The 50,670-nt window shown below is 66.6% G+C and carries 33 protein-coding genes and 1 pseudogene; 28 read left to right on the top strand and 6 right to left on the bottom strand.

The genetic code is table 11. From position 1 onward, the window contains the following. Window positions 1-2,176, top strand: a 2,176-nt coding sequence (locus UU9_RS03635) for a DUF3418 domain-containing protein (RefSeq protein ID WP_050982372.1), incomplete at its 5' end; no start/stop codon positions are given. 134 nt (window positions 2,177-2,310) lie between these two features. On the opposite strand, the gene UU9_RS03630 is transcribed toward UU9_RS03635, so the two are convergent. The 4 genes from UU9_RS03630 to UU9_RS03615 all read right to left on the bottom strand — a co-directional run bounded on the left by UU9_RS03630 (window position 2,311) and on the right by UU9_RS03615 (window position 6,470). Next, window positions 2,311-3,675, bottom strand: a complete 1,365-nt coding sequence (locus UU9_RS03630; protein WP_007080362.1) for a GTP-binding protein — start codon at window positions 3,673-3,675, stop codon at window positions 2,311-2,313. A 12-nt stretch (window positions 3,676-3,687) separates the two neighbouring features. After that, complete coding sequence (locus UU9_RS03625; RefSeq protein ID WP_007080361.1) at window positions 3,688-4,248, bottom strand: YceI family protein; 561 nt, start codon at window positions 4,246-4,248, stop codon at window positions 3,688-3,690. Further along, complete coding sequence (locus UU9_RS03620; protein WP_007080360.1) at window positions 4,245-4,826, bottom strand: cytochrome b; 582 nt, start codon at window positions 4,824-4,826, stop codon at window positions 4,245-4,247. Before UU9_RS03620 ends, UU9_RS03625 begins: the two co-directional genes overlap by 4 nt. A gap of 174 nt (window positions 4,827-5,000) precedes the next feature. Beyond that, window positions 5,001-6,470 (bottom strand): GTPase, encoded by a 1,470-nt coding sequence (locus UU9_RS03615; protein ID WP_007080359.1) that lies wholly within the window; start codon window positions 6,468-6,470, stop codon window positions 5,001-5,003. Window positions 6,471-6,605: 135 nt separating this feature from the next. On the opposite strand from UU9_RS03615, the gene UU9_RS03610 reads away from it, so the two are divergent. Next, entirely contained in the window at window positions 6,606-10,202 is a 3,597-nt protein-coding gene (locus tag UU9_RS03610) for a hybrid sensor histidine kinase/response regulator (protein ID WP_007080358.1), read from the top strand. 158 nt (window positions 10,203-10,360) lie between these two features. Here the strand turns inward: UU9_RS03610 and UU9_RS03605 are convergent, their stop codons facing one another. Then, complete coding sequence (locus UU9_RS03605; RefSeq protein ID WP_007080357.1) at window positions 10,361-10,780, bottom strand: DNA polymerase III subunit chi; 420 nt, start codon at window positions 10,778-10,780, stop codon at window positions 10,361-10,363. A gap of 90 nt (window positions 10,781-10,870) precedes the next feature. Beyond that, on the bottom strand, window positions 10,871-12,355 hold the full coding sequence (locus UU9_RS03600; protein WP_007080356.1) for a leucyl aminopeptidase: 1,485 nt from the start codon (window positions 12,353-12,355) through the stop codon (window positions 10,871-10,873). Window positions 12,356-12,453: 98 nt separating this feature from the next. Between UU9_RS03600 and lptF the strand changes: the two genes are divergently transcribed. The 26 genes and pseudogenes from lptF to UU9_RS03475 all read left to right on the top strand — a co-directional run. After that, window positions 12,454-13,569, top strand: a complete 1,116-nt coding sequence (lptF, locus tag UU9_RS03595) for an LPS export ABC transporter permease LptF (RefSeq protein ID WP_007080355.1) — start codon at window positions 12,454-12,456, stop codon at window positions 13,567-13,569. After that, complete coding sequence (gene lptG / locus UU9_RS03590; RefSeq protein WP_007080354.1) at window positions 13,566-14,657, top strand: LPS export ABC transporter permease LptG; 1,092 nt, start codon at window positions 13,566-13,568, stop codon at window positions 14,655-14,657. Before lptF ends, lptG begins: the two co-directional genes overlap by 4 nt. 370 nt (window positions 14,658-15,027) lie before the next feature. Further along, on the top strand, window positions 15,028-15,540 hold the full coding sequence (gene tssB, locus UU9_RS03585) for a type VI secretion system contractile sheath small subunit (protein ID WP_007080353.1): 513 nt from the start codon (window positions 15,028-15,030) through the stop codon (window positions 15,538-15,540). 4 nt (window positions 15,541-15,544) lie between these two features. After that, on the top strand, window positions 15,545-17,038 hold the full coding sequence (gene tssC / locus UU9_RS03580) for a type VI secretion system contractile sheath large subunit (protein ID WP_007080352.1): 1,494 nt from the start codon (window positions 15,545-15,547) through the stop codon (window positions 17,036-17,038). Window positions 17,039-17,157: 119 nt separating this feature from the next. Further along, window positions 17,158-17,658: an Hcp family type VI secretion system effector gene (locus UU9_RS03575; protein WP_007080351.1), complete on the top strand. Its 501-nt coding sequence runs from the start codon at window positions 17,158-17,160 to the stop codon at window positions 17,656-17,658. 80 nt (window positions 17,659-17,738) lie between these two features. Beyond that, window positions 17,739-18,536: a type VI secretion system accessory protein TagJ gene (locus tag UU9_RS03570; RefSeq protein ID WP_156804167.1), complete on the top strand. Its 798-nt coding sequence runs from the start codon at window positions 17,739-17,741 to the stop codon at window positions 18,534-18,536. Between the two features lie 16 nt (window positions 18,537-18,552). Continuing rightward, the gene (tssE, locus tag UU9_RS03565; protein ID WP_007080349.1) at window positions 18,553-19,056 is read left to right on the top strand and encodes a type VI secretion system baseplate subunit TssE; all 504 of its coding nucleotides are present in this window, start codon (window positions 18,553-18,555) and stop codon (window positions 19,054-19,056) included. Between the two features lie 5 nt (window positions 19,057-19,061). Beyond that, a complete protein-coding gene (gene tssF, locus UU9_RS03560; RefSeq protein WP_007080348.1) occupies window positions 19,062-20,945 on the top strand; it encodes a type VI secretion system baseplate subunit TssF in 1,884 nt (627 codons plus the stop codon). Continuing rightward, window positions 20,909-21,931: a type VI secretion system baseplate subunit TssG gene (gene tssG, locus UU9_RS03555; RefSeq protein WP_007080347.1), complete on the top strand. Its 1,023-nt coding sequence runs from the start codon at window positions 20,909-20,911 to the stop codon at window positions 21,929-21,931. The genes tssF and tssG overlap by 37 nt, the downstream gene beginning before the upstream one ends. Window positions 21,932-22,029: 98 nt before the next feature. After that, window positions 22,030-24,694: pseudogene (gene tssH / locus UU9_RS03550) on the top strand (type VI secretion system ATPase TssH); the annotation flags it as partial. Window positions 24,695-24,966: 272 nt separating this feature from the next. Next, the gene (locus tag UU9_RS17825; RefSeq protein ID WP_156804166.1) at window positions 24,967-25,455 is read left to right on the top strand and encodes a hypothetical protein; all 489 of its coding nucleotides are present in this window, start codon (window positions 24,967-24,969) and stop codon (window positions 25,453-25,455) included. Window positions 25,456-25,622: 167 nt separating this feature from the next. Further along, window positions 25,623-26,126 (top strand): hypothetical protein, encoded by a 504-nt coding sequence (locus UU9_RS03545; protein WP_007080345.1) that lies wholly within the window; start codon window positions 25,623-25,625, stop codon window positions 26,124-26,126. Between the two features lie 122 nt (window positions 26,127-26,248). Further along, window positions 26,249-26,536 (top strand): PAAR domain-containing protein, encoded by a 288-nt coding sequence (locus tag UU9_RS03540; protein WP_007080344.1) that lies wholly within the window; start codon window positions 26,249-26,251, stop codon window positions 26,534-26,536. A 98-nt stretch (window positions 26,537-26,634) separates the two neighbouring features. After that, window positions 26,635-27,927, top strand: a complete 1,293-nt coding sequence (locus tag UU9_RS03535) for a tetratricopeptide repeat protein (RefSeq protein WP_050982371.1) — start codon at window positions 26,635-26,637, stop codon at window positions 27,925-27,927. Window positions 27,928-28,010: 83 nt separating this feature from the next. Then, window positions 28,011-30,044, top strand: coding sequence for a type VI secretion system Vgr family protein (locus UU9_RS03530; RefSeq protein WP_007080342.1), 2,034 nt, complete (start codon window positions 28,011-28,013; stop codon window positions 30,042-30,044). A gap of 18 nt (window positions 30,045-30,062) precedes the next feature. Then, the gene (locus tag UU9_RS03525) at window positions 30,063-30,608 is read left to right on the top strand and encodes a DUF6931 family protein (RefSeq protein ID WP_040670160.1); all 546 of its coding nucleotides are present in this window, start codon (window positions 30,063-30,065) and stop codon (window positions 30,606-30,608) included. A gap of 120 nt (window positions 30,609-30,728) precedes the next feature. After that, on the top strand, window positions 30,729-32,051 hold the full coding sequence (gene tagH, locus UU9_RS03520) for a type VI secretion system-associated FHA domain protein TagH (RefSeq protein ID WP_040670166.1): 1,323 nt from the start codon (window positions 30,729-30,731) through the stop codon (window positions 32,049-32,051). Window positions 32,052-32,213: 162 nt separating this feature from the next. Then, on the top strand, window positions 32,214-33,551 hold the full coding sequence (gene tssK, locus UU9_RS03515) for a type VI secretion system baseplate subunit TssK (protein WP_007080339.1): 1,338 nt from the start codon (window positions 32,214-32,216) through the stop codon (window positions 33,549-33,551). Window positions 33,552-33,591: 40 nt separating this feature from the next. Continuing rightward, window positions 33,592-34,905 (top strand): type IVB secretion system protein IcmH/DotU, encoded by a 1,314-nt coding sequence (gene icmH, locus UU9_RS03510; RefSeq protein WP_202799796.1) that lies wholly within the window; start codon window positions 33,592-33,594, stop codon window positions 34,903-34,905. 16 nt (window positions 34,906-34,921) lie between these two features. Continuing rightward, on the top strand, window positions 34,922-38,422 hold the full coding sequence (gene tssM / locus UU9_RS03505; RefSeq protein ID WP_040670165.1) for a type VI secretion system membrane subunit TssM: 3,501 nt from the start codon (window positions 34,922-34,924) through the stop codon (window positions 38,420-38,422). Window positions 38,423-38,426: 4 nt separating this feature from the next. Beyond that, window positions 38,427-40,007 (top strand): type VI secretion system-associated protein TagF, encoded by a 1,581-nt coding sequence (gene tagF / locus UU9_RS17225; RefSeq protein WP_083838908.1) that lies wholly within the window; start codon window positions 38,427-38,429, stop codon window positions 40,005-40,007. Further along, the gene (locus tag UU9_RS03495) at window positions 40,004-40,723 is read left to right on the top strand and encodes a PP2C family protein-serine/threonine phosphatase (RefSeq protein ID WP_007080335.1); all 720 of its coding nucleotides are present in this window, start codon (window positions 40,004-40,006) and stop codon (window positions 40,721-40,723) included. Before tagF ends, UU9_RS03495 begins: the two co-directional genes overlap by 4 nt. Window positions 40,724-40,736: 13 nt before the next feature. Beyond that, on the top strand, window positions 40,737-44,420 hold the full coding sequence (locus UU9_RS03490; RefSeq protein WP_007080334.1) for a bifunctional serine/threonine-protein kinase/formylglycine-generating enzyme family protein: 3,684 nt from the start codon (window positions 40,737-40,739) through the stop codon (window positions 44,418-44,420). Beyond that, on the top strand, window positions 44,417-44,746 hold the full coding sequence (locus UU9_RS03485) for a hypothetical protein (RefSeq protein ID WP_007080333.1): 330 nt from the start codon (window positions 44,417-44,419) through the stop codon (window positions 44,744-44,746). Before UU9_RS03490 ends, UU9_RS03485 begins: the two co-directional genes overlap by 4 nt. Window positions 44,747-44,905: 159 nt before the next feature. Continuing rightward, the gene (locus tag UU9_RS03480) at window positions 44,906-46,921 is read left to right on the top strand and encodes a ShlB/FhaC/HecB family hemolysin secretion/activation protein (protein WP_237710202.1); all 2,016 of its coding nucleotides are present in this window, start codon (window positions 44,906-44,908) and stop codon (window positions 46,919-46,921) included. Between the two features lie 11 nt (window positions 46,922-46,932). Beyond that, window positions 46,933-50,670 (top strand): beta strand repeat-containing protein (locus tag UU9_RS03475; protein WP_007080331.1); only part of this gene is annotated, 3,738 nt, incomplete at its 3' end.

Raw genomic sequence — 50,670 nt, 5'->3', positions numbered from 1 at the left:
GGGGGGGGGGGGGGGGGGCCGCTCTTCGCCCCAGCAGAAGCCCCCCTCACCCAACCCTCTCCCCCGTGGGCGGGGGAGAGGGCTTGAGCGTGCAGCGCGGGATCCCGTGGCGGCGACGGCGAGCGAAGCCGAAGGGGACCGCCTCTACGAGTCAGTCCACCGCGCCTTGCTCGCCGGCTTGCCTACCCAGGTCGGCCGCAAGGACGAGAAGGGCATCTACCAGAGCACGCGCGAGCGCAAGTTCCATGTCTTCCCCGGCTCGGCCTTGTCCAAGACGCCGCCAAACTGGATCTTCAGCGCGCAGATCCTGGACGTGGGCGGCCGTGTGTGGGGCATGTCGAATGCGCGGGTGGAACCGCTGTGGATCGAGCAGCAGGCCGCGCACCTGCTGCGTACCAGTTGCCGCGACGCGCACTGGTCGAAGAAGCGCGGCTGCGTAGTGGCGTACGAGCAGGTGAGCCTGTTCGGGCTGGTGCTGGTGGAGAAGCGGCCGGTCACCTTCCAGAAGCAGGATCCGGCGCTGGCGCATGCAATCTTCTTGCGCGAGGCGCTGGTGCGTGGCGACGTTGATAGCAAATCCGATTTCGTGCGCGCCAACCAGCGCGTGCTGGAAGACGCGCGTGGCATCGAGGCGAAGCAGCGGCGCGAAGGCCTGATCCGCCATGAAGACGATCTGGTGGCGTTCTTTGAGGGCAAGCTGCCCGAGGACATCGCCAGCAGCCGCGCGCTGGATGCGTGGTATCGCAAGGCGCGCCCTGCCGAGCAGGCGGCGCTGCGCTGGTCGCTGGATGACGTGATGGCCGGCGGCGCGGGGCTGGATGCGAAGGCGTTTCCCGCTTGGCTGGACATCCCGCCGCAGCGCTACAAGCTCGAATACCGCTTCGTGCCCGGCGACGAGGCCGATGGCGTCACCCTGCATCTGCCGCTGGCGATGTTGAACGCGCTGCCGGCCGCGCGTTGCGAGTGGCTGGTGCCGGGCCTGCTCAGCGAGAAAGTGGCCGAGCTGATCCGAGGCCTGCCGAAAACCCTGCGCCGCAATTTCGTGCCCGCACCGGATTTCGCCCGCGCCTTTGTCGAGGCCGAGGCGCCGCGCGACGCATCGCTGGCGAAGGTGCTGGCCGGTTTCCTGAAACGCACCACCGGCGTCGACGTCGATGCGGCGGCGTTCGACGCGGTCAAGCTGCCCGCGCATTTCCTGATGCGCTATCGCCTGCATGAGGGCGATGCGGTGAAGCCCGGCAAGACCCTGGCCAGCGGCCGCGACCTGGCCGAGCTGCGCGGCCGCTGGGAAGGCCAGGCGCGCGAGGCGTTCTCGCGCAAGACCGACATCGAGCTGACCCGCGAAGACGTGGCCAGCTGGGATTTCGAGGAAATCCCCGCGCAGGTGCGCTCCGAAGGTGGCCTGGCCGCGTTTCCGGCGCTGGTGGATCTGGGCGAGACGGTGGCGCTGCGCGTGTTCGAGCGCAGCGACGAGGCGCGTGCGGCGCACCGGCAAGGCGTCGTGCGCTTGTTGCGTAACGCGCTGGCCAGCGAGGCGAAGCAGGCGCGACGCCGCTTGCCGATCGCCAACCCGCTGTCGCTGAAATACACGCCGCTGGGCAGCATCGACAGCCTGCGCGAGGATCTGGTCGAGGGCGGTTTCACCGACCTGCTGGCACGCCACCAACTGGATGCGCGCAGCGCCGGCGATTTCGAAAAACTGCGCACGCAGTTGTCGCGCGAACTGTTCGGCGCCGCGGTGGAGCGCTTGAAACTGGCCGAGCCGATCATCGAGGCGCAAGCCGATCTGAAGCCCTGGCTGCAGCCTCCGCTGATGGGTTTCGCCCGCGCCAGCTACGACGACCTGCACGAGCAGTTCGATGCGCTGCTCACGCCGGGTTGCCTGCGCGAACTCTCGCCGGAACGGTTGGCCCACTACCCGCGCTACCTGAAAGGCATGCGACTGCGCGCCGAACGACTGCGCCAGGACCCGGCCAGGGATCAGCAACGCATGCTGCAGGTGATGCCGTATTGGCGCGCCTGGCTGCAACACCGCGCCGCCGGCGTCGATGCGCAGGCGCTGGCGGAATTGCGCTGGCTGATCGAGGAATGGCGTGTGTCGCTGTTCGCCCAGGAATTGAAGACCGCTGAACCAGTGTCGGCGAAGCGGTTGGCGAAAGCGCTTTCGGCGTTGTAGCCAAGCCAGCTTCTGTGGGAGCGACTTTTGTGGGAGCGACTTCAGTCGCGATGCTCTTGCGAATCCCGAATCCCGAATCCCGAATCCCGACCAAGAGCATCGCGACTGAAGTCGCTCCCACAGGTAGGAGCGTCCTAACCGCGTCGCGACTTCAACCGCTTCAGGATTTCCCCGCGCGCCTCGCGCAGGATGGAATCACGATCGAGACTGGCCACGATGTCGGCGACGGCGCGCTTGGCGCCGGCATCGCCCCAGGATTTGCCGCCGACCAAGTAGCGTTCGGCGGCGCGACCGATCAGCACCGTGGCGTACCAGCCCAGCGCGCCCTGCGCCGCGGCGGTGACGAAGACCGAGAGGCCGGCGCTCATGCCCTTGAGCGCGGAAGCGACCAGTTGCATGCCCCAGATGGCGCCCATCAACGCGGCCAGCTGCGCCGAGATCACCGCCACCAGCCGGCCGGATTCGGCGCGCGTCAGCGGCAGGCCGTAGACGCGCGACAGTTGCACCACCATCGCCGCATCCAGGCCCGCGGCGGCCAGCAGGTCGGCGACGGGAATCGGGTTCAGCGCCACCGCCACGCCCTTGGCCAGGCAGTAGTGGCGGATCAGCCGGGTGGCGACTTGCTGCCGCGTCTGCGCGATGCGGGCGCTGACCTGGTCGGTGAGCCGGCCCGCATACAGGCCGGCATTGATGGCCGACAGCGTCTTGCCCTCACGCGCGGCGATCGCCAGCAGGCGTTCGCGCAACGCCGCTACGTCCGGTGGCGGCGATCGCTCGCCGACGGTTTCGTTGCCCCGCGCATCGACGTCGATCAGCCGCTGCGCGGCAGGCAAAGCGGCCGCGGCCAGCACGTCATCGGGCCGCACCAGGCCGGCCACGCGCTGGCGCAGATGGTCCAGCAGGGCGGTCAGTTCATCGGCGCCGTAGCGATCGGCCTTGTTCAGCGCCAGCAGCAGCGGGCGCTGGGTGGCGGCCAGGGTTTTCAGGGCGTCCAGCTCCTGCCGGGTGAGGTCGCCATCGCAGACGAACACCACCAGGTCGGCGATCTCGGCCACGTCGAAGGCCAGCCGCTCGCGCGCTTCGCCGTCGAGCTCGTTGATGCCGGGTGTGTCGATCAATACCAGGCCGTCGTGCTGCGCTTCGTCCAGCGTCGCCTGGCCGGCTTCGGTGGTGGTGCCGTGCAGGACGCCCACGGGAAACGCTGGGCGACCGAGCAAGGCATTGCCCAGCGCCGACTTGCCCGCCGACACGCGGCCGAACACGGCGATGTGCAATTCGCCGCGCTCCAGTTTCGCCAGCATGCTCTCGATGCGAGCGAAATCCGTCGCCAGTTCGCTGCGCACCGCGGCGGGAATGGTGGGGTCGTCCAGCAGGCTGCGCAGGCTGTCGGCCACGCGCGACGAACCGCTGGACGTGCGGGCGTGCGGCACCGCCTCCGGATCGCGCGGCGTCGGCCGCAGGAGTCCGCGCAGGCGCTGCCACAAGCTGTCGATGGCCAATGCCGCGCGCCGCTATTTCGCGGTCAGTTGCAGATGCGCGGTGACCTTCACGTCGGCGCCGATCACCGACGTATCGGCGTACTCGCCGCCGCCCACACCGAAGTCGAGCCGCTGCACGACGCCGGCCACGTCCAGCGTGGCACCGCTGGCGGCGGGCTGGAATTTCACGTCCAGGCTGACCGGTTTGGTCACGCCGCGCATCGTGAGCTTGCCGTCGGCGACAACCTGCGCCCCATTGCGGCGAAAGCCGGTGGTGACGAAATGCGCGGTGGGGAACTTGGCCACGTCGAAGAAATCGCTGCCAGGAAGGGCGCCGTCGCGATCGCTGTCGCCGGTTTTCACGCTGGCCAGCGTCACCGTGACGTCGAACGCGGCCTGGGTCAGGTCGGCGGCGTCGTAGCGGATCGCCGCGTTCCACTTGTCGAAATGGCCGTTGAAGGTTTCACCCTGGAAGGTGCCGCTGAAACCCAGCGTGCTGGCGGCCGGTTGCACGGTGTACTCGGTGGCGGCGGCCAGCCCGGGCAGGGCCAGCGCCAGCAGCAGGGCGAATGATGGCAGGACGGGACGTTTCATCGGCGATCTCCTTCGGCATCCGGAAGCGGGCGCGGGCGGCCGAACGGCAGCATCCGGCGCAGCACATTGTCATTGTCGAACACATGGTGTTTCAGCGCGGCGCCCACATGCGCCACCAGCACCAGCAGCAGAAACCAGAACAGGTACTCGTGCACGCCGTGCGCGAAGTGGCGCAGCGTGTCGTTCTTTTCCGCCAGCGCCGGCAGGTTGAACTGCTTGAACCATTGCAGTGGCTTGCCGGTGACCGAATTGAACCACCAGCCGCTGAGCGGTATCGCCACGATCAATGCGTACAAAAAAGCGTGCACCGCCCGCGCGGACCATTGTTGCCAGCGCGGTGCCGGCGCTTCGCGAGGCCGGCCATCGAGCCACCGCCACAGCAGACGCAGCAGGGCCAGCGCCAGCACGGTCAGGCCGATGGATTTGTGCAGCGCCAGCCAGTTGATTTTCTGCATCGGCGAACGCGAAAGATCCATCAGCAGGCCGAACACGCCGTTGCCGATGATCGCCAGCGCGATCGTCCAGTGGAAAGCCTTGGCGATCGCGCCCCATCGGTAGGCGTTGCTGCGCAGTTTCATGCGAGGTCCTGCAGGCGGAAATGAATGCTCGAAGTCTGGCCGATGGGTGGCGATGGTGCCAGCGATGGGAGCGAAACGGTGCGTTTCCCGGTGGGACCAACTTCAGTCGCGATGCTTTTCCGTGAAGCCCAAAAGCAAGGGCATCGCGACTGAAGTCGCTCCCACAACAACAGGTCAGGGTGGCGGGGCATCGCGTTCGCGCACGGCGTCGAGGGTGAGCGTGGCCAGCTGGCGCAGGCGTGGGCCGTCGGCGTCGGTGAGCAAGGCTTTCAGGCGGGCGCCGGCATCGTCCTGGTCGAGCGTGTTGCGTTCGGCCAGCGAGGCGGACAGCGCGCGGCCCATCGCATCGAAGATCAGCGCATAGGCGAAGGCGTGCAAGACACCGCCGCCCAGCGTGCCCAGGCCGGGAAACGCCTTCAGTGCATTGCCGGCCACGGCCAGCACGATCGAGCTGCCGGTGCGCAGGGTGAGCCGGGCCTGGCGCACGAAATCCTCGATCTGCACGTCGCTGACCGGCACCTCATGCAATTGCGCCAGGGCGCGGGTGAGGCCGGTGGCGAGCACGCCCTGGATCACCAGGTCGCTGCCCGGCGCCACCGCGGCCAGCGCACCCACCACGGCGCGGCGGGCGTACTTGCGCACGATGCGTTCGGCCTCCTCGGCGCGGCTTTGCATTTCCAATGCGCCGGTGCGTTGATGCAGGCCTGCCAGCACGGCGTTCTCGCGCTGGCTTTCCAGGCCCTCGGCGCCGCGGGCGGTAAGCCGGGCCAGGGCGCGCAGCAGTGGCTCGATCGCGGGTTGGCGCTGGCGTTCGACGGTTTCGGTGCGGCCGTCGGCCAGCGTGCGCTGGAAGCGTTCGCTGCCGCCGGCGCTGATCGCCAGCACTGCACTGGCGATGCCGCGCGACAACTGGCGCAGGTGGGCCAGCAACTGCTCGCGCTCGGCCGCGTCCCATTGGTCGGCCTTGTTCATCACTAGCAGCAGCGGCTTGCCGAAGTCGGCCAGCCAGCGCAGTTCATCGGCCTGCTGGCGGTTGAGGTCGCCGGCGCAGAGGTAGATCACCGCATGTGCCCGCAGTGCCTCCTCGCGGGCCAGGGTTTCGTGCGCCTCGCCGCCGGCTTCGCGGCTGCCGGGCACGTCGGCCAGCACCAGGGTGCGTCCGTCGGGCAGCGCGCCGTCGTGGTGGCGTACCTCGCGCGTGGTGCCGCCGCGTACGTCGCTGGCGGCGATGGCCTGCGGCGCCAGCGCGCGGATCAGGCTGGACTTGCCGGTGGAGATTTCGCCGAACAACGCCACGTAGACGCGCTCGCTGGCGCGACGGCGGTCGAGTTCGGCCAGCTCGCTGCCCAGCGCGCCGGTGTCGGCGCCGCGGCTGCGCAATTGATCGATCCGTTGCTCCAGGCTGTCGCGATCGGGGGCGGGCATCGGGCGGCGCTTGCGGCGCGGTCGCAGCAGCCACCACAACACCGACAGGCCGGCCGCGGCGAAGATCGCCAGCGCGCCGCCCAGCGTCCATTGCAGCGCCGCGGGCAGGGCCAGGAAACGTTGCGCCAGCGCCAGCGCGCGCTCGGCGGCGGCAAACAGCAGCCACAGCAGCGCCGCCAGGGCCAGTGCGGTGAGCAGAAGTCGGAAGCGTCGGGGCATGCCGGCATTCTAGTGTGCCTGCGCCCCGGCAACGGGGCGTCGGGGCCGCCGCACGGTGTCGGCCCGCCCGCAGGACGCGTCGGCGCTCGCCGCATGTGGCCGCTTTTGGCATGATGGGCGCCGGGGAGGACATCCATGTTGGCAATGTTCCTGCGACACGCAGTGCGTGCGGCCGCCTTGCTGGTGCTTGCCGCGAACATGGCGTACGCGGCGTCGGCGTACGCCACTGTCGCGCCGGTCACCGGCACATCGGTTGTCGGTCCGCTGCCCACGCCGCAATTTCGTCGCTATGGCGTGGCCGATGGCCTGCCCAGCGGGCCGGTGTATGCGGTGGCGCAGGATCGCAACGGATTCATGTGGTTCGGCTCGTCGGCCGGGCTGGTGCGCTTCGACGGCGTCAGCTTCAAGACGTTTCGGCACTCGGACGCCGACCCCGACTCGCTGCCGGCCAACACCACCTACGCCTTGTTCGTGGATTGCGAAAACCGCATCTGGGCCGGCGGCATTTCCACCGGGCTGATTTCCTACGATCAGCGCAGTGGCCGCTTTCGCCATTGGCAGCATGACGATGCGAAGCCGGACAGCCTCTCCGGCAACGAGGTGTGGAGCATCGCCGAAACCAGCGATGGCACGCTGTGGGTGGCTACCGACCACGGCCTGGATCGCCTGCGCGCCGACGGCAACGGTTTCGATCATCTTGCGCTGGACGCGGCGGGCGAACACGCCGCATCGTTCGGCGAGACCCGCGCGTTGCTGGCCGATGCGGACGGACGGTTGTGGATAGGCGCCAGGCGCGGCCTCTTCCTGCGTCACGGCGACGGCACCATCAGCCGGGTGCCGATCGATCCGTCCTTCGAGGGCGACGTCGGCATGGCCTGGCACATCGAAGGCGGCCACGGCGAGGTTCGGGTGTCGATGACCGGCGGGTTGCTGGTCATTGGCAGCGACGGCGTGGCGCGCCCCGTGGCGAACAAGGCGCTGGCCGCCCGGCGCATTCCCAGCAGCACGCGCGACGCGCAGGGGCGGTTGTGGATCGGCACCATGGATGGCCTGCTGCTGGATACGGGCGACGGCAGGCTGCAGGCCATCGCCGGCCAGCCGCTGTTGCCGGGCGGGCTGCCCGGCAGCAAGATCTGGCAGACCGCGCTGGATCACGAAGGCGGCCTGTGGATCACCTTCGAGCAATCGAGCGTCGCCTACCTGCCGCCGGACTGGAACGGCTTCGCCCGTTTCACCCATGTGCCGGACGATCCGACCAGCCTGTCCAACATCGCCGCGTCGGCGATCCTGCTGGCGCGCGACGGCCAGCTGTGGGTGGGCGGCGAAAACGGCTGGGTCGACAAGCTGGACGCCACCACCGGCAAGGTCCAGCACGTGGTGCGCGGCGTGCGTGGGCAGATCGTGTGGCTGGCGGAGGATCTGCGCGGGCGCCTGTGGATCGCCAGCCCGGGCGAACTGCATCTGTTCGATCACGGCAAGCTGTCGCCCATCGATATCCGCAAGGCCGGCATCATGCGGCCGGTGATGCTTTGCGCCGCCACCGATGGCCGCATCTACGTGGCGGCCTGGGGCGGTGGCGTCTTCGCCATCGACGCCGACAGTCGCGCCATAGCGAAAATACCGATGGAGGACCCTACCGACGATTCGGTGGCCGTCGACCAGATCGGCTGCTACGCCGATGGGCCGTGGTACGCCAGCGCCGACGGGTTGCGGCGCTGGGATCCGGCGTCGCAGCGGATGCTGCTGGTTGCCGGCGTGCCCAGGCATGAAATCCTCACGTTTGCGCGCGATGCCGGTGGCTTCTGGCTGGTGACGCGCAGCAGCCTCGACCATTACCGCTACGCCGACGGCAAGGCCCGGCGCGACGACAGCGTCGACATCAGCGCGAAGCCGTTCGCGTCGGTGCTGGCCGACCTGCGGATCGACCGCAGCGGGAACTTCTGGCTGTTTGCCAATCCCGGCTTGTGGCGGCTCGGCAAGGACGACCGCCAGCTGAAATCGTTTGGTCCGGCGCAAGGCTTGTCGAATGTGGAGTTCAACAGTGGCGCCGTGGCGGTCGCATCCAACGGGATGATGTTTGCCGCCAACAGCGGTGGCGTGGTGGCGTTCCAGCCGGCGCTTTTCCCCGCGTCGGTGCCCGCCGGTTCACCACCGCAGGTGACCCTGGCCAGCCTGAACGTGCAACGTGATGGCGCCATCCACGCGCTGCCACGGGATGGTTCCGTGGTGCCGTTGCACTGGCGCGACCGCGATCTGCGCGTGGAAGTGCGCGTGGCCTCCTACGTCAACCCGGAGGCCAATCGCTACCGCTTCAAATTGACCGGCTTCGACACCAACTGGGTGGACGTGGACCATCGTGGCGAGCGCGATTTTGCCGGCCTGCCGGCAGGCGATTACACGCTCGAGGTGATGGCCGCCGGCCCGAGCGGCGTGTGGGGACACCTGGCCACGCCGCTGCGCATCCACGTGCAGGCGCCACCGTGGGCGCGCTGGTGGGCATGGGCGATCTATGTGGCAGTGCTGGTGCTGGTGGGCGGCCTGGGTCTGCGCGGGTGGCGCAACCGCATGGCGCAGCGCTATCGCCTGCAGCTCATCGAGCAGCAGCGCGAACTGGCCGAGCAGGCCAGTGCGGCCAAGACACAGTTTCTGGCCACGCTCAGCCACGAGATACGCACGCCGATGACCGGCGTGATGGGCATGGCGGAGCTGCTGCTGAGTACGCCACTCAACGCGCAACAGCACGACTACGCACAAGCCATGCAGCGCTCCGGCGGCATGTTGCTGAAGCTGCTCAACGACGCGCTGGACCTGGCCCGCATCGAGGCCGGCCGGCTGGAGCTGGAGCTGGCGCCGTTCGACCCGCGCCAGCTGGTCACCGACGTGGCGCAACTGGAGCAGGGGCTGGCACAGGCCAAGGGCCTGCGCTTCGTGCTGCAGGTGGATGACGACCTGCCCGAACGGGTGGTCGGCGACGCGGTGCGGGTCAAGCAGATCCTGCTCAACCTCGCCAACAACGCGTTGAAGTTCACCCAGCGCGGCAGCGTGACGGTGCGGGCGCAACGCTCGGCCGATGGCCTGCTTTTCAGCATCAGCGACACCGGCCCCGGCATCCCCGAGGCCAGCCAGGCGCGCCTGTTCGAACGGTTCGAGCAGGAAGCGGGACCGCAGCGGCGCGCCGGCAGCGGGCTGGGCCTGGCCATCTGCCGCGAACTGGCCGACATGATGGGCGGCAGCATCGAGCTGGAATCGCGGATGGCGCACGGCAGCACCTTCCGCGTGCGCCTGCCGCTGCCCGAGCCGCCGCCAGCGGTTCCTGTCACGACGGTCGACGGCGATCGTGCGCGCCGTATCCTGCTGGTGGAAGACGACACCATCGTGGCCGCCGTGTTGCGCGGATTGCTGGAGCAGCAGGGGCATCAGGTCTGCCACGTGGACAACGGTCTGGCGGCGCTGGCCGAACTGCCGCACTCGCGCTTCGACGTGGTGCTGCTGGATCTGGACCTGCCCGGCGTGGACGGTTTCCAGATCGCGCGGCTGATCCGCCAGCGCGAGGGCGCCGGTCGGCGCCTGCCGATCGTGCCGGTGACCGCGCGCTCGGGCAGCGAGGACGAGGCGCTGGCGCGCGCCGCGGGCATGGACGGCTTCCTGCGCAAGCCGGTGACCGGTGAACAGCTGGCCGCGGCGTTGATCTGTTACGCCAATATCGATCTCGAGGAAATCGAGCCCGGCTGATGGGTCGGTCGGCGGGAGGCTCGTTGTGTGGGAGCGACTTCAGTCGCGATGCTTTCGACTTTTCCAATCCCGAATCCCGAATCCCGAATCCCGAATCCCGAATCCCGAATCCCGTGAAAAGGCATCGCGACTGAAGTCGCTCCCACAGCGCTTGAGGCCTACATGTCGAACTTGCGTACCTCGAAGCCGCGCCGCTGGTATTCCTTCCAGCGCGTGCGCGAACCCTCGCGTGCGGACGGGTCGGCGGGCACCACCTCCAGCACGCGCTGGTAGTTGCCGGGCGCGCAGGCGTCGCGCAGGTTCAGCACCAGCGGTCGGTCGGTGGTTTCCAGGCCCAGCGGCACGATCAGCACCGCAGTGGTCGCGTCATCCTCGTCACCGGCCAACTGGTGCGGGATGAAACTGTCCTCGTCGAACGACCACAGCAATTCGTCGACCGCCTCGGCCTGGGCGAAGTCGCGGGTCAGGATCAACAGCGGCTGCTGCGCGGCAAACGCCTTCTTGGTCAGCTCGCAGACCAGCAACAACGGCTGCTCGCGGAAGCGGGGTTTGTCGATCAGGTAGAAATCGGCGCGCATGGATGCAGGGAATCGAGAATAGGGAATGGGGAATAGTAAACAACAACCCCGCAGCCGGCCCGGCTTTTCCCATTCCCTATTCCCTATTCTCTATTCCCGGTCCAACAGCCACTGCGCCAGCAACGCCACCGGCCGCCCCGTGGCCAGGCCCTTGCGGCCGTCGTCCCAGGCGGTGCCGGCGATGTCGAGGTGGGCCCAGCGCTGGCCTTCGGTGAAGCGCGACAGGAAGCAGCCGGCGGTGACGGCGCCGGCGCTCTTGCCGCCGATGTTGGCGACATCGGCGAAGCCGGAGTCGAGTTGGCTCTGGTAGTCGTCCCACAGCGGCAGGCGCCAGGCGCGGTCGAGAGTTTCCTCGCCGGCGGCCAGCAGTTCGGCGGCCAGGTCGTCGTGCTTGCTCATCAGGCCGCTGGCGTGCTTGCCCAGCGCCACCACGCAGGCGCCGGTGAGCGTGGCCGCGTCGACCATGGCCTGCGGCTTGAACTGCTGCGCCGTCCAGGTCAGCGCATCGCACAGGATCAGCCGGCCTTCGGCGTCCGTGTTGAGCACTTCGATGGTGAGGCCGGACAGGCTGGTCAGCACGTCGCTGGGGCGGTAGCTGTCGCCGCCGGGCATGTTCTCCACGCTGGGCACCACGCAGACCAGGTTGAGCTTCAGGCCCATCTTCACCGCGGCCACGAACGCGCCCAGCACGCCGGCGGCGCCGCCCATGTCGAATTTCATTTCCTCCATGCCGGCGCCGGGTTTCAGGCTGATGCCGCCGGAGTCGAAGGTGACGCCCTTGCCGACCAGCGCGTAGGGCTTGTCGCCCTCGCTGCCGCCCTTGTATTCCAGCGCAATCAGCCGCGGCTTGTTGACCGAGCCGCGCGCCACTGCCAGCAATGAACCGAAGCCCAGTTTCTCCATCTCGACTTCATCGAGCACGGTGCAGCTGACCTGCGCCTGCCCGTTGGCGAAGGCCTGCGCCTGTTCGGCGATATGGATGGGGTTGCAGATGTTCGGCGGCAGGTTGGCCAGGTCGCGGGCGAAGCGCACGCCCTCGGCGATGGCGCACGCCTGCTCCAGTCCACGCTGGGCATCGTCGCCGGCAGCGAAGGTGAGCGTGCCCAGCTTGGGCAGCGGGCTCTTGTCGCGCGGCTTGAAGGTGGCGGTGTAACGATAGGCGGCGTAATCGGCCGCCAGCGCGGCGATGCGTACGCGCCAGGCGCTGTCGCGACCGGGCACGTCCAGTTCGGTGAGATATGACACGGCTTCGACCACCGGCAGCTTTGCCAGCGCACGCGCCGCATCCATGCAGGCCTTGCGGAAGCGCGCGCCATCGAACGACTTCTGCGCACCCAGGCCCACCACCAGCACGCGTTTCGCGGCGATGCCCGCCGGCGCGAAAAGCACCACGCAGTCGCCGGCCTTGCCGCTGATGTCGCCGCTTTCCAGCTGGCGCTTGATGACGCCTTCAGCCGCGGCATCGACCTGTGCCGCCGCGCTGCTGAGCACGCCGTGTTCGTACACGCCGACCACCACGCAGGCGCTGTCGACGGTTTCGGGCGCGGCGGCGCCCAGGCTGAACTGCAATGTCATCGGAAGATTCCTGTGTGGGCCCGGCGCGGGCCGGACAGGCTAAACTCGCGGTTTGCCGGCCGGTCTGGGCACGGCTGGAGAGCGGGTTAGTTTATCGCATGCTGAGCATCCTCGACCGCTATTTCCTGCGTGAACTGGCGCAAACCGTGGCCGCCACCGTGGTGGTGTTGCTGGTGATCGTGGCCGGCAGCGCGTTCGCCCGCGTGCTGCAGCAAGTGGCCGGCGGCAGCTTTCCGGCCAGCGTGATGTTCCAGGTGCTGGGGCTGCGCACGCTCGACGGCCTCACCAACATGTTGCCGCTGGCCAGCTTCATCGGCGTGCTGATGGGACTGGGCCGGATGTACCGCGAAAGCGAGATGCACGTGCTGGCGTCGTCGGGCATGGGCGCGAGCGGCTTGTTGAAACCCGTGCTGTTGCTGAGCGGCGTGCTGGTATTGATCACCGCCGTGGTGTCGCTGTGGCTGGGGCCGTGGGCGGTGCGCACCAGCGACATGATGGTGGCCGCGGCGAACCGTTCGGTGATCGCGGTGGGGCTGGATGCAGGCCGCTTCACCGATCTGCCGGGCAAGGGCGGCATCATTTTCGTCGAGAGTCTGAACCGCGACGGCAGCCAGCTGGGGCGTACGTTCGTGGCCACGCAGCGCGACGGCGACGGCCAGCCGCACATCAAGCTGGTCAGCGCGGCCAGCGGCCAGCTGTACCAGGAAAGCGATGGCGGCAATCGCTTCATCGCCTTCAAGCAGGGCTGGCAATACGACATTCCGCTGGGCACGGATGACTGGCGCAGCATGCACTACGCGCGCAACGACACCGCGCTTTCCGACGTGCAGGGCGATGACGACGATGACCCCGTGCATGCGCTGGACAGCTGGACGCTGGCCCGCACCGACGCCCCCGACGCGCGTGCCGAGTTTGCCTGGCGCTCCAATGCGCCGGCATTGACCCTGGTGCTGTTGCTGCTGGCGGTACCACTGTCACGGCAGAACCCGCGTGAACCGCGCTACGGCCGGCTGCTGCTGGCGGTGATCCTCTTCTACCTGTACTACCTGCTGCTGGCGATGGGCCGCGCGCAGATCGGCAAGGACCACTGGCACAACCAGGCGCCGTTGTGGGGGCTGCATCTGCTGGTGGTGCTGCTCGCGGCATGGTTGCTGTGGAAGCAGTACAGCCCACGGAAAATCGCCGCCTTGCGGCCCGCGGCGGACAACGCATGAGCACGTTCACGATCAAGCGGGTCGACCGGCTGGTGGGCATGAGCGTGCTCGGCTCGCTGCTGATGGTGTGGCTGGTGCTGACCGGTTTCGATGCCATGACCCAGTTGGTGCGCCAGCTGCACAACGTGGGCAAGAATGGCTACACGCTCAACAACGCCATCGTCTACGTGCTGGTGACCTTTCCCCGCCGCGCCTACGAGATGTTCGGCAATGCCGCCCTGATCGGCGGCTTGCTGGGTCTGGGTGGGCTGGCGTCGACGGGTGAACTGACCGCGTTGCGGGCGGCGGGCATGTCGCGATTGCGCATCGCCGCATCGGCCGCCGGGGTGATCGGGGTGCTGATCGTGGGCGTGGTGGTGCTGGGCGAGACGGCCGCGCCGTGGGGCGACCAGCAGGCGCAGGCGATGCAGTTGCGGCTGAAGGCTGGCAACCTCGGCATGGCCACCAACAGCGGCCTGTGGGCGCGCGACGGCAACAACATCATCAATGCCAAGGCGGCCATGCTGAGCGCCCGGGGCACCGTGCAACTGGCGGACGTCCGCGTGTTCACCATGACCGACGACGGCCGGCTCAGCCGCTTCGACTGGGCGCGCACGGCCGAGCACGAAGGCAGCCAGTGGATGCTGCACGACGTGCGCAGCAGCGTGCTGGATACGCAGGGCGTGCACACGCGCAAGAGCGACACCCAGTCGTGGCAGTCGAGCCTGGACCCGCAGGTGCTGGCGCAGAACATGATCCAGCCGCAATACCTGTCGATGCGGGATCTGCTCGGCAACATGGCCTACAAGGAGCGCAACGGCGAAAGCCCCGGCAGCTACGCCGTGGCGTTCTGGGGCCGTGCCCTGTATCCGCTCAACGTGCTGGTGCTGGTGTTGTGCGCGATGCCGTTCGCGTTCGGCACGCTGCGCTCCGGCGGCCTCGGCAAACGCATGTTCGTGGGCATGCTGTTGGCCATCGGCTGGTATTTCCTGCAACAGGCGCTGGTCAACTTCGGCACCGTCTACGGCGTGCCCGCCTTGCCGGCCAATCTGTTGCCAGCCATCGTGCTGGCGCTGGCGGCCTGGCTTTATTTCCGCCGCCACGCCTGATCCAACCCGTCTGCCTGCCGGCCGCGTGCGCCCCGCGCGGGCCGTTTCTTGCGGCCGTCTTTTGTTTATGAACGAAAGATAAACGGCTATCTGGGCGCCCTGAGCAAATTCACGACGCGACCACGCAGTAACAGGTGGAGCGACATTTCTGTCTGAAATCGCTTCCGCGGCACGTTCCATCGCTGTGCGCGTCTTCGTGCGCAGCCCGCGGGGCGGGCATGACGTGAACGCATCTGAAAGGGGTACCAAGTGCTGGTTTTCCGAGGGCATCGCGACGGTCGCATGGCACCGCCGCGAGCTCATGCGCCCGACGGGCCGGCCACGTTGCGCCCAGTGAACAAGTTGCCCTTCCTCCGAGGAGACAAAAAGCATGGCCAAGCAGAGTAGTCAGAAATTCATCGCCAGAAACCGGGCGCCGCGCGTGCAGATCGAGTACGACGTCGAGGTTTATGGCGCGCAGAAAAAGGTCCAGGTGCCGTTCGTGATGGGCGTGATGTCGGACCTGTCCGGCGTCAACAACAGCGAGCTGCCGTCGATCGAAGAGCGCAAGGCGCTGGAGATCGACGTCGACAATTTCGACAACCGCCTGCAGTCGATGAAGCCGCGCGTGTCCTTTGCCGTGCCCAACACGCTGACCGGCGAAGGCAACCTCAACGTGGACATCACGTTCGAGAGCATGGACGACTTCTCCCCCGCCGCCGTGGCCCGCAAGGTCGCCCCCGTGGCCAAGCTGCTGGAGGCGCGCACCCAGCTCGCCAACCTCAGCACCTACATGGACGGAAAGGCCGGCGCGGAGAAGCTGATCGCCCAGGCCATCAACGACCCCGCACTGCTGCAATCGCTGGTATCGGCGGCCAAGCCCGCCGACACGGACGGAGAGTAAACACATGGCAACCGAAACACAGGCCGAACAGGGCGGCGCCACCGAAACCCTCGAAGCGGGCGATTTCGCCGCGCTGCTGAACAAGGAATTCAAACCCAAGAGCGAGCGCGCCAAGGAAGAAGTCGAATCCGCCGTGCGCACGCTGGCCGAGCAGGTGCTGGGCAAGGCCGACATCGTTTCCGACGACGTCACCCAGACCATCAACGCCTACATCGCCGAGATCGACCGCAAGCTCAGCGAGCAGATCAACGAGATCATGCACCACGCCGATTTCCAGAAGCTGGAAAGCGCGTGGCGCGGCCTGCATCACCTGGTCAACAACACCGAGACCGACCAGCAGCTGAAGATCCGCGTGATGAACATCTCCAAGAAGGAGCTGGGCAAGACGCTGAAGCGCTACAAGGGCACCGCGTGGGACCAGAGCCCGATCTTCAAGAAGATGTACGAAGAGGAATACGGCCAGCTTGGCGGCGAGCCGTACGGCTGCCTGGTCGGCGACTACTACTTCGACCACAGCCCGCCCGACGTGGAATTGCTGAGCGGTATCGCCCAGGTGGCGGCGGCGGCGCACGCGCCGTTCATCGCGGCGGCCAACTCGTCGCTGATGGGCATGGACAGCTGGAACGAGCTGTCCAATCCGCGCGACCTGGCCAAGGTTTTCTCCACGCCCGATTACGCCGCCTGGCGTTCGTTGCGCGAATCGGATGATTCCAAGTACCTGGCTCTGGCCATGCCGCGCACGCTGTCGCGCCTGCCGTACGGCGCGGCCACCAACCCGGTCGAGGAATTCAACTTCGAGGAAGACACCGCCGGTGCCGATTCCTCCAAGTACACCTGGCAGAACGCGGCGTACTCGATGGCGGTCAACATCAACCGCTCGTTCAAAGCCTACGGCTGGTGCTCGCGCATCCGCGGCATCGAGTCCGGCGGCGCGGTGGAAGGCCTGCCGGCGCATACGTTCCCCACCGACGATGGCGGCGTGGACATGAAGTGCCCCACCGAGATCGCGATCACCGATCGCCGCTCGGCCGAACTGGACAAGATGGGCCTGATGCCGCTGGTGCATCGCAAGAACTCGGACATGGCGGCCTTCATCAGCGCGCAGTCGCTGAACAAGCCCGAGGAGTACGACGATCCGGATGCCACCGCCAACGCGGCGCTGGGCGCACGCCTGCCGTACATGTTCGCCTGCTGCCGCTTCGCGCATTACCTGAAGTGCATCGTGCGCGACAAGATCGGCTCGTTCAGCAGTCGCGAGCAGATGCAGAGCTGGCTCACCAACTGGGTCACCAACTACGTCGACGGCGATCCGGCCAACTCCAGCGAAGAGACCAAGGCACGCAAGCCGTTGTCGGCGGCCGAGGTGGTGGTGGAGGAAGTGGAGGGCGCTCCGGGGTACTACACCTCGAAGTTCTACCTCAAGCCGCATTACCAGCTGGAAGGCCTGACGGTGTCGCTGCGGCTGGTTTCGCGCCTGCCCTCCGCTGCCAAGGCCTGATACCTCGGCAACGGGCAGCGTTTCAATGATGTACCCGCGACAGGAGCATCGATCGCGTCGAGCGCAGGTCTCGGTCGGACGGTAATCCTTTATCAATCAGGAAACAGAGGAGAGGTTTCATGGCATTTGACATGCACATCAAGTTCGGCAAGGGCAAGGTCGAGATCAAGGGCACTTCCACCCATGCCAAGCACAAAGACGAGATTCCGGTGCTGGCGTGGTCGTGGGGTGCCTCCAACTCCGGCAACCTGCACCAGGGTGGTGGTGGTGGCGGCGGCAAGGCCAACGTCCAGGATATTTCCCTCACCAAGTACGTGGACGGCAGTTCCAACGCGCTGTTGAACGCCGTCTGCACCGGCGGCCGCGTCGAGCAGGCCTGGCTGTACGTCACCAATGCCACCGGCGAACAGACCGACTTCCTCACCCTGGAGCTTAGCGAGGGCGTGCTGATCACGTCGTTGAGCACCGGCGGCAGCGGCGGCGAAGACAAGCTGACCGAGAACATCACGCTGCACTTCGGCAAGTTCAAGTTCATGTTCCAGCCGCAGAAGGATGACGGCTCCAAGGATGGCGGTACCAAGGACTTCACCTACGACATGCAGAAGGTCGCTGCGGCCTGATGCACCACCCTGCTGGCCCGGATTCGGGTCAGCAGGGCGTTTGTCCCGACTTCGTTCTCCTTACCCAGTGGTGATTGATCGTGGATGCAGATCCCCAGAACCTGCTGCAAGCCGGCCGGGTAAACGAGGCATTGCAGCAATTGACGGTGCAGGTGCGCGGCAAGCCCGCGGATGCCAAGTCACGCGTGTTCCTGTTCCAGTTGCTTGCCCTGATGGGCCAGTGGGAGCGGGCGCAGAACCAGTTGAACGTCAGCGGCGAGCTCGATCCCGGCAACACGTTGATGGTCAACGCCTACACCCAGGCGCTGCAGGGTGAGCTAACGCGCGCACGGGTCGTGGAAGGCGAGCGTTCGCCTTCGTTGATCGGCGAACCGGAACAATGGGTGGCGTTGCTGCTGCAGGCGTTCAAGCTGGATGCCCAGGGCAAGCACCACCAGGCGGCACCGCTGCGCGAGCAGGCGTTCGAACAGGCGCCGGCTGTAACTGGCCGCATCGATGACACGCCGTTCGAATGGATCGCCGATGCCGATCCGCGGTTTGGCCCGTGCCTGGAAATCGTCGTCAACGGCAGCTACGCATGGGTGCCGTTTGCGCGTTTGCAGACGCTGAAATTCGAATCACCCACCGACCTGCGCGACAAGGTGTGGGCACCGGTACAGATCACCTGGACCAACGGTGGCCAGGCCGTGGGCTTTATCCCTTGCCGCTATCCCGATTCGGAGCGCTCCGCCGACAGCGACGTGGTGCTGGCGCGCAAGACGGACTGGCTGAGCCTGGCCGACGACTTCTACGTGGGCTCCGGACAGCGCATGTTCGCCACCGATGCCGGCGAATACCCCCTGCTGGACGTCCGCACCATTTCCTTCGACAGCGTTTGACCAGGGCGGACGAGCCATGGCCGAACTCACCACCCAGGAACGATTGCAGCCCTCGCTGCTGGACCGTCTGACCGACGACGAGCCCGGCAAGTCCGAGGAGAGCCGCGAGAAAAGGGTGATCTCGGCTACCCGCCTGCGCGACTGCGTCACGCGCGACATTTCCTGGTTGCTCAACTGCGTGCACCTGGGTAACGACGTCGACCTGGAGCTGTATCCCGAGGTGGCTCGTTCGGTGCTGAATTTCGGCGTTCCGGACCTGACCGGCATGGTGCTGGCCGGTGTCGACGGCAGCGCACTTCAGCGGCAGATCAAGGACGCCATCGTGGCCTTCGAGCCCCGTCTCACCAGCAGCACGCTGCGCGTGACGGTGCAGGCCGACCGTGCGCGCATGGATCACCAGTCGCTGGTGTTCAACATCGAATCGGAGATGTGGGCGCAGCCGATCCCGCTGAACCTGTACCTGAAAACCGAAGTGGACCTGGAAACAGGCAAGTTCAACGTTTCTGAAAGTTTTGGTTGACCCCGATGGATCCGCGCCTGCTGCGTTATTACAACCGGGAACTGCAGCACGTCCGCGAGATGGGCGGCGAGTTCGCGCGCGAGTATCCGAAGATCGCCGGGCGGCTGGGCATGGAAGGCTTCGAGTGCGCCGACCCGTACGTGGAACGGCTGCTGGAAGGCTTTGCGTTTCTCGCCGCGCGCGTGCAGCTGAAACTCGATGCGCAGCAACCGGTGTTCACCCAGCACCTGATGGAAATGATCTACCCGCATTACCTGTCGCCGGTGCCTTCGATGGCGGTGGTGCAGATGCAAGCAGACCTGAAGGAAAGCGCGCTGGTCACCGGTCACACAGTGGCCCGCGATACCGCCCTGCGCAGCCTGATCGGGCGCGACGACCGCACGGCCTGCGAGTACCGCACGGCGCATGACGTCACCTTGTGGCCGCTGCAGATCACCGAAGCGAAGTATTTCGAAACGCCGGCCGCCATCGCCGCCGCTGGCGTGGCCATTCCCTCCAGCAAGACCGTGCGCGCCGGCCTGCGACTAAAATTCCAGGTGACGGCAGGCGCGCAGGTCAACATGCTGACGCTGGACGAGTTGCCGCTGTTCATCGCCGGCGCCGACGAGTTGCCCAAGCGGCTGTACGAGCAACTGCTGGCCAACGCGGTGGGCGTGGTGGTGCGCACGCAGGGCGCCAGTGGCCCGGTCGAGGAGCATCTCGACGCCGGCAGCATCCACAGCAAGGGCTTCGATGACAGCGAGGCGCTGATTCCCTACAGCGGTCGGTCCTTCAGCGGCTATCGCCTGCTGCAGGAATACTTTGCCTGCCCGGAGCGCTTCCTGTTCGCCGTGTTCACCGGCTTGCGCAAGGTGCTGGCGCGCTCCAACAGCAGCGAGTTCGAGATCGTGGTGTTGTTCGACCGCAGCGTCAGCCGGCTGCACAACGCCGTGGACGCGGGCAACTTCCGCCTGTTCTGCACGCCGGCGATCAACCTGTTTCCACGCCGCGCCGATCGCATCCACTTGCAGCAGGGCAAGACCGAATACCACGTGCTGGCCGACCGTACGCGACCGATGGATTTCGAGATCCACAGCATCAGCAACGTCGAGGGTTTCGGCGACCGGCAGGAGCCCGAACAGCGCTTCCAGCCGTTCTACGGCTGCGATGAGCGCACCTGGCACAGCGGCAACGCGGCGTTCCATACCGTGCGCCGCGAGCCGCGGCTGCTGTCGTCGCGACAGAAGTTGCACGGCGCGCGGTCCAGTTATGTGGGCAACGAGATGTTTGTTTCGCTGGTGGACGCGGCTGACGCTCCGTACTCCACCCAGTTGCGCCAGATCGGCATGCAATTGCTGTGCACCAACCGCGACCTGCCGCTGCAGATGCCGGTGGGCAAGTCGCATACCGACTTCACCCTGGACGTGGGCGCGCCGGTGGAGTCCATCCGCTGCGTGGCCGGCCCGACCAAGCCGCGCGCGTCGGTGGCGGTGGGCGAAACCGCGTGGCGGTTGCTGAGCCACCTGCAACTCAACTACGTCTCGCTGCTGGGCGACGGCAACGAGGATGGCGCCGCCGCGCTGCGCGAGATGCTGACGCTGTATTGCGACGAGTTCGACTCCAGCGCTCGGCGCCAGGTCGAAGGCATCAAGGCGGTCAGCTCGCAACCGATCGTGCGACGCATTCCGGTGCCCGGCCCGATCACGTTCGGGCGCGGCCTGGAGATCACGCTCACCTGTGACGACGCTGCCTTCGAAGGCACCGGCGCTTTCCTGCTGGGCTCGGTCATGCAGCACTTTTTCGCGCGCTACGTTTCGGTGAACTCGTTTACCGAAACCGTGCTGCGCACCCTGGAACGCAACGAGGTGGCCCGATGGCCCGTGCGGCTCGGCAAACGACAGACGCTGTAGCGCTGCAGAACGCGCTGCGCGACCGGCCGGAGGACTTCGAATTTTTCGAGGCCATCCGCCGGCTGGAGTGCGCGTTTCCCGAGCAGCCACGCGTGGGCGAATCGACCAAGCCGGCGGAGGACATGGTGCGCCTGTGCCACACGCCGTCCCTGGCGTTCGCACCGCGCACCATCGATCGTTTCGAGCCGGGTGGCGCGGGGGCGCCGGCGCGCATGCATGGGCTGTTCTTCGGCCTGTTCGGCCCCAATGCGCCGCTGCCGCTGCATCTGACCGAATACGCCCTCGATCGCCAGCGCAACGAGAAGGATTCCACCTTCATCGCGTTCGCCAACATCTTCCATCACCGCATGACCAGCTTGTTCTATCGGGTCTGGGCCGACGCGCAGCCGACCGTGCAGTTCGATCGCCCGCAGGAGGATCGTTTCCGCTTGTACATGGGCGCGCTGGTGGGCTTGTCGACGCCTGGCCTGGACGGCCGCGATGCGATGCCCGATCAGTACAAGCGCTTCTTTGCGGGTCGCTTGCTGGCACAGACGCGCAACGCCGAAGGCCTGCGCACGCTGCTGGAGCAGTTCTTCCGTATCCCAGTGCGCATCGTGGAATTCATGGCCGAGTGGATGCGCCTGCCGTCGACGGCGCACCTGCGGCTGGGCCATTCCAGCGAGGTGGCGGGCCTGGGCCTGACCGCGGTGATGGGCGAGCACGTCTGGGGAGCGCAGCAGCGCTTCCGACTGCGGCTTGGGCCGTTGAACCGTGCGCAGTTCAACAACTTCCTGCCGGGCGGGGAAGCGCTGCGGCAACTGATGGCGGCGGTCAAAACCTACATCGGCGAAGAGAAAGCGTGGGATGTGCAGTTGGTGCTGAACCGGGACGAGGTGCCGGTGACGCGCCTGGGGCAGGCCGGTCGGCTGGGGCTGACCACGTGGATGGGCAGGCGCCAGCACGACGGCGACGCCGACCAGGTGGTGCTCAGGCCGGCGGGGTAACACGGCGCGCAAGCGTCACTCGATCACAACAGGTTCGCGACAGCGTCCATCGGCGGCCGCGGACCAAGATGACCATTCAACCGAAGGGATAGAAAATCATGGCGGAAATCAGTCGCAGCGCGTTGTTCGGCAAGCTCAACAAGCTGGCATACCGGGGCATCGAAAGCGCCACCGTGTTCTGCAAGCTGCGCGGCAATCCCTATGTCGAGCTGGTGCACTGGATCCACCAGATCCTGCAGCTGCAGGACTCGGACCTGCACCGCATCATCAAGCAGTTCAACCTCAACCCGTCGAACCTGGCGCGCGATGTCACCGACGCGCTGGACCGGTTGCCGCGCGGCTCGTCGTCGATCTCCGACCTTTCCAGCAACGTGGAGGAAGCGGTCGAGCGCGGTTGGGTTTTCGCCACGCTGATGTTCGGCGAGGCGCAGGTACGCACCGGTTACCTCCTCGTGGGCGTGGTGCGCACGCGGCACCTGCGCAATGCGCTGGTGGCCATCTCGGCCGAGTTCGACAAGATCAAGCCCGAGGCGCTGGTGGAGAAATTCGCCGAAGTGGTCGCCGGCTCGCCCGAGGATGGCCAGAGCGCGAGTGACGGCTTCCACATTGGCGGCGCCGTTCCCGGCGAAGCCAGCGGCGCGATGGGCCCGGCGCAGATGGGCAAGCAGGAGGCGCTGAAGCAGTTCACCATCGATCTCACCGAGCAGGCGCGCGAAGGCAAGATGGATCCGATCGTCGGCCGCGACGACGAGATCCGCCAGCTCGTCGATATCCTGATGCGCCGCCGCCAGAACAACCCGATGCTGGTCGGTGAGGCGGGCGTCGGCAAGACCGCAGTGATCGAAGGTTTTGCCATGCGCATCGCCATCGGCGACGTGCCGCCACCGCTGAAAGACGTGCAGTTGCGTGCACTCGACGTTGGCCTGCTGCAGGCCGGCGCCAGCATGAAGGGCGAGTTCGAGAATCGTCTCAAGCAGGTCATCGAGGAGGTTCAGTCCTCAACCAAGCCGATCATCCTGTTCATCGACGAGGCGCACACCCTGGTCGGCGCCGGTGGCGCTGCCGGCACCGGCGACGCGGCCAACCTGCTCAAGCCCGCGCTTGCCCGCGGCAACCTGCGCACCATCGGTGCCACCACCTGGGCCGAGTACAAAAAGCACATCGAAAAGGATCCGGCGCTGACCCGCCGCTTCCAGACCGTGCAGATCGACGAGCCCAGCGAGGAAAAGGCGATCCTGATGATGCGCGGCGTCGCCAGCGTGATGGAGAAGCACCACAAGGTGCAGATCCTCGACGAGGCGCTGGAAGCCGCTGTCAAGCTGTCGCACCGCTACATCCCCGCGCGCCAGCTGCCGGACAAGTCGGTCAGCCTGCTCGACACCGCCTGCGCCCGCGTGGCGATCAGCCAGCATGCGGTGCCCGCCGAAGTGGACGACACGCGCAAGCGCATCCAGGCGCTGGAAACCGAGCTGGGCATCATCGCCCGCGAGAAGAACGTGGGTGTCGAGGTCACGGCGCGCGAAGAAGCCGCCAACGAGAAGCTGACAACCCAGAAGGCGCGGCTGGAAACACTGGAGGCGAACTGGGTCGCGGAAAAGGATCTGGTCGAAAAAATCCTCGATATCCGCTCGAAACTGCGCGGCTCCAACGCGCCGGTGGAAGGCACCGGCAGTGCGCTTGAAGAGTCGGCCAAGCAGGAGGCGGAAGCCAAGAGCGCGCCGCCGGCGGGCGAAGCCGCGCTGGACGGTGCCGAGCGCGCGGCAGCGCTGGAAGAACTGAAAGGCCTGCAAACCCGGTTGGCCGAACTGCAGGGCGAAACCCCGCTGATCCTCGCCTCCGTCGACTATCAGGCCGTCGGCTCGGTGGTGTCGGACTGGACCGGCATCCCGGTCGGCCGCATGGTCAAGAGCGAGCTGGAAACCGTGATGAACCTGGCCGGCCTGATGGGCCAGCGCGTCATCGGCCAGGATCACGCGATGGAGATGATCGCCAAGCGCATCCAGACCTCGCGCGCCGGCCTGGTCGATCCGAACAAGCCGATCGGCGTGTTCATGCTCGCCGGCACCTCAGGCGTCGGCAAGACCGAAACCGCGCTGGCCCTGGCCGAGGCGCTTTACGGCGGTGAGCAGAACATCATCACCATCAACATGAGCGAGTTCCAGGAAGCGCATACCGTCTCAACCTTGAAGGGTGCGCCCCCCGGCTACATCGGCTACGGCGAAGGTGGCGTGCTCACCGAGGCGGTGCGCCGCAAGCCGTACTCCGTGGTGCTGCTGGACGAGGTGGAAAAAGCCCATCCCGACGTGCACGAAATCTTCTTCCAGGTGTTCGACAAGGGTGTGATGGAAGACGGCGAAGGCCGCTCGATCGACTTCAAGAACACCCTGATCCTGCTGACCACCAACGCCGGCACCGACATGATCGCCGGCCTGTGCAAAGACCCGGAGCTGATGCCCGATCACGAAGGCATGGCCAAGGCACTGCGCGAGCCGCTGCTGAAGATTTTCCCGCCGGCGCTGCTGGGCCGCCTGGTGACAATCCCGTACTACCCGCTCAGCCCGGAGATGCTGGGCAAGATCGTCAAGCTGCAGATCAACCGCATCAAGAAACGCGTCGAAGCCCGCTACAAGATCCCGTTCGATTACAGCGAGGACGTGGTGAAGCTGGTGGTCGAGCGCTGCACCGAAACCGAATCGGGCGGCCGCATGATCGACGCCATTCTCACCAACTCAATGCTGCCGGATATCTCTCGGGCGTTCCTGACCAAGATGATCGAGGGTGAGGAGATCGCGAAGGTGCAGGTGGGGGTGACGGATGGGGAGTTTTCGTATGGGTTTGGGTGAGGTATGACGGAAAGTGAATCTGATCCGTTTCTGTTCGGAGCGTTTCGCCAAAAATTTCCATGTTCCATTGCAGATGTTAGTCATTAAGTTCAGTTCACTAAAACCATCCAATCATAGGTGAGCGGCATGGTGAGCTTTGCCGTTTGAGCCGACTTCAAATCGACGCGATAAATCAACTAAGGAGAATAAGGTATGCCTTTCGGTATCGGATCCAAGAGCGCCCAGACCCCCAGTGAGAGCAGTCAACAATCCAAGTCCAACACCAAGGGGGCATTCCTGCACCTTATTGCCGGACTTGATGACGCTACGCCGTATCGGGTGTATCACAAGTGGCGCAAGGTTGGCGATGTTGCCCAGAAAGGCATGCCGCATCATAGTCAGATATTCATTTGCAACGCGGCTGATGTAGAAGTGCTCAATTTCGGTCTATTCGGCAACGCCAATGGAATGGTGGAATATTGTAACGACGGCAATGATCCCAACAATCCTTACCATACAAGCACGTCGTATAAACCGAACCCTAAGGTCGCTACCGGTAGGGAAATTACTGCGGCGATCAATCGCGCTCAACTTAAATGTGGTCCGAATTACAAGTTGTTACACAATAACTGTCAGAAATTCGCACGCATCTTCATGACCGCACTTGGTTCCTCTCACTCAAGAGAACTGTTTCACCCCTGAGGGTTATAGCGCTACTTTGAATATCGAGAGAAACGGGGTCGGGTTAATTTGACTGCGATAATGAATAACTGAATCCGTACCCGTTATTGGGTGGTTATCTCATGTGGCGGGACTTGGATATTCGACAGACCGGTATCTGGCAGAGATAAATCCATTTAGGGGGTTCCATGAGAGTCACGCTTGTCGCTCCGGCGGCGAACCAGTTGCTTTCCGAGTATTGCGTGGGTCAGGCGTCGAAAATCTGTGTCTACCCAGGCATTGCTCAGTGTTTTGCCATTGCTGGCTGGAGCCAGGCCGGCATGCTTTGTGCCCACGTCAGCCCTGGTGCGACGAGTGAGGAGATCGATGCCACATTCCAATATCTGCGCAACATGGGAGGCGGCCAGGTACAGCGCTGGTACGTGGTGGGCCCTTGCACAGATCATTTCGCCGCCACAACGTCGCAGTGGCGTTCAGTTCAGGATATCAAGAAGTCTTTCAAGCAATTGAAGAACAAGAACGGCGAGCACTGGATTCTTGACGTTACCGCCGAGCGACAAGCTTTCAGTTGGGGCATCGACATCCAAGCCACGCCGTGCAACTGGGCGCCAGTCATCTATTTTGACTACCGTAAGTGGGGTTCGAAGGGTGGTTGGAGCGATCTTAAGGTGCACAAGTTCGAACGCTTCTGATCGTCTGTCGTGGCATGGCGCTCATCGCGCGGATGTGCGTGTTACTCGTAATAGGAAAGCAGGTCAGATCGCCTTCCCTATCAATTGAAGCTATTTCCAGTGAATTTTTCGGGAAAATCACCATGCAACCTGCCGCCCGCCTCACCGACATGCACACCTGCCCGATGACCACCGGGCCGGTGCCGCACGTCGGTGGACCGATCGTGGCGCCAGGTTCGCCGAAGGTACTCATCGGCGGCCTGCCGGCGGCTTGCATGGGTGACATGGTGACCTGCGTCGGGCCACCGGATTCGATCATCAAGGGTTCGACGAAAGTTCTGGTCGGCGGCAAGCCCGCCGCGCGCATGGGTGACAGCACGGCGCATGGCGGCGTGATCGTATTGGGTTGCATGAAGGTGTTGATAGGCTGATGGCAAGGGGAAAGGCCGTGGTAGCGAAGAACGCGAACGTGAGCTGGCGCGCGCCGGCGCCGGTACCGCCGGCGTATGCGGCGGTGCTGGAGCGCGCGATGCAGGCACATCAGGCGCGTGATCTGGACACCGCCGAGCGTCTGTACGGCGAAGTGCTTGAGCTGCGCGCGGCGCAACCGGATGCGCTGCATTACCTGGGCGTGCTGATGCATCAGCGGGACCGCAGCGATGAGGCCGTCCGGCTGATCCAGGCCGCGCTGAAGATCACGCCGAAGCACCCCGATGCCCACAACAACCTGGGCAACATCCACAAGGAGTGCGGTCGCCTGGCCGAGGCCGAAGCCTGCTACCGGCGCGCGCTGGAGTGCGGCCCCACGCATTACAACGCGCTCAGCAACTTGGCTTTCGTGCTGGAGGTGCAGGAGCGGCCCGACGAAGCATTCGAGACATATGCCCGACTGCTGCGCGAGGCTCCCACGTTTGCCCACGGGCAGTACATGACGGGCCTGTTCCTGCGCAATTACGCGCAGAACGTGGAACACGTCGAACAGTCGATCGAATGTTTTCGCGAGGCGTACCGGCTGGACGCGCGCAACGTGCGCGCGCTGGAAGGGCTGGGTGTTTCGCTGTACACGCTTGGACGCCACGACGAGGCCAGGGAGGTCTACCGCGACTGGCTCCAGCGCGAGCCGGACAACCCGATACCGCGCCACATGCTGGCGGCCACGGGCGGTGCCGATATCCCGCCGCGTGCGGACGAGGCCTACGTGCGCAACGTGTTCGACGGCTTTGCCGACAGCTTTGACGAGCAATTGCTGAAGAACCTCGACTACCGCGCTCCCGAGGTACTGGCCGACGCCGTGGGTGAGGTATTGCCCGCCGCTGATGGCAGCCTCGACGTGCTCGACGCCGGCTGCGGCACGGGCCTGTGCGCGCCGTTGCTGCGCGCACGCGCACGCACGCTGGTTGGCGTGGACCTTTCCGGCGGCATGATCGAAAAAGCGCGTGCCCGCGGTGGCTACGATGAGCTGGTGGTGGCGGAGCTCACGGCGTATCTGCAGGAGCACCCCGCGGCCTACGACGTGGTGATCTCGGCCGATACGCTGATCTATTTCGGTGACCTGGCCCCGGTGCTGGAAGCGGCTCACAGCGCTCTGCGGCCCGGTGGCTGGCTGACGTTCACGCTGGAAGTGCTGGAGGGCGAGGGCGATCGTTACGAGTTGTCATCCAGCGGGCGGTACCGGCATACACACGATCACACGCAGGCGGTTGTCGAGGCCGCGGGCTTCGAGCACATCACGATCGGCATGGACATGCTGCGCAAGGAGCACGGCAAGATCGTATCGGGTTGGGTGGTGCTGGCACGGCGAGGGGGGAATGACATGCGCTGATGCGGATTCCGCATCGGCATCGGTGACGACCCACTGCACCGTACGTTGTTCGGCGCGCACAGATTTCCCCGGAGACGCGACACATGGCACACGCGATTACCCTTTCCACTGATCTCGGCGACAAGCTGCTGTTCAAGCGCATGGCGGCCACCGAGCAGCTCGGGCAGTTGTTCCGTTATCGCGTGGAGATGATCAGCCGCGATGAAAAGGTGGATCTGCGCAAGCTGCTGGGTACGCCGATGACGGTGACGCTGAAAGCCGAAGACGGCTATGCGCGCCATTTCAACGGCATCGTCTGCGAGGCGGGCCAGACCGGCTTCGAGACCATCGATGACGTGCGCTATGCCACCTACAGCGCCACCCTGGTGCCCAAACCCTGGTTGCTGACGCGCAAGATCGACTGTCGCATCTACAGCAAGATGAGCGTGCCCGAGATCATCAGCGCCGTGCTGGGCGAGATCGGCTACGCGGACATCAAGAAGAGCCTCAGCGGCAATTACGCCAAGCGCGACTATTGCGTGCAATACCGCGAGGACGACTTCAGCTTCATCAGCCGATTGATGGAGCAGGAAGGCATCTACTACTACTTCACGCATGCCGCCGGCACGCACACCATGGTGCTGGCCGATGCGCTGGGCGCGCACCAGCGCACTTCCGGTTTCGAAAAAATTCCGTATTGCCCGGTGGAACAGCGGGGGCCGTTCGCGCCGGCCTCGATCACGGCCTGGAGCTCGCTGCAAACGGTGAACTCGCTGAAATTCCAGCTCACCGATTACGACCCGTTGAACCCCAAGACCTCGCTGTTGGGTACCGGCACGGTCAGCGGCGACCATCACAATCTCTCCGGGCTGGACGTCTTCGACTACCCCGGCAGCCATGTCCTGGCCGACAAGGGCCAGCACTATGCGCAGGTGCGGGCCGAGGCCATGAACGTGCCGCATGCGCTGGCAAAGGGTGCCACCGATGCCTGCGGCATGAGCGTTGGCGCGCTGTTCGAGATGCAGGACTTTCCGCGCGCGGAGCTGAATCGCGAATACCTGCTGACCTCCACGGAAATAAAGCTGGAACACCCCGACTACGTGTCCGCGGGCGATGGCGCCGTGGTGGAACCGTTCCGCTGCAGCTTCGAGGCCATCGCCAGCAGCCAGCCCTTCCGCAGCCCGCAGACCACACCAAGGCCGCGCATCGTGGGCCTGCAGACGGCCATCGTCACCGGCAGCGAAACCGACGAGGACATCGCGGTCGACAAGTACGGTCGCGTGCAGGTGACGTTCCACTGGAACAAGCCGGACAAGGACAAGGCGCAAAGCTCCTGTCCGGTGCGGGTGGCGTCGCCATGGGCGGGCAAGACCTGGGGCGCGGTGAACATCCCGCGCGTGGGGCAGGAAGTGGTGGTGAGTTTTCTCGAGGGCGATCCGGACCGGCCGCTGATCATCGGCAGTGTCTACAACAGCGACAACATGCCGCCGTACGCGCTGCCGGACAACAAGACCCAGAGCGGCATCAAGAGCCGCAGCCTCAACGGCGTGGCGGCGGACGCCAACGAGCTGCGTTTCGAGGACAAGAAGGGCAGCGAGGATTTCTTCATCCACGCGCAGAAGGACATGCACGAGGAGGTGGAGAACGATCACGTGGTGGCGATCGACCACGACGAAACCATCACCATCAAGAACGACCAGACCCTCACCGTGAAGCACGACCAGACGGAAGGCGTCGACAACGACCGCAGGCACACGGTGGGCAACAACGACACCCTGGACGTGAAGCAGAACGGCACCACCACCATCGGGCAGAAATTCAAGCTGGAGGCGGGCAGCGAGATCGAGCTGGTCACCGGCTCGTCCAGCATCGTGATGAAAAGCTCGGGCGAGATCCAGATTAAGGGCATCAACATCACCATTACCGGCAACAGCTCGGTGAAGGTGAATGGCCAGACATCCGTGGCGATCAAGTCGGGGGCCACCATGGACATTGGCGCGGGCGCCAGCCTGAAGATGAAGGCCGACGGCATGCTGGACGTCTCCAGCAGCGCGATGACCACGGTCAAGGGCACCAAGCTGACCCTGACCGGTGACGGGATGGCGCAGTTGTCCGGCGGCATCATCATGATTGGTTGAGCAGGGGGAATCGTCGACATGTCAGCGGTAATGCAAGCATCCACCGAGATGGAACTGTCCGAGCCGTCCAGCGCGCGGCTGCGCGCGGACATGGCGCCGCTGGCGGCCGTGCAGTTGCTGATCGATGCGGGCGAGACACCCGAGGCGCTGAAGCTGCTGGCGCGGTTGCTGCCCAAGCGCTACGCCGTGGCCTGGCTGTGCCAGTGCGCCCGCGATCAGCCGTTGTCGATGGAGGACAAGGCGGGTGCCGCGCTGGCCGAAGCGTGGGTGCGCGATCCGGACGAGCCGCGCCGACGTGCCGCGCTGGATTTCGCCAGCGCGGGCGAGTACCGCTCGTTGGGCGCGTGGATCGCGGCATCGGCGGGATGGTCGGGCGGCAGCCTGGCACCGGCCACGCAGGAGGCCGCCGTGCCGCCGGCCGACCACCTCACCGCGCGCGCCGTGGTGGCCTCCATCAACCTGATGGCGGCGCTGGATATCGAACAGTTCACCGAGCGTCGCAACGGCTTCATCGAACGGGCTATGGTGCTGTTGGGCAACGGGGTGGGGACGCGACATGACTGAGTACATGCTGCGCGGCAGCGCGCGGCAGCCGGCGGTCGCGCCGGCATGGTGTGCCGCCATTCAACAGGAGTGCCGCGGACAGGTTGCCGCGGCGCCGATTTTTTTCGAGGTGATTTGATCGTGTCGACCCCACAGACATTGCTGCTTGCCGTGATCGGACACCAGGCAGCGCAATTCGGCAGCCGCAGCCAGAAGGCGTTCGAAGGGCGCGACGGCAGCATCGGTCGATCCGAGGATTGCGACTGGGTGTTGAGTTCGTCCGGCGTTTCGCGCGTGCACGCGATGATCCGCTGCCTCAACGGCATCTATTTCATCGAGGACCGCAGCACCAACGGCATGCTGCTCAACGGCCGTCCGCTGATCAAGGGCGACCCGTCCGCGCTGAAGGAAGGCGATCGCCTGCAGATCGACACCTTCGAGGTCAGCGTGAGCCTGCAGAGCGGGAATGCGGAGACCATCTTCGCGCCCTCGACGCCGATGGCCGCCGCTCCCGCACCGATCGCCAGCGACCCGCTGGATTTCGGCCTGCTCGATCTCGGCGCGCCCGCCGCGTCGTCGCCCGGCGATCTGCTGGGCGACAGCCTGATCCCCGGCAGCGGCCAGGGCGATGCGGGCGTGTTTCTCGATCCGCTGAGTTTTCTCGATGCGCCGCCGGCGTCGTCGCCGCTGATCCCCGAGACGCCGGCAAGCAGTGCCGGCTCCGACTGGAACCAGAACGTCGGCCTGGAGGATCACTTCCGCCCACCCACCACCACCGGCCAGCGCCAGGCGCTGCCGGAGAACTGGGACCTGACCATGGGCGATTTCGCGCCCAGGTCGCCGGCAGCCAGTCCTGCACCCGTACCCGTGGCGGCGGCCGCACCGATCGCGCCTGCACCCGCACCGTTGGCAGCAACGCCCGCGCCCGCGACGGCCATGCCGCCGGAGCTCGAGCAGATTTTCCAGATCGTGATCGACGGCGTGATGGATGTGTTGCGCGCGCGCGCGGAGATCAAGAACACCTTCCGGCTGCCGGTCACGATCATCCAGCGCTCGGAAAACAACCCGCTGAAATTCGCGCCCACCGCCGAAGAAGCCATGCAGAAAATCATGGCGCCGTCGAACACGGCTTTCCTGTCCGGCTCGGCGGCGTTCCAGGATGCGTTCGACGACATCCGCTGCCATCAGATGGCGATGCTGGCAGGCGTGCGCGCGGGCTTCGATTCGTTGATGGCGCACTTCAACCCCGAACGGTTCGAGCACGAGGTCGATGGCGGCAAGCGCTCCGCGTTCGGCGGCAAGGGCAAGTATTGGGAAAAGTACCAGGACAACTTCGAAGGCCTGATGAAAGACCCCGACGAATGTTTCCGGCGGCTGTTCGGCGACGAGTTTGCTCGCGCCTATGAAGAACAACTGTCGCGGCTGAAATCGGCGCGACGGGCCAGCCATTCGTCACCGCGCTGAGCACGCATGTAACGAGCGTCGCAGCACGACAGCGACGAAAGAGAAGGGGCAGGGGTAGCGGTACGACAGCAATGAATGCGCCCGCATCGATCCGTCGATGCGGGCGGGCAACGTCCGGCGGCAGCGCCGGCATGGTTCACCAAGATGGGCGGAAGTGAAGCGATGACGCAGAACAACAAGGTGGTTTGGAGCGAAGGCCTGTTTTTGCGGCCCCAGCACATGCAGCAGCAGGAGCGCTACCTGGAGCGCCTGGTGGAGCTGCGCGCCGGCGCCCTGCGCCCCTACACCTGGGGTTTCACCGAACTGGAGCTGGAGGCCGACCTGCTGGCGATCGGCAAGCTGGGCATTCGCAGCGCCCGCGGCACCTTCCCCGACGGCACGCCGTTCTCGATGCCCAACGACGACCCCCTGCCACCGGCACTGGAAGTCGATGCGAACTGGCGCGACCAGACCGTGTTCCTCACCCTGCCGCTGCGCTCGCCCACGCAGCCGGACAGCGGCCGGCCCGAAGCGCCGGCGGAGAAATTGTTCCGCTTCCGCGTGCGCGAAACCGAGGTGCGCGATGCCTCCGGCAGCGTCGATGGCCTGACCCCGCTGGAAGTCGGCGGCATGAGCAGCCGGCTGTTGCCGCAGTCGCAACCGATGGAAGGGCTGACCCACATCCCGCTGGCGCGCATCGTGGAGTGCCGCGCCGATCGGCGCGTGGTGCTGGACGACGCATTCATGCCCACCGCGCAGAGTTGCCGCGCGGTACCGCGGCTGGTGACCTTCCTCACCGAATTGCTGGGCCTGCTGCACCAGCGTGGCGAGGCGCTGGCCGCGCGGGTGGCATTGACCGACCGTGGCGGCGCGGCGGAAATCGCCGACTTCCTGCTGCTGCAAGTGGTGAACCGGTTCCAGCCGTTGATCGCGCACCTGGCCGAATCGCCGTCGCTGCACCCGGAGGATTTCTACCGCACCCTGGTCGGCATGGCCGGCGAGCTGGCCACGTTCACGGCGCCGGGCAAGCGTCCCGCCGCGTTTCCGCCGTACCGCCATGAACTGCTGCGCGAGAGCTTCGAGCCGGTGATAAGCGCACTGCGCACCAGCCTCAGCGCGGTGATGGAGCAGACCGCCACGCCGATCCCGCTGCAGCAGCGCAAGTTCGGCGTGTGGGTGGCGGTGGTGCCGGACCTGACCTTGCTCGATACGGCCGCCTTCGTGCTGGCGGCCAAGGCCGACATGAAGTCCGAGGACCTGCGCCGGCAACTGCCCGCGCAATCGAAAATCGGCCCGGTCGAGAAGATCCGCGACCTGGTCAACCTGCAACTGCCCGGCATCGCGGTGGCGCCGATGCCGGTGGCGCCGCGGCAGATTCCGTACAACGCCGGCTATCTGTATTTCGAGTTCGACAAGCACTCGCCCATGTGGCGTCCGCTGAAAACCTCGGGCGGCATCGCGTTCCATTTCGGCGACGAGTTCGCCGGTCTCGACCTGCAACTGTGGGCCATCAGGGGCTGATCACATGAACAACGGCAACGGGCCCATTGACGACGATCCCATGCGCGACGCCACCGTGGTGCGGCCGCGCTCGGCCACGCCCACGGCGGCGCCTCCTTCCGCGGTGCCGGCACCATCGTTGGCGCGCGGGCCGGCGCCGCGTATCGACCAGGCCAGTGCGGCGGAAATCAGCGAGTTTCTTGGCGGCGGCATGAACCCGCTGGTGCAGACCGCCAGCGCGCTGTTGCTGCTGGCGGTGCAATTGCGCCTGAGTGCCTCGCAGCCCGATGCCGCGCACCTGCGTGAGCAGGTGATCGCCCAGGTGCGCAAATTCGAAAGCCACGCGCAGGCGGCCGGCATCCCCGCGCAGACCGCGGTGGCCGCACGCTACGTGCTGTGCGCGATGCTGGACGAATCGGTGTTGAACGCGCCGTGGGGTGAGCACAGCGGCTGGGCGCAGAAGACGCTGCTGGTGACGTTCCACGGCGAGTCGTACGGCGGCGCCAAGTTCTTCCAGATCCTGGAGCGCCTGTGCGCGGATTTCGCCAAGCACGTGGACCTGATCGAGCTGATGTACATCTGCCTGGCGCTGGGTTTCGGCGGCCGCTACCAGATCGAGTCCGGTGGGCGCGCCAAGCTCGCCGAGATTCAGGAGGACCTGTACCGCCGGATCAAGGCGCAGCGTGCGCCGGCCGCGGAAGAGCTGGCGCCGCATTGGCGCGGCGTCGAGGATCGCCGCAACCCGCTGGTGCGCTACGTGCCGCTGTGGGTGATCGCGGCAGCGGCGGCGGTGCTGCTGCTGGCGGGCTTCGTGTATTTCTATTCGCGCCTCAATGATCTGTCGGCGCCGGCCAGCGGCCAGATTGCACAGATCGGCCTGGAGAGTGCCACGCCGCCGGATACCGCGCGGCTGAACCAGACGCAGCCCAGGCCCGCGCGGCCCACGCTGAAGCAGTTGCTGGCGCCGCAGGAAAAAGCCGGCGAGTTGAGCATCATCGACCGCGACGATGGCCAGGAACTGCTGCGCTTGAGCGCGCCGTCGATGTTCGCCTCCGGCGGCACCGAGGTGAGTGCGGGGCAGTTGCCGCTGCTGCACACTATCACCAAGGCGTTGAACCAGGTGCCGGGCCGCGTGATCGTGGTGGGCCATACCGACGACCAGCCAATCCACTCGCTGAAGTTCAAGGACAACTTCGCGCTGTCGGCGGCGCGCGCCCGTTCGGTGCTGCAGATCCTCAGCCAGGGCATCGACAACGCCGGGCGGCTGGAATCCAGCGGCGCCGGCGCGTCGAAACCGATCGCGCTGCCGCCCGATCTTCCGGCCAATCGCACGCGCAACCGCCGCGTCGAAATCATCTACATCCCCGAGGGTTGAGCGAGTGAGCAAGCTGATGACGTTGTTTAGGACCGGCTGGTTCATCACCCTCGTCGGGATCGTGTTGCTGTCGGTGCTGATCTGGCTGGGCGGCCCGTACCTGGGCCTGGGCGATTCGCAGCCGCTGGCCAGCCCGATCACGCGGCTGGTGCTGATCGTGCTGATCGTGGTGGTGTGGGTGGTGTGCCTGCAGGTGCAGCAGTTGCGCGTGCGCAGCAAGACCAAGCAGATGTCCGGCGACCTGGCCGGGCAGGGCGCGCAGGACGCGGGCGACGACCGCAGCACGGCCGAGCGCGCGCAGTTGCAGGGGCGCTTCCAGGAGGCGATCGACACCTTGCGCAAGACCCGTCGCGGCGGCAGCAACCTGTACACCTTGCCGTGGTACGTGGTGATCGGTCCGCCGGGATCGGGCAAGAGCACGCTGCTGCAGAATTCCGGCCTCAACTTTCCGTTGTCCGACCGCTTCGGCAAGGAAGCGCTGCGCGGCATCGGCGGCACCCGCAACTGCGACTGGTGGTTTACCGACGAAGCGGTGTTTCTCGACACCGCCGGCCGCTACACCACGCAGGATTCCGACCGCGGCGCCGACGCGTCGGCGTGGACGGAGTTTCTGAAGCTGCTGCGCAAATACCGCAAGCGGCGGCCGATCAACGGCGTGATCATCGCCATGAGCATGTCCGACCTGCTGGTGCTGGACGAGACCGGCCGGCACGAGCACGTGCAGGCGATCCGGCGCCGGCTGGACGAGCTGGTGGAGCAACTGCGCATCGGCGTGCCGGTGTACCTGGTGTTCACCAAGTGCGACCTGATCGCCGGCTTCACCGAGTTCTTCGACGACCTCAACCCGCAGCTGCGCAGCCAGGTGTGGGGCATGTCGTTCCCGGTCGGCAAGACCGTGGACGGCAGCGCCGCACACAGCTTCGCCGACGAGTTCGGCTTGCTGCTGGACCGGCTCAACACGCGCATCCTGGACCGCCTGCACACCGAGCGTGACCGGGCGCGGCGTGCGGCGATCCTGTCGTTCCCGCAGCAACTGGGCGCACTGCGCGAGATCGCGCAGCAGTTCGTGGAGGGCGTGTTCAGCGGGCACAAGTACGGCACGCCGTTGTTGCTGCGCGGCGTCTATCTCACCTCGGGTACGCAGGAAGGCACGCCGATCGATCGCATGATGGGCGCGGTGGCGCGCACCTTCGGCGTGGATGCGGCGCAGGTGCATACGCCGGGCGCCCAGCGGCGCACGTTCTTCGTGGAGAGATTGCTGAAGGATGTGCTGTTCAAGGAGTCGGGCTTTGCCGGTACCAACCCGAAACTGGAGCGGCAGAAGATCCTGCTGCAGGCCGCTTCGTATGTCGGCGTGCTGCTGCTGACGCTGCTGCTGTTCGCAGGCTTCACCACCAGCTACGGCCGCAACAAGGCGTACCTCGCGCAGGTGCAGACCTCGCTGCAAGGCTATCCGGCCGACAGCGATCCTTCGTCCGCCACCACCCAGAAAGCCTATTTCGCGATGGCGCTGGAGCGGCTGGAGGCGCTGTCCGCGGTGCAGGACACGGCGCGCAAATACCAGGGCGACGTGCCGCTGCTGATGCGCTTCGGCCTGTACCAGGGGCATGCCGTGGGTGACGAGGTGCACGATGCCTACATCCGCGAGCTCAACGGCGTGCTGCTGCCGGGCGTGGCGTCGCAGTTCCGCAGCGGGCTCACCGGCAGCGCCAGCGATCCGCAGGCGTTGTACTACTACCTCAAGGGCTATCTGATGCTGGGCGAGCCCGAGCACCAGGATGCCGATGAGCTGATCGCGCTGACCGACATCGAGTGGCGCAAGATCTTCCCCAGCGATCCGGTGCTGCAGAAGGCGTTGTCCAAACACTTCCAGGCATTGGTCGCCGAACCGGGGCGGCTGCATCCGCTGACGCTCGACAGCGCCCTGGTGGAGCAGGCGCGCAGCACGCTGCGCACGGCGGATTTGTCCACGCTGATCTACGGCAGCCTCAAGCTGTCCGCCACCGGCGCGGACCATCCGCCGCTGCGGCTGGACAAGGAACTGGGCCTGCTCGGCAACGTGTTCCGGCGCAAGAGCGGTGCGGCGTTGTCCGAGCCGTTGCCGGCGCTGTTCACCCAGCCGATGTTCGCCGACGAGGCCGGCAAGGGTATCGAGCAGGCGGTGAAGCAGTTCGCGGCGGACGACTGGGTGTTCGGCGGCAGCAAGATCGACGCGATCGAACGGGCGCGCCTCGTGCAGCAGGTGCTGGCGCTGTACCAGCAGGACTACATCAAGACCTGGGACGCGCTGCTCGATGACCTGGAGCTGCAGCCGATCAGCAGCATCCAGGATGCCAGCGCGATCGCGGCCAAGTTGTCCGGCCCCAGCTCCCCGCTGAAATCCCTGCTGCAGGTGGTGCGCGATAACACCCACGACATGCTGCGCGCGCCGCCGGCCAGCGCGGCCGAAAGCGCGGCGGCGCTGGCCGAGAAGGCGGCGGCGAAGAAGGCCACGCAGAGTGCGTTGTCGCGTGCGCTGGCCAACGCCAACGGCGCGCCCGCCGCTGACGCCGGCGAGAAGCCGGGGACGGCGATCAGCGAGCATTTCGACACGCTCAACAAGCTCACCGATGGCGCGCCGGGCGCCGCGCCGATCGACCGCACGCTGAGCGTGCTCGACCAGCTCAGCAAGACCTTGCTGACCATGACCGACTTCAGCAGCGCGGCCGGCCAACCCAATCCGCAGTTGCTGATGGCGCAGCAGGAAGCGGCGCAGTTGCCACCTCCGGTATCGGGCTGGGTCAACGCGCTGACCGGCAAGAGCCAGGCGCTGGTGGCCAGCGGCACCAAGGGCGCGCTGGGCGACCAGTTCCAGCAGGCGGTGGGCAACGATTGCGCCGATTTCATCAAGGGCCGCTATCCGTTCGCGCCCAATGGACGCTCGGAAATCCCGCTGCAGAACTTCGGCGAGCTGTTCGGCAACGGCGGGCGTTTCGACACGTTCAACAAGCAGACGCTGGCCAAGCTGGTCGATGCCAGCGGTCGCAACTGGCAATGGAAAACCGGTCCCGGCGCGGTCGCCGGCCCGCCCGGCGTGCTGCAGCAGGCGCAGGCCGCCGACGATATCCGCCAGATGTATTTCCGCGGCGGCAACCTGCCCGAGGTGGACTTCACCATCCTGGCGCCCACGCTGGATCCGGCCATCGGCAAACTGGTGATCGACATCGACGGGCAGAAGTACGAATACCAGCCCGGCGGCGCCACCAGCGCCGCGATGAAATGGCCGGGACCGCAGCCGGGCAGCGTCACCATCGCCGCCTACGACACCGCCGGCACGCTGATCAGCTCGTTCGACTACCAGGGCGACTGGGCGTTCTTCCGCGCGCTGCAGGCGGCGAATCTGCAGAAACAGTCGGACCTGCGTTTCCTGGCCAGCTTCAACTTTGGCGGCCGCGTGGCCAAGGTGACCTTGCAGGCCAGCAATCTGCGCAACCCGTTCCTGAATACCGAGGTACAGCGCTTCCGGTGCGGAGGCTGAGCGCATGCCGAATCCGACAGGGGCAGGATTCTTCGGCAAGCTTCCCGGGGTAGGGGATTTCGTGCAGCGGCGCCTGCCGGTGCGTTTCGTCGACTGCTGGGACCAGCATTTCGAGCACGCGGTGGACGCAGCCCGCGGTGTGCTGGGCAACGATTGGCCGGCGGTGTATCACGCCAGTCCGACCTGGCGTTTCGCGATGCCCGCCGGCATCTGCGGGGATTCGGCGTGGGTCGGGGTGTTGGGGCCGGCCAGCGATCGGGTGGGGCGTTGTTTCCCGATGGTGATCGCCGCGCCCTTGAATCGAAGCGAAGCGGTGACGCAGGCGCTGCTTCAGGGTGACCACTGGTTCGACACGCTGGCGCGCGTGCATGCGCGCGCGCAGGCCGACCCGTCGATCCACGCCGAGGCCTTCGATGGCCTGGTGGCCGATGTGGCCGGCCCCGGCGGTGGCGACCCGATTGCCGCGCCACAACCGCCGCAGCCGCTGGACTGGCGCAGCGCCAGTCACTGGCGTTTCCCGCTGGCGCAAGGCGCCGCGGGGGCGGCGCAACTGGCCGGCTTGTGGTCGCAACTGGCGTCTGCTGGCGACTGGTGCCTGTGGTGGACGGCGGGCGCGGCGCGTGTGCCGCCCACGCTGCTGGCCACGCGCGGCCTGCCGCAGCCGGCGGCCTATGCCGCGTTTCTCGATGCGGCGCACGCGGGTGCGCCGTGGCAGTCGGCGGGCGATTTCGGTCACCGTGCCGATGCGGAAACCACGCAGAACCGGCGCATCGCGTTTCCGTCGGCGCCCGCGATCGAGGTGGCCGCCGCGCCGGCCGTCGCCGCACCGCGAACCCTGTTGCCCGACGATCTTTCCGAACTCTTCGCTGACCTGATCGTGCCCCCGGCGCCGGACGAGCTGCCCAGCCACCTGGGCGATGTGCTGGAGGATGGCCCGGTCCGCTATCGCGCCGATGCGGCGCTGACCCTGGTCGCGGTCGATGACGGCTTGCGCGATCCACGCCGGCAGGCGGCCGCCGTCGCGCATGCGCTGGTCGATGAGCTGGATGTCGCGGAACTGGCGGGCGGCGTCGGTGTATTGCGCCAGCGCCTGCTGGCGTCGCATGCGCCGCTGCGTCGACGCGGCGAGGACCTGCTCGATCCGGTCAGCGAGGACGCCGCCGTGGTGGCCGCGCAGCTGAATCACCGGCACGCCGCCGTGTTGCGCATCGGCAGTGCCGGCGTGTGGCACTACCGCCACGGCCAGCTGCACGCGCTGTTCGCCGCCGGCGAAGCGGCGGATGACGGCAGCCTCGGCCATGGCGGCGAATTCGACGATTTGCTGTTCAGCCGCGTCACCGCCGCCGCGCCCGGGCTGGGTGCCGCGAGCGATCCCGTTTGCGAGGAAGCGGCCTGCACCGTGGCCACCGGCGACCGCCTGTTGCTGATGGCAACGCAGGCGCTGGTGCAACTTCCGCTGGAACTGCTGGCCGAGGCGCTGGCACTGCCTTCCATCGACGGCGCGCGCGCGCGCATCGCCGCCGCGGCCGGTTTCCGGTCGCCCGCGGTCCACTGGCCACTGGCCATCATCGAGATCACGCCATGACGATGCGCCATCAATCCGCCGGCTATACCGTGACCGGCAAGATCCGCAAGCACAACGAGGACGCGATCCTGGTGCGCGAGGATGTCGGCCTGTGGGTGGTGGCCGATGGCATGGGCGGCCATTCGGCCGGCGATTACGCCAGCGCGATGATCATCGAACGGCTGGGCGCGCTGCCCCGGCCGGGCAGCGTGTACGACTTCATCGAATCGATCGAGGACGCGCTGGTGCAGGTCAATACCGACCTGATACGCACCGCGGTGACCCGCGGGGTGGACATCATCGGCTCCACCGTCGTGGTGCTGGTGCACGACCGCGATTTCATGTTGTGCGGCTGGGTCGGCGACAGCCGCGTGTACTGCTTCGAGGAAGGACGCCTGCGGCAGATCACCAGCGACCACGTGCACGGCATGAAGGAGGACGTCACCCAGTTCGGCAGCGCCTCGGTGCAGCCGCAACCCGGCGCCGGCGCGCTGACCCGCGCCGTGGGCGCCGAGGATCACCTGTTTGTCGACTGGGTCGTGGCCGGCAGCCGCCCCGGCATGCAGTTCGTGCTGTGCTCGGACGGCATCAACAAGGAAATGTCCGATGCCGAGATCGACGCCGAATGCGGCCGCCAGCTGGCCCCGTCCGAACTGGCCGCGCGATTGATGGCATTGGCCACCGGCCGCGCCGCCCGCGACAACATTTCCGCCGTCACCGTACGGCTCCAGGATTGACGAAGACGCATCCATGAATTCCCTTGCTGAACTGATCGCCGCCTACCAGGCCGGCACGCTGAAACTGCTGGCGTTGTTCAACGCCGTGGCGGCGCGTGGCCCGCAGGCGGAGGATGACCACCGCGCCGAGATCGCGCTGGTCGAAACGATGGAAGCGGAGGGCACGCTGGAAGCGGACATCGCCCGCGCGCTGGTGGCCAAATTGGCCAAACTGCAGGCGCCGCCGGCGGTCGCCGAGGCCGAGGCCAACGACGACGCCACGGTGATCAAGCCCGCCTTGCAGAATCGTCCCGTGGCCGACGACGCCACCGTGGTGCAGCCTGCCTCGCGCCCCACCGCCGCGCCGCCGCATGACGACGCCACCGTGGTGAAGCCGGCGTCGTGGACGCCGCCGCAGGACAACCAATCCACCGGCACGCAGGGTCGCACCGGCACCGGCACCGGCACGCACTCCAACAGCACCTTCAACGCCGACACCTGGCAGCGCGTGGCCGATGCCGAAGGCGGCGACTACGCCACCGTGGGCATGTTGCTCAAGGGCCGCTTCCACCTGGAGCGCGAGATCGGCCGCGGCGGCATGGGCGTGGTGTTCCTGGCACGCGACGAGCGCAAGGTGGAGGCGCGCGACCGCGATCCGTACGTGGCGGTGAAGGTGTTGAACGACGAGTTCCGCCGCCACCCCGATTCGCTGATCTCGCTGCAGCGCGAATCGCGCCGCTCGCAGTCGCTGGCGCACGACAACATCGTGCGCGTCTACGACTTCGACAAGGACCGCACCATCGTCTTCATGACGATGGAATACATCGACGGCAGCGACTTGAAAACGCTGATCCGCGAGCGCGCCTACAACGGCCTGCCGCTGGCCGAGGTGCGCCCGCTGATCGAAGGCATGGCGTGGGCGCTGAAGCGCGCGCACGCCGCCGGCGTGGTGCATTCGGACTTCAAGCCCGGCAACGTCATGGTCACCCGCGACGGCGTGCCCAAGGTGTTCGACTTCGGCATCGCCCGCGCCGGCAAGCACATGGGCGACGCGGTGGGCGAACAGACCGTGTTCGACGCCGGCACGCTGGGCGCGCTGACCCCGGCCTACGCCAGCCTGGAGATGATCCGCGGCGCCGAGCCTGCACCCACCGACGACATCTACGCGCTGGGTTGCGTGGTGTTCGAGCTGCTCACCGGCAAGCATCCGTTCGACAAGGTCAGCGCCGAGGTGGCGCTGAAGGAAGGCCGCAAGCCGCCGCCGGTGCCGGGCCTCAGCCGGCGCCAGTACAAGACTCTTTGCGACGCCATCGCGTTCCACGGCGAGCAGCGGCTGAAGAGCGCCAGCGACCTCATCGAAGGCCTGCGCGAGGTGGGCTGGCGCGAACGGCTGGGGCCCTATCTGGCCTATGGCGGCGCGGCTGCCGTGTTGCTGGCCGCCGGCGGCTGGGGGTTCGCGCGCTACCTGCACGAGCAGCAGGTGCGCGGCGTGATCGCCGGCTTCACCGTGACCGACCCGCAGCACTACCTCAACGAGGATCAGGCGCTGAAGGCGTTCGACCGCCTCGGCGACGATGACCGCCTGCGCATCGTGGCCGACCAGGGCGATGCGATCCAGAATTTCCTGCTGAGTCGCGTCGATGCGTACTGGAACCCCGACCAGGGCCGTTACGCCTACGCCCGCGCGCTGCATGTGTTCGCGCTGCGCGACAAGCTCAAGCTGTATTCGCCCGCGCTCGACCTGAAGCGCAACGCGATCGAGGAGCAGAAGAACGCCCTGCTGAACACGCTCGACACGCAGCTGACCCAGCGCATCGACAAGGGCGCGATCTTCGAGGACCAGCCCGACAGCGCAGTGGCCACGCTGAAGCAGATCCGCGCCATCGACCCCGACAGCAGCCTGCTGAAGAACGGCGAGCTGGAGTTGAAGTACGACAGCGCCATCGGCCAGTCGCTGGCGGCGGGTCGGCTCGACGAAGCCGGCGCGCGGCTGAAACTGGCCAGCCAGTTGTTCCCCAGCTCGGTGCGGTTGCAGCGACGCGAAGCGCAACTGGCCAGCCTGAGCCAGGCCGCCATCGCCGCCGCCGCACCGACGACCAGCCATGTCGCGCAAACCGTGCCGCAGGCCCGCCAGGCGCTGGCCGATCTGCTGGCCAAGCCGACCATGGATGGCAAATGGCAGGCCGCCGTGGCTGACGCGATGCTCACGCTGAAGGGCGACAGCGCCGCCGAAACCACCCGTCTGGTCACTGCACTGGCCGATGCCATCGCGACCGAAACCGGCCGCCAGTCGGACCCGTTGCATCTGGCCCGGGCCAGCGAGCTGGTGGCGTTCGGCCTGCGTTATGCGCCGGATTCCAAATCGCTGCTGGCGCAGCGCGATCGCATCGATGCGCTTGTGCATCAACAGCAGGCGCAGCTGGATCAGGAAAGCGTGGCGGCCGAGGTCACCTCGCGCATCGAATCGCTGAAGCGCGCGGCAGCGGCCGGGGATACGGCCAAGGCGCAGGAGTCGCTGGCACGGGTCCAGGCCTTGCAGCCGGACAACGCCTTCCTCAAACACGACGGCCCGCAGCTGGTGGCCGATGCCTACCTCGGCAAGGCGCGCGAGGCGTTCCGCAAGGGGCGCGACACCACTACCGCGTCGGTGCTGGCGCAGGCCACGCAGGCGCTGGGCGATCGCGCCGATCTGCGCCATGCCAGCACCCGCTACGCGTTGGCGTCCGGCTTGATCAAGGCGCGCGGCAAGGCCGTCGCCGCGGCCGACTACCAGCGCCTCAGCGGCCAGCTGGCCGAGCTGCGTCGCGTCGATGCCGATGGCCTCGATCAGCTGGAAGCCGACATGAAACTGCGCGGCCAGCTGCCCGAGGGCAGCCTGTCGCGCGCGCTCGACGCCTTGAAGACGGGTGCCGGCGCGCCGTCACCGATCGCCACGCCCGGACCCGCCGTAGTCGCGGCACCCACGCCGGCACCGACCGCCGCGACGCCCGTCGCCCCGACCCGGAATGGCACCAGGCCGGCGACCGCCACGGTCAAGCCGGCAGCACCCGGTCAAGCGGCCGCGGCGCAGGGATCGGCACCTGCCGGCGCCGATCCCTGCGGCCAGCCGGCGCTGGTGGGGCAGGGGCGCAGTTGCTTCGACCCGATCGCCGGCAAGCGCGGCCCCAGCCTGGTGGTGGTCAGCGGTGTGGGCGGCGGCAAGCCTTACGCAATCTCGCGCACCGAAATCACCGTCAACGAGTTCAACCGTTACTGCGCGGCTACCGGCAAGTGCGCGGCCATCGCGGTGGCCGACCGCGAGAGCGGCGTGCTGCCGGTCAGCAACATCACGCTGGCCCAGGCGCGCGCCTATGCCGCCTGGCTGGGCAGTGCCAGCGGCTACGTCTATCGCCTGCCCACCGATGCCGAGTGGATGCATGCGGCGCAGGCGGATGCGGGCTGGAAGCAGGCGCCTGACAGCAACTGCGTACCGCCCGGCGCCATTGGCGGTGATGGCTCCGGCGGACCGATCTCGGCCCGCGGGCGCGGGCCCAATCCGTGGGGCCTGGTCAACCTGACCGGCAATGTGTGGGAATGGGTGAGCAGCGGCGGCAGCGCCATGGTGCGCGGCGGCAGCTACACCAGCTACTGGTCCGACTGCACCGTGGCCAGCCATCGCCAGGACAGCGGTGCGGCCGCGAAAGACGTGGGTTTCCGGATTGTCAGGGAATTGAAATGACCGAGCAGGAACGAAAAGCCAACCAGGATCTGCATGCGCTCGACGAGGCGCACCGGCTGGGGCGGATCACCCGTGAGGAATACCGCGCGCGCCGCCGCCGGGTGCTCGGTGCCCTGTGCGACAGCAACGGGGTCACCGCGCGCAACGCCATCACGCCGCCACCGGCCAGCGCCCGGCGGCAGGCGGCCGATACCACCGCACCCGGCGAGGCGTTGAACATGCTGTTTCCGGCGCGCTCGGGCCAGACCCGGAAATACCTGATCGCGCTGGTGGTGGTGGCGGTGATCTGCGCGCTGCTGCTTTACGGGTTGTTGCACGGCAAATGATGTAGTGCGGCTTGATGCTGCGGCGCCACAACGGCGGTTGATCAAATTTTCCGCCATTTGACGCATTAGCAGAAAACGGCCCGGGTGTACCACGAGGGCATGGCAGTTTCTGGTCGTCAGGCTGCCACGATCAACGATTGCAAGGGGAATGTCGTGCGGATTGCTTGCCTGGCAGGGGCGTTGGCGCTGGCCTTGAGCGGCACGGTGCTGGCGCAGGAAACGACGGCGCCGCCGGCCGCCGCGCCGGAGAACGGCGCGAGCGCGGCAACCCCGGACATGGCCGCGCCGCAGATCCTGATCAGCGGCATCGCCCCCGGCGACGCGGCCGCGGCCGGCGCCGCGCAGCAGGCCATCGATGTCGAATACAACAATGCCCTGGCCGCCGCCGGCGGTGCCACCACGCTCAGCCCCGCGCAATGGCAAGCGGTTGCCGACAAGGTGACCGCGGCGCTGCAGCAGGCCGGTTATCCCGACGCCCGCGCCTATCTGGCCACCCAACTGGTGGCGTTCCGTCCGCACGTGTCGGCCGCGGTGGCGCAAACCACTCCCGTGACCCCCGCGGCGCCGGCAGACAACGTGGTGCCGCCGGTGCGTGACCGCGAAACCGACGCGGCCGTGTCGCAACAGATCGCCGTGCGCGGCTTCCGTGTGGAGGGCGTCGGCAATCACCCGGACACCGACATCACCCCGGCCTCGATCCAGGCATTGGCCGATGCCCAGTTCAAGGCATTGGGCGGCGATGCGACGACGCCGGCCCAACTGGATTTCACCCAGCTGCAGGAGGTGGCCGACAAGATCACCGCGCGCTACCGCAATGCCGGTTTCATCGTGGCCACGGCGTTCCTGCCCGCGCAGACGGTGGGCGACGACAAGCTCATCGAGATCAAGGTGCTGGAAGGCACCATCGGCAAGATCATCGTCAAGGGCACCAAGCACTATCGCCCCGGCGTGATCGCCGCGCCGGCGGAGAAACTGCGTGGCAAGCCGTTGCGCAAGAGCGCCGTCGACACCGCACTGCTTTACGACCGCGACCTGCCCGGCGTGTCGGTGACCTCCACCTTCCAGCCCGGCTCGAAGACCGGCGAAACCGACCTGGTGATGGTGGCGCGCGAGGCGAAACGGCCGTTCACCTTCACCACCGGCGTCAACAATTACGGCAACGAATTGACCGGCCGCTACCGTGCGCAACTGGGCGCCACCTGGTTGAGCCCGCTGGGCATCGGCGACAGCCTGGCGGCGAACGTCGACTACGCCTTCAACCCGCGCAACAACGTCTACGGCTCGCTGGTCTATCGCGCGCCCACCGTGGTGGTGCCGGGCCTCACCGCCGTGATCGGCGCCACCCGCAGCGCGATGCAGATCAACACCGGCAGCTTCACCGCGCTGGGCGTGAAAGGCCCCAGTTCGTTGTATTTCGGCGGGGCGGACTGGGCCTTCGTCAACACCGATACGCTGAAACTGCAGGGCACGCTGCGTTACATCAAGGAGCAATCCAGACTCAGCACCGTCGGCATGACGTTGTCCGACCAGCGCTTCGACGTGGCCGAGCTCGGCTTCGGCATGAACCACACCGACCAGCGTTTCCACGGCATCGACCTGCTGCAGCTGGCCGTGCGCAAGTCGGTGAAGGATCGCTCGCGCCAGCCGGACCTGGTCAGCCCGGATCACGCCAGCAGCTTCCTCAGCGCCAAGCTTTCCTACACCCGCCTGCAGTTTCTTACCGACCGGCAGCGGTTGTATTTCAAGCTGGCCGGCCAGTTCAGCAACGATGCGCTGGTGCCGCTGGAGCAGTTCGGACTGGGTGGTCCCGACAGCGTGCGCGCCTACCCGATCTCCGAGGGTCTGGCCGACCGCGGCTATTACAGCTCGCTGGAATACCACGTCGACGCGCCCGGCTTCGGCGACAAGGTGTCGCCGTTCTACGGCCGGCCATGGCGCGAGCTGCTGGAGTTCGAGGCCTTCGTCGATTACGGCAAGGGCTACCCGGCGGGCGCGAATCGCCGCAACAACACCCGCTCGGTCACCCTCAACGGTATCGGCGCGGGGCTGATTTTCCGCTTGCCCCAGTTCCATCAGTTCGAGTTCCACCTCGACGGTTCCGTACCGACGAGTCGGCAGCGCGCATCCGACGACAACGGCTACCACATCTATTCGCGCTTCGGCTTCACGTTTTGACGGGTGACACCATGAACAACACTATCGACGCGAAGACCCGCGGCGCACACGCCGCCACCCTGCCGCCGCATGCCGGCCGGCTGCGGCGAAAACTGTTGCCGGTAAGCCTGTCGCTGCTGCTGGTCGCCCCATTCGTGTTTGGCGGTGAAGCGATGGCCGCCGCCGTGGGTGCCGCCACCGGCCCCACCGGCGGCACCGTGGTGGGCGGCATCGGCAGCATCACGCAGAACGGCGCCAACACCGTCATCAACCAGAACTCGGCCAAGCTGGCGCTGGACTGGCAGACCTTCAACGTGGGCAAGGACGCGTCGGTGAAGTTCAACCAGCCGTCGTTCACGGCGGTGGCGCTGAATCGCATCCTGGACCAGAACCCCAGCCAGATCTTCGGCCACATCAGTTCCAACGGCCAGGTGTTCCTGATCAACACCCACGGCATCATCTTCGGTGCCAGCGCGCAGATGAACGTGGGCGGCCTGATGGCCAGCACGCTCGACCTCACGCCCAAGGATTTCCTCGCCAGCCGCTACAACCTGGACGCGCACGGCGCCAACGCCGGCATCGTCAACCACGGCCTGATCAAGGCCGCCAGCGGCGGTTCGGTGAGCCTGGTCGGCGGCAGCGTCGCCAACGACGGCGTGATCCTGGCCAACTACGGCCGCATCAACCTCGACGGCGCCGATCGCGCCGTGCTGGATTTCGACGGCAACGGACTGATCAACATCCAGGTCACCGGCGAGCTGAAGCAGCGGCTGGACAGCGGCGCGGCGGCGGTGGTCAACAAGGGCACGCTGAAGGCCGACAGCGGCACCGTGGTACTGCAGGCATCCGCCGCGAAAGACCTGTTCACCAACCTGGTCAACAACAGCGGCGTGATCGACGCCGGCGGCATCAGCACGCAGGGGGGTGTGGTGCGGCTGGTGGCCAGCGGTGGTGATGTCCAGGACAGCGGTGCCATCAACGTATCCGGCGTGCAAGGCGGCAGCGTGCAATTGCTGTCGGATCGGAATGTCAGTGTTACCGGCAGCATCGATGCCTCCGGACGCGACGGCGGCGGCCGCATTCGCCTGGGTGGCGGCTACCAAGGCGGCGAAGGGCTGCAAGCCGCGGCGGTGACGTACGTCGGGCCGGATGCACGCCTGAATGCGGACGCGCTGGAGTCCGGCGACGGTGGTTCGGTGGTGCTGTGGTCGAACACCGCGACCGGCTTCAAGGGCAACATCAGCGCACGCGGCGGCGCGGCTGACGGCAACGGCGGCATGGCCGAAGTTTCCAGCAGCGGCTACCTGGCATTCGATGGCTCCGCCGACCTGCGCGCGCCGCACGGCGCATGGGGCACGCTGCTGCTGGATCCAAACGACATCACCATCAGTGATGGTCTCGATGACAACCCGGTGGCCCCGGGTGGCTTCGATGCCAGTGGCGTTTTCACGCCAGGGGATGCGACCTCCGACTCCACCATCAACACCGCGACCATCGTCACCCAGCTGGACAGCAGTGACGTCAGCATCAAGACGACCGACGGCAATATCACCGTCGTCAACGGCTTCACCTACGCCGGTGACAACGACCGCACATTGACGCTGGATGCATTCGGCACGCTGACATTCAAAGACGGTGCGATCATCAAGTCCACCGGAGGAACCGGCGGCACGCACACGCTCGGCGGCGTTCTGACAGGAACGAATGGTGTCGTTCTTGAAGGCGGTTCCAGTTTCATCACCAACGGTGGTGATCTGGCCATCAGCGGTCGCACGTTCTTGCTGGATGGTGTGCTTGATGCTGGTGTCGGTACGGTCACGCTGAATTCGACCGATGCCATCAGCCAGGCAGCTGTTGGCGTCATCACCGCCGGCACGCTGACCGGCAGCTCGACCGGCGACACCACGCTCAGCGGCGCCAATGCCATCGGCTCCCTGGGCGATTTCACGGCGGCGAATTTCACCCTGAACAATGCAACGGCGCTGACCCTCGACGGCGCGCTGGAAGCGGGTGTCGCGGCCGGCAGCGATCCCGTCGTCGACCCGGAAACTGCCGGCAACATCACCGTGACCTCGGCCGGCGCCATCACCCAGGGAGCGGGCGGAACGTTCAACACCCACGGTGGCAATATCGCGCTCACCGGCAGCGCGCTGACGCTGGGCGCGGTGGATGCGAGCAGCACTAGCTCGACGCCCAATACGGCAGGCGACATCAGCCTGACAGCGACCGGCGGCGACTTGTCGCTGGGTGATGCGGTCACAGGCAACGTCGTGACACTGAAGGCGTCCAACGTGGCGACGCCAGCTACCCTGCAGTCGATCGGCGGCAGTGGCGTCATCACGGCGGCCACCCTGACCGGCAGCTCGACCGGCGACACCACGCTCAGCGGCGCCAATGCCATCGGCTCCCTGGGTGACTTCACGGCAGCGAATTTCACCCTGAACAACACTGCGGCGCTGACCCTCGACGGCGCGCTGGAAGCGGGTGTCGCGGCCGGCAGCGATCCCGTCCTCGACCCGGAAACTGCCGGCAACATCACCGTGACCTCGGCCGGCGCCATCACCCAGGGCGCGGGCGGAACGTTCAACACCCACGGCGGCAATATCGCGCTCACCGGCAGCGCGCTGACGCTGGGCGTGGTGGATGCGAGCAGCAGCAGTTCGACGCCCAATACGGCAGGCGACATCAACCTGACCACGACCGGCGGCGACCTGTCGCTGGGTGATGCGGTCACGGGCAACGTCGTGACACTGAAGGTGTCCAACGTGGCCACGCCAGCCACCCTGCAGTCGATCGGCGGCAGTGGCGTCATCACCGCCGCGACCCTGACCGGCAGCTCGACCGGCGATACCACGCTCGACGGCGCCAATGCCATCGGCACGCTGGGCGACTTCACGGCAGCGAACTTCGCGCTGACCAACAACGGCGACATTAGCCAGAGCGGCTCACTCACGGTGACTGGCGCATCGAGTTTCGATGCGGGCGCCCATGCCATCACGCTCGGCAACACCGGCAACCATTTCACCGGCGCGGTGAGCCTCGCCAACAGCGGCACCAGCAGCGTGCTGCTGAACAACGGCACCCATGCGCTGGTGCTCGGCGACGTGCAGGTGGGCAGCGGCACGTTGGCGGTGACCGGTACCGGTATCACCCAGGCGGTGGGCAGCGCGGTCACCCAGGCAGCGGGTGCCGATACGGCATCGTTCAATGCCGGGGCGGGCGTGCTTCAACTGGGCAACAGCAATACCTTCACCGGCGCCGTGAGCCTCAACAACAGTGGTGCCTACAACGTGACGCTGGATAACGGCACCCACGCGTTGACGTTGGGCACGTCCACGCTGGGCAGCGGCACTTTCAGCCTTGAAGGCACTGGGGCGACGACCCTGGCGGGCACCCTCACCACCAGCGGCGGCGCAATCAGCCTGGCCGGTCCGGTGACGTTGGGTGCGGCCACCACCGGCATCGACACCACTGGTGGCGGCAATGTGGCGGCAGGTGCGGCCATCACCTTCGGCGGAGCGGTGAACGGTGTTTCTACCCTGACGTTGAATGCCGGCGCCGGGGGCGCGGTCGCGCTGGACGGAGCGGTAGGCAGTACGACGGCCTTGACCGGTCTCACCGTCACGGCGGGCAGCTTCAGTGCGCAGGCATTGAACATCGACGGCGACCTGAACGTGACCACCTCGGCGGGCGACATCGCACAGGGTGACGCGTTCACGGTCACGGGTGCATCGAGTTTCGACGCGGGTGCGCATGCCATCACGCTCGGC

Origin of the sequence: Rhodanobacter fulvus Jip2 (assembly GCF_000264315.1) — a bacterium.
Taxonomy (GTDB): Bacteria; Pseudomonadota; Gammaproteobacteria; order Xanthomonadales; family Rhodanobacteraceae; genus Rhodanobacter; species Rhodanobacter fulvus.
Note: the sequence above shows the minus strand (reverse complement) of the source record. Positions and strands in the feature narration are given on the sequence as shown.

Coding starts and splice junctions, on each gene's coding strand:
- UU9_RS03625 (WP_007080361.1), bottom strand. CDS start 4,248: ATGAAACGTCCCGTCCTGCCATCATTCGCCCTGCTGCTGGCGCTGGCC.
- UU9_RS03620 (WP_007080360.1), bottom strand. CDS start 4,826: ATGAAACTGCGCAGCAACGCCTACCGATGGGGCGCGATCGCCAAGGCT.
- UU9_RS03615 (WP_007080359.1), bottom strand. CDS start 6,470: ATGCCCCGACGCTTCCGACTTCTGCTCACCGCACTGGCCCTGGCGGCG.
- UU9_RS03610 (WP_007080358.1), top strand. CDS start 6,606: ATGTTGGCAATGTTCCTGCGACACGCAGTGCGTGCGGCCGCCTTGCTG.
- UU9_RS03605 (WP_007080357.1), bottom strand. CDS start 10,780: ATGCGCGCCGATTTCTACCTGATCGACAAACCCCGCTTCCGCGAGCAG.
- UU9_RS03600 (WP_007080356.1), bottom strand. CDS start 12,355: ATGACATTGCAGTTCAGCCTGGGCGCCGCCGCGCCCGAAACCGTCGAC.
- lptF (WP_007080355.1), top strand. CDS start 12,454: ATGCTGAGCATCCTCGACCGCTATTTCCTGCGTGAACTGGCGCAAACC.
- lptG (WP_007080354.1), top strand. CDS start 13,566: ATGAGCACGTTCACGATCAAGCGGGTCGACCGGCTGGTGGGCATGAGC.
- tssB (WP_007080353.1), top strand. CDS start 15,028: ATGGCCAAGCAGAGTAGTCAGAAATTCATCGCCAGAAACCGGGCGCCG.
- tssC (WP_007080352.1), top strand. CDS start 15,545: ATGGCAACCGAAACACAGGCCGAACAGGGCGGCGCCACCGAAACCCTC.
- UU9_RS03575 (WP_007080351.1), top strand. CDS start 17,158: ATGGCATTTGACATGCACATCAAGTTCGGCAAGGGCAAGGTCGAGATC.
- tssE (WP_007080349.1), top strand. CDS start 18,553: ATGGCCGAACTCACCACCCAGGAACGATTGCAGCCCTCGCTGCTGGAC.
- tssF (WP_007080348.1), top strand. CDS start 19,062: ATGGATCCGCGCCTGCTGCGTTATTACAACCGGGAACTGCAGCACGTC.
- tssG (WP_007080347.1), top strand. CDS start 20,909: ATGGCCCGTGCGGCTCGGCAAACGACAGACGCTGTAGCGCTGCAGAAC.
- UU9_RS17825 (WP_156804166.1), top strand. CDS start 24,967: ATGCCTTTCGGTATCGGATCCAAGAGCGCCCAGACCCCCAGTGAGAGC.
- UU9_RS03545 (WP_007080345.1), top strand. CDS start 25,623: ATGAGAGTCACGCTTGTCGCTCCGGCGGCGAACCAGTTGCTTTCCGAG.
- UU9_RS03540 (WP_007080344.1), top strand. CDS start 26,249: ATGCAACCTGCCGCCCGCCTCACCGACATGCACACCTGCCCGATGACC.
- UU9_RS03535 (WP_050982371.1), top strand. CDS start 26,635: ATGCAGGCACATCAGGCGCGTGATCTGGACACCGCCGAGCGTCTGTAC.
- UU9_RS03530 (WP_007080342.1), top strand. CDS start 28,011: ATGGCACACGCGATTACCCTTTCCACTGATCTCGGCGACAAGCTGCTG.
- UU9_RS03525 (WP_040670160.1), top strand. CDS start 30,063: ATGTCAGCGGTAATGCAAGCATCCACCGAGATGGAACTGTCCGAGCCG.
- tssK (WP_007080339.1), top strand. CDS start 32,214: ATGACGCAGAACAACAAGGTGGTTTGGAGCGAAGGCCTGTTTTTGCGG.
- icmH (WP_202799796.1), top strand. CDS start 33,592: ATGCGCGACGCCACCGTGGTGCGGCCGCGCTCGGCCACGCCCACGGCG.
- tssM (WP_040670165.1), top strand. CDS start 34,922: ATGACGTTGTTTAGGACCGGCTGGTTCATCACCCTCGTCGGGATCGTG.
- tagF (WP_083838908.1), top strand. CDS start 38,427: ATGCCGAATCCGACAGGGGCAGGATTCTTCGGCAAGCTTCCCGGGGTA.
- UU9_RS03495 (WP_007080335.1), top strand. CDS start 40,004: ATGACGATGCGCCATCAATCCGCCGGCTATACCGTGACCGGCAAGATC.
- UU9_RS03490 (WP_007080334.1), top strand. CDS start 40,737: ATGAATTCCCTTGCTGAACTGATCGCCGCCTACCAGGCCGGCACGCTG.
- UU9_RS03485 (WP_007080333.1), top strand. CDS start 44,417: ATGACCGAGCAGGAACGAAAAGCCAACCAGGATCTGCATGCGCTCGAC.